Origin of the sequence: Methylocystis sp., from assembly GCF_050251305.1 — a bacterium.
Classification (GTDB): domain Bacteria; phylum Pseudomonadota; class Alphaproteobacteria; order Rhizobiales; family Beijerinckiaceae; genus Methylocystis.
The window spans coordinates 1-56,461 of sequence record NZ_JBFWNB010000010.1 but is presented as its reverse complement, the minus strand read 5'-3'; the positions used below and the strand labels follow the sequence as shown (position 1 = coordinate 56,461).

The 56,461-nt window shown below is 65.4% G+C and carries 49 protein-coding genes, 2 other RNA genes and 1 pseudogene (1 of these 52 cut by a window edge); 34 read left to right on the top strand and 18 right to left on the bottom strand.

Annotated elements, in window-relative coordinates; all coding sequences use genetic code 11:
• Positions 1–558: the 3' portion of a hypothetical protein gene (locus tag AB7F41_RS05490; RefSeq protein WP_428381213.1), read on the top strand. It extends 84 nt beyond the left edge of the window; the window shows 558 of its 642 coding nt (coding positions 85–642); its start codon lies beyond the left edge, outside the window; its stop codon occupies positions 556–558.
• A 19-nt stretch (positions 559–577) separates the two neighbouring features.
• On the opposite strand, the gene ada is transcribed toward AB7F41_RS05490, so the two are convergent.
• The gene (gene ada / locus AB7F41_RS05485) at positions 578–1,654 is read right to left on the bottom strand and encodes a bifunctional DNA-binding transcriptional regulator/O6-methylguanine-DNA methyltransferase Ada (protein ID WP_428381215.1); all 1,077 of its coding nucleotides are present in this window, start codon (positions 1,652–1,654) and stop codon (positions 578–580) included.
• Positions 1,655–1,770: 116 nt separating this feature from the next.
• Here ada and AB7F41_RS05480 point away from each other — a divergent pair, with 116 nt between their 5' ends.
• Positions 1,771–2,802: a histone deacetylase family protein gene (locus tag AB7F41_RS05480; protein ID WP_428381217.1), complete on the top strand. Its 1,032-nt coding sequence runs from the start codon at positions 1,771–1,773 to the stop codon at positions 2,800–2,802.
• A gap of 147 nt (positions 2,803–2,949) precedes the next feature.
• On the opposite strand, the gene hisG is transcribed toward AB7F41_RS05480, so the two are convergent.
• Entirely contained in the window at positions 2,950–3,921 is a 972-nt protein-coding gene (gene hisG, locus AB7F41_RS05475) for an ATP phosphoribosyltransferase (protein WP_428381219.1), read from the bottom strand.
• Positions 3,921–5,072, bottom strand: coding sequence for an ATP phosphoribosyltransferase regulatory subunit (locus tag AB7F41_RS05470; RefSeq protein ID WP_428381340.1), 1,152 nt, complete (start codon positions 5,070–5,072; stop codon positions 3,921–3,923). Before AB7F41_RS05470 ends, hisG begins: the two co-directional genes overlap by 1 nt.
• Before the next feature lie 157 nt (positions 5,073–5,229).
• On the opposite strand from AB7F41_RS05470, the gene ffs reads away from it, so the two are divergent.
• The 4 genes from ffs to recR all read left to right on the top strand — a co-directional run bounded on the left by ffs (position 5,230) and on the right by recR (position 8,330).
• An RNA gene (ffs, locus tag AB7F41_RS05465) (signal recognition particle sRNA small type) lies at positions 5,230–5,326 on the top strand.
• A gap of 74 nt (positions 5,327–5,400) precedes the next feature.
• A complete protein-coding gene (locus tag AB7F41_RS05460; protein WP_428381221.1) occupies positions 5,401–7,242 on the top strand; it encodes a DNA polymerase III subunit gamma/tau in 1,842 nt (613 codons plus the stop codon).
• Complete coding sequence (locus tag AB7F41_RS05455; protein ID WP_428381223.1) at positions 7,243–7,566, top strand: YbaB/EbfC family nucleoid-associated protein; 324 nt, start codon at positions 7,243–7,245, stop codon at positions 7,564–7,566.
• Positions 7,567–7,724: 158 nt separating this feature from the next.
• Positions 7,725–8,330: a recombination mediator RecR gene (gene recR / locus AB7F41_RS05450; RefSeq protein ID WP_428381225.1), complete on the top strand. Its 606-nt coding sequence runs from the start codon at positions 7,725–7,727 to the stop codon at positions 8,328–8,330.
• Between the two features lie 22 nt (positions 8,331–8,352).
• On the opposite strand, the gene AB7F41_RS05445 is transcribed toward recR, so the two are convergent.
• The 6 genes from AB7F41_RS05445 to rpsA all read right to left on the bottom strand — a co-directional run bounded on the left by AB7F41_RS05445 (position 8,353) and on the right by rpsA (position 13,689).
• On the bottom strand, positions 8,353–9,003 hold the full coding sequence (locus tag AB7F41_RS05445) for a DsbA family protein (RefSeq protein WP_428381227.1): 651 nt from the start codon (positions 9,001–9,003) through the stop codon (positions 8,353–8,355).
• An 86-nt stretch (positions 9,004–9,089) separates the two neighbouring features.
• Entirely contained in the window at positions 9,090–9,293 is a 204-nt protein-coding gene (locus AB7F41_RS05440) for a hypothetical protein (protein ID WP_428381229.1), read from the bottom strand.
• Between the two features lie 166 nt (positions 9,294–9,459).
• A complete protein-coding gene (gene rpsD / locus AB7F41_RS05435) occupies positions 9,460–10,077 on the bottom strand; it encodes a 30S ribosomal protein S4 (protein WP_428381231.1) in 618 nt (205 codons plus the stop codon).
• A 282-nt stretch (positions 10,078–10,359) separates the two neighbouring features.
• Positions 10,360–10,698, bottom strand: a complete 339-nt coding sequence (locus AB7F41_RS05430; RefSeq protein ID WP_428381232.1) for a hypothetical protein — start codon at positions 10,696–10,698, stop codon at positions 10,360–10,362.
• 123 nt (positions 10,699–10,821) lie between these two features.
• Positions 10,822–11,757 (bottom strand): hypothetical protein, encoded by a 936-nt coding sequence (locus tag AB7F41_RS05425; protein WP_428381234.1) that lies wholly within the window; start codon positions 11,755–11,757, stop codon positions 10,822–10,824.
• Positions 11,758–11,946: 189 nt separating this feature from the next.
• Positions 11,947–13,689: a 30S ribosomal protein S1 gene (gene rpsA, locus AB7F41_RS05420; protein ID WP_428381236.1), complete on the bottom strand. Its 1,743-nt coding sequence runs from the start codon at positions 13,687–13,689 to the stop codon at positions 11,947–11,949.
• 528 nt (positions 13,690–14,217) lie between these two features.
• Between rpsA and AB7F41_RS05415 the strand changes: the two genes are divergently transcribed.
• The 3 genes from AB7F41_RS05415 (at position 14,218) to AB7F41_RS05405 (ending at position 16,221) form a co-directional block, all read left to right on the top strand.
• Positions 14,218–14,448 (top strand): hypothetical protein, encoded by a 231-nt coding sequence (locus AB7F41_RS05415; RefSeq protein ID WP_428381237.1) that lies wholly within the window; start codon positions 14,218–14,220, stop codon positions 14,446–14,448.
• A 91-nt stretch (positions 14,449–14,539) separates the two neighbouring features.
• The gene (locus AB7F41_RS05410) at positions 14,540–15,385 is read left to right on the top strand and encodes a DUF692 domain-containing protein (protein WP_428381239.1); all 846 of its coding nucleotides are present in this window, start codon (positions 14,540–14,542) and stop codon (positions 15,383–15,385) included.
• The gene (locus tag AB7F41_RS05405) at positions 15,382–16,221 is read left to right on the top strand and encodes a putative DNA-binding domain-containing protein (protein WP_428381241.1); all 840 of its coding nucleotides are present in this window, start codon (positions 15,382–15,384) and stop codon (positions 16,219–16,221) included. The genes AB7F41_RS05410 and AB7F41_RS05405 overlap by 4 nt, the downstream gene beginning before the upstream one ends.
• Here AB7F41_RS05405 and fae read toward each other — a convergent pair.
• Positions 16,191–16,733 carry a formaldehyde-activating enzyme gene (gene fae, locus AB7F41_RS05400; RefSeq protein ID WP_428381242.1) on the bottom strand — a complete coding sequence of 181 codons (543 nt, stop codon included), beginning with the start codon at positions 16,731–16,733 and terminating at the stop codon, positions 16,191–16,193. The genes AB7F41_RS05405 and fae overlap by 31 nt on opposite strands.
• 159 nt (positions 16,734–16,892) lie before the next feature.
• Between fae and AB7F41_RS05395 the strand changes: the two genes are divergently transcribed.
• The gene (locus AB7F41_RS05395) at positions 16,893–17,276 is read left to right on the top strand and encodes a hypothetical protein (protein WP_428381244.1); all 384 of its coding nucleotides are present in this window, start codon (positions 16,893–16,895) and stop codon (positions 17,274–17,276) included.
• 14 nt (positions 17,277–17,290) lie between these two features.
• Here AB7F41_RS05395 and AB7F41_RS05390 read toward each other — a convergent pair whose 3' ends face one another.
• The 4 genes from AB7F41_RS05390 to AB7F41_RS05375 are packed head-to-tail and all read right to left on the bottom strand — an operon-like array spanning position 17,291 to position 22,471.
• A complete protein-coding gene (locus AB7F41_RS05390) occupies positions 17,291–18,355 on the bottom strand; it encodes a quinone-dependent dihydroorotate dehydrogenase (RefSeq protein ID WP_428381246.1) in 1,065 nt (354 codons plus the stop codon).
• The gene (locus tag AB7F41_RS05385) at positions 18,352–18,717 is read right to left on the bottom strand and encodes a DUF952 domain-containing protein (protein ID WP_428381248.1); all 366 of its coding nucleotides are present in this window, start codon (positions 18,715–18,717) and stop codon (positions 18,352–18,354) included. The genes AB7F41_RS05390 and AB7F41_RS05385 overlap by 4 nt, the downstream gene beginning before the upstream one ends.
• Positions 18,714–20,939, bottom strand: a complete 2,226-nt coding sequence (gene mdoH / locus AB7F41_RS05380; RefSeq protein ID WP_428381250.1) for a glucans biosynthesis glucosyltransferase MdoH — start codon at positions 20,937–20,939, stop codon at positions 18,714–18,716. Before mdoH ends, AB7F41_RS05385 begins: the two co-directional genes overlap by 4 nt.
• A complete protein-coding gene (locus tag AB7F41_RS05375; RefSeq protein WP_428381251.1) occupies positions 20,927–22,471 on the bottom strand; it encodes a glucan biosynthesis protein in 1,545 nt (514 codons plus the stop codon). Before AB7F41_RS05375 ends, mdoH begins: the two co-directional genes overlap by 13 nt.
• Before the next feature lie 252 nt (positions 22,472–22,723).
• On the opposite strand from AB7F41_RS05375, the gene glmU reads away from it, so the two are divergent.
• Together glmU and glmS are read left to right on the top strand one after the other, a co-directional pair.
• The gene (gene glmU / locus AB7F41_RS05370) at positions 22,724–24,082 is read left to right on the top strand and encodes a bifunctional UDP-N-acetylglucosamine diphosphorylase/glucosamine-1-phosphate N-acetyltransferase GlmU (RefSeq protein ID WP_428381253.1); all 1,359 of its coding nucleotides are present in this window, start codon (positions 22,724–22,726) and stop codon (positions 24,080–24,082) included.
• Between the two features lie 95 nt (positions 24,083–24,177).
• Positions 24,178–26,007: a glutamine--fructose-6-phosphate transaminase (isomerizing) gene (gene glmS / locus AB7F41_RS05365; protein ID WP_428381255.1), complete on the top strand. Its 1,830-nt coding sequence runs from the start codon at positions 24,178–24,180 to the stop codon at positions 26,005–26,007.
• A 6-nt stretch (positions 26,008–26,013) separates the two neighbouring features.
• On the opposite strand, the gene AB7F41_RS05360 is transcribed toward glmS, so the two are convergent.
• A complete protein-coding gene (locus AB7F41_RS05360; RefSeq protein WP_428381256.1) occupies positions 26,014–27,513 on the bottom strand; it encodes an NAD(P)-binding protein in 1,500 nt (499 codons plus the stop codon).
• Positions 27,514–27,717: 204 nt separating this feature from the next.
• Between AB7F41_RS05360 and AB7F41_RS05355 the strand changes: the two genes are divergently transcribed.
• A complete protein-coding gene (locus AB7F41_RS05355) occupies positions 27,718–28,542 on the top strand; it encodes an ABC transporter permease (protein ID WP_428381258.1) in 825 nt (274 codons plus the stop codon).
• Entirely contained in the window at positions 28,532–29,293 is a 762-nt protein-coding gene (locus AB7F41_RS05350; RefSeq protein ID WP_428381260.1) for an ABC transporter ATP-binding protein, read from the top strand. Before AB7F41_RS05355 ends, AB7F41_RS05350 begins: the two co-directional genes overlap by 11 nt.
• On the opposite strand, the gene AB7F41_RS05345 is transcribed toward AB7F41_RS05350, so the two are convergent.
• Both AB7F41_RS05345 and AB7F41_RS05340 read right to left on the bottom strand, forming a co-directional pair.
• On the bottom strand, positions 29,272–30,441 hold the full coding sequence (locus tag AB7F41_RS05345) for an LptF/LptG family permease (protein ID WP_428381262.1): 1,170 nt from the start codon (positions 30,439–30,441) through the stop codon (positions 29,272–29,274). The genes AB7F41_RS05350 and AB7F41_RS05345 overlap by 22 nt on opposite strands.
• A gap of 113 nt (positions 30,442–30,554) precedes the next feature.
• A complete protein-coding gene (locus AB7F41_RS05340) occupies positions 30,555–31,448 on the bottom strand; it encodes a hypothetical protein (protein WP_428381264.1) in 894 nt (297 codons plus the stop codon).
• 220 nt (positions 31,449–31,668) lie between these two features.
• Between AB7F41_RS05340 and AB7F41_RS05335 the strand changes: the two genes are divergently transcribed.
• The 4 genes from AB7F41_RS05335 to hrcA all read left to right on the top strand — a co-directional run bounded on the left by AB7F41_RS05335 (position 31,669) and on the right by hrcA (position 36,466).
• Positions 31,669–32,904, top strand: a complete 1,236-nt coding sequence (locus AB7F41_RS05335) for a glycosyltransferase (protein ID WP_428406454.1) — start codon at positions 31,669–31,671, stop codon at positions 32,902–32,904.
• A gap of 172 nt (positions 32,905–33,076) precedes the next feature.
• Entirely contained in the window at positions 33,077–34,345 is a 1,269-nt protein-coding gene (locus AB7F41_RS05330; RefSeq protein ID WP_428381268.1) for a glycosyltransferase family 4 protein, read from the top strand.
• Between the two features lie 166 nt (positions 34,346–34,511).
• On the top strand, positions 34,512–35,297 hold the full coding sequence (locus AB7F41_RS05325) for an outer membrane protein (RefSeq protein ID WP_428381270.1): 786 nt from the start codon (positions 34,512–34,514) through the stop codon (positions 35,295–35,297).
• Between the two features lie 83 nt (positions 35,298–35,380).
• Positions 35,381–36,466 (top strand): heat-inducible transcriptional repressor HrcA, encoded by a 1,086-nt coding sequence (hrcA, locus tag AB7F41_RS05320; protein WP_428381272.1) that lies wholly within the window; start codon positions 35,381–35,383, stop codon positions 36,464–36,466.
• Positions 36,467–36,545: 79 nt separating this feature from the next.
• Here hrcA and AB7F41_RS05315 read toward each other — a convergent pair whose 3' ends face one another.
• Positions 36,546–38,789 carry a primosomal protein N' gene (locus AB7F41_RS05315; protein ID WP_428381274.1) on the bottom strand — a complete coding sequence of 748 codons (2,244 nt, stop codon included), beginning with the start codon at positions 38,787–38,789 and terminating at the stop codon, positions 36,546–36,548.
• A 141-nt stretch (positions 38,790–38,930) separates the two neighbouring features.
• Between AB7F41_RS05315 and rnpB the strand changes: the two genes are divergently transcribed.
• The 16 genes and pseudogenes from rnpB to AB7F41_RS05235 form a co-directional block, all read left to right on the top strand.
• An RNA gene (gene rnpB, locus AB7F41_RS05310) (RNase P RNA component class A) lies at positions 38,931–39,310 on the top strand.
• A 331-nt stretch (positions 39,311–39,641) separates the two neighbouring features.
• A complete protein-coding gene (rsmH, locus tag AB7F41_RS05305) occupies positions 39,642–40,649 on the top strand; it encodes a 16S rRNA (cytosine(1402)-N(4))-methyltransferase RsmH (protein WP_428381276.1) in 1,008 nt (335 codons plus the stop codon).
• Positions 40,649–41,062 carry a cell division protein FtsL gene (gene ftsL / locus AB7F41_RS05300; RefSeq protein ID WP_428381278.1) on the top strand — a complete coding sequence of 138 codons (414 nt, stop codon included), beginning with the start codon at positions 40,649–40,651 and terminating at the stop codon, positions 41,060–41,062. Before rsmH ends, ftsL begins: the two co-directional genes overlap by 1 nt.
• Positions 41,059–42,834, top strand: coding sequence for a peptidoglycan D,D-transpeptidase FtsI family protein (locus AB7F41_RS05295; protein WP_428381280.1), 1,776 nt, complete (start codon positions 41,059–41,061; stop codon positions 42,832–42,834). The genes ftsL and AB7F41_RS05295 overlap by 4 nt, the downstream gene beginning before the upstream one ends.
• Complete coding sequence (locus tag AB7F41_RS05290; protein WP_428381282.1) at positions 42,834–44,285, top strand: UDP-N-acetylmuramoyl-L-alanyl-D-glutamate--2,6-diaminopimelate ligase; 1,452 nt, start codon at positions 42,834–42,836, stop codon at positions 44,283–44,285. Before AB7F41_RS05295 ends, AB7F41_RS05290 begins: the two co-directional genes overlap by 1 nt.
• Positions 44,282–45,700: a UDP-N-acetylmuramoylalanyl-D-glutamyl-2,6-diaminopimelate--D-alanyl-D-alanine ligase gene (locus tag AB7F41_RS05285; RefSeq protein ID WP_428381284.1), complete on the top strand. Its 1,419-nt coding sequence runs from the start codon at positions 44,282–44,284 to the stop codon at positions 45,698–45,700. Before AB7F41_RS05290 ends, AB7F41_RS05285 begins: the two co-directional genes overlap by 4 nt.
• A 9-nt stretch (positions 45,701–45,709) precedes the next feature.
• Positions 45,710–46,792 (top strand): phospho-N-acetylmuramoyl-pentapeptide-transferase, encoded by a 1,083-nt coding sequence (gene mraY / locus AB7F41_RS05280; protein WP_428381286.1) that lies wholly within the window; start codon positions 45,710–45,712, stop codon positions 46,790–46,792.
• Positions 46,793–46,794: 2 nt separating this feature from the next.
• Positions 46,795–48,216, top strand: coding sequence for a UDP-N-acetylmuramoyl-L-alanine--D-glutamate ligase (gene murD, locus AB7F41_RS05275; protein ID WP_428381288.1), 1,422 nt, complete (start codon positions 46,795–46,797; stop codon positions 48,214–48,216).
• A 1-nt stretch (position 48,217) separates the two neighbouring features.
• Positions 48,218–49,372 carry an FtsW/RodA/SpoVE family cell cycle protein gene (locus tag AB7F41_RS05270; protein ID WP_428381290.1) on the top strand — a complete coding sequence of 385 codons (1,155 nt, stop codon included), beginning with the start codon at positions 48,218–48,220 and terminating at the stop codon, positions 49,370–49,372.
• A gap of 13 nt (positions 49,373–49,385) precedes the next feature.
• Positions 49,386–50,501: an undecaprenyldiphospho-muramoylpentapeptide beta-N-acetylglucosaminyltransferase gene (gene murG / locus AB7F41_RS05265; protein ID WP_428381292.1), complete on the top strand. Its 1,116-nt coding sequence runs from the start codon at positions 49,386–49,388 to the stop codon at positions 50,499–50,501.
• Positions 50,498–51,907, top strand: coding sequence for a UDP-N-acetylmuramate--L-alanine ligase (murC, locus tag AB7F41_RS05260; protein ID WP_428381294.1), 1,410 nt, complete (start codon positions 50,498–50,500; stop codon positions 51,905–51,907). The genes murG and murC overlap by 4 nt, the downstream gene beginning before the upstream one ends.
• Positions 51,904–52,827: a UDP-N-acetylmuramate dehydrogenase gene (murB, locus tag AB7F41_RS05255; protein WP_428381296.1), complete on the top strand. Its 924-nt coding sequence runs from the start codon at positions 51,904–51,906 to the stop codon at positions 52,825–52,827. Before murC ends, murB begins: the two co-directional genes overlap by 4 nt.
• Before the next feature lie 79 nt (positions 52,828–52,906).
• Positions 52,907–53,830 (top strand): D-alanine--D-alanine ligase, encoded by a 924-nt coding sequence (locus AB7F41_RS05250; protein WP_428381298.1) that lies wholly within the window; start codon positions 52,907–52,909, stop codon positions 53,828–53,830.
• On the top strand, positions 53,797–54,825 hold the full coding sequence (locus AB7F41_RS05245) for a cell division protein FtsQ/DivIB (RefSeq protein ID WP_428381300.1): 1,029 nt from the start codon (positions 53,797–53,799) through the stop codon (positions 54,823–54,825). The genes AB7F41_RS05250 and AB7F41_RS05245 overlap by 34 nt, the downstream gene beginning before the upstream one ends.
• A gap of 4 nt (positions 54,826–54,829) precedes the next feature.
• On the top strand, positions 54,830–56,140 hold the full coding sequence (gene ftsA / locus AB7F41_RS05240) for a cell division protein FtsA (protein WP_428381302.1): 1,311 nt from the start codon (positions 54,830–54,832) through the stop codon (positions 56,138–56,140).
• Between the two features lie 153 nt (positions 56,141–56,293).
• Positions 56,294–56,461 (top strand): annotated as a pseudogene (locus tag AB7F41_RS05235) (cell division protein FtsZ); the annotation flags it as partial.

Sequence of the window (56,461 nt, the reverse complement as noted above, 5' to 3'; positions counted from 1 at the left end):
CCCGGCTTCTTGAAGAAGCGCGACATGCTCGCAGCGCTGACGCGGGACTTCGGCTATGACGTCGGCAAAGTGACGCTCGGCCCGCAGACGAAGACCTTCGACTATCTCGGTCAGAGCTTCACGTCCGAGGGTCAGTCGTTCCCCGACGGCCGCATCGAAATCTATTACGACCCACGCATGAGCGACGCGCGTCTCGGCTGCTGCCTCGCACATGAACTGCAGCATGTGCGCTATTTCGCGGTGCGCGGCGCTTACTGCGCCGAGCCGGCGGATGGCCCTTTGCGCCGACGATTCGCCAGATATGCACCCCAACTGCTCGCGGCGCAGCGCGGCGTCTCCAACTATTCGAACGACCATTGGGACGCCTGGAAGGGCGACGCGCCGCCGACGCTCTTTTCTTTCGAACTGGAGGAGGGAGAAAGCGAACCCATCAATGAGACGATCGCGGAAGTCGCCAAGGCGCTCTACAACTGGGGGCCGGACGTGCGCGTCAATCCTCTCTGGAGGGAGTTGCACGACGCGATCAACGAGGAATATGCCGCGCTTCAGCGCGCCTAGCGCGCCTAGCGCGCCTCGTTCATGGTTCGCGTTCGCGATCGAGCAGCTCTCGCTTGCGCGCGACGCCCCAGTAATAGCCCGAGAGGCCGCCATCGCTGCGCACCACGCGATGGCAGGGAACCGCGAGCGAAACCGGATTGGCCGCGCACGCGCGCGCCACCGCGCGCGTCGCCTTCGGCGCGCCGATGCGTCGCGCGATCTCGGCGTAGTTTGCCGTCTCTCCCGCTGGAATTTCGCGCAGCGCCGCCCAGACGCGCTGCTGGAAGGCCGTTCCGCGCATGTCGAGCGGCAGATCGAATTGCGCTTGCGGCCGCTCCACCATCCCCACCGCCGCGGCGACATAACGTTTGAACGTCTCATCGCCGCCGATGAGCGTCGCGCGCGGAAATCGATCTTGGAGGTCGCGCAGCAGCTCTTCGGCGTCGTCGCCGAGCGAAATGGCGCAAACGCCTTTTGCGGTCGCGGCGACGAGCACCGCGCCAAGCGACGATTGGCCGATGGCGAAGCGGATCGTCTCGCGCGCACCGCCCGCGCGAAAGGCGCTCGGCGCCATGCCTAATGTTTCCTTCGCCGTCGCGTAGAAGCGCGCGGCCGAATTATAGCCCGATCCATGGATCGCCTCGGTCGTTGTGCGGCTCGATGTGAGTTCATCGCGCAGGCGCGCGCGTCGATACGCCTGCGCATAGGCCTTGGGCGTGACGCCGGCGATGCGCGCAAACAATCGGTGGAAGTGATAGCGGCTCAGCCCGGCGGCGCGCGCCAGTTGCGCAAGCGTCGGCGGAACGTCGGCGGTTTCGATCATCCGGCAGGCGCGGGCGATTCGTTCCGCATCCTGTTCCTGTCGCGGCGGCGCATTCGGCCGACAGCGACGGCACGGTCGAAAGCCTTGAGCCTCGGCTTCGGCCGCCGTCGCGCAGAAGCGCACATTGGACCGCTTCGCCGGTCGTGACGGACAGGATGGACGGCAATAAACGCCGGTGGTTTCGACGCAATAATAGAAATCGCCGTCATGGCGCGCATCGCGCGCCGCAACCGCCGCCCAGCGCGCCGCGTCGAGATCGTGCAGACCCGCCTGCGTGATGTTTTTCGCCTGCATTGAGGCATCATCCAACGTCCCCGCCGGTCGCCGCAATCCGTTTCTTGCTGTCGAATCCAAATCCGACTGACAGACTCAGGGACTGATCCTATGCTGTCCGGGAGCAAAGGTCCGGTATGGGGAACGTCGGAGATCGTCACATCGCAGCCTTGACGCGCCGTGCGGCGATCGCCGGCGCGGGCGCAAGCCTGGGCTGTTTTGGCGCGCGGGCCGGGCCGGCGACGACGTTGCTTGTCACGCACCCCGCGGCGCTGGCGCACGACATGGGGCCGGCGCATGTCGAACGGCCGGAGCGTCTTCGCGCCATTCTGCGCGCGCTCGACGACGCCCGTTTCGCGGGCCTCTTGCGCACGGAGGCGCCTCTCGCGGAACCTGAGGCGCTGCTGCGCGCGCATAGCCCCGAGCATCTATCGCGTCTCGCGAAGTCAGCGCCGTCAGATGGATATGCGCAGTTGAGCGCCGACGTCGCCATGAACAACGCCACGCATGATGCGGCGTTGCGCGCGGCCGGCGGCGCCATCGCGGCCGTCGACGCGGTCATGCGCGGCGACGTCAAGAACGCCTTCGTCGCCATGCGGCCGCCGGGACATCATGCGACGCGTGCTGCGCCGATGGGATTTTGCTTCTTCAACAACGCCGCAGTAGCGGCGTTGCATGCGCGCGCGGCGCATGGCGCCTCGCGTGTCGCCATCGTCGATTTCGACGTGCATCACGGCAATGGCGTGCAGGAGATCTTCTGGAGCGACGCAAGCGCGCTGTACGCGTCGACGCATCAGATGCCGCTCTATCCCGGCACTGGCGCCGTCAGCGAAACCGGCGCGCACGACAATATCGTCAATGCGCCGCTCGCCAAGGGCGACGGCGGCGCGCAATTTCGCGAGGCGCTCGCCTCGCGGATTCTGCCGCGCGTCGACGCTTTCTCGCCGGATCTCATCGTTCTTTGCGCCGGCTTCGACGCTCATCTGCATGATCCGCTCGGCGGATTGCGTTTCGTCGTCGACGACTTCCGGGACGTCACGCTGCGCGTGATGGAAATCGCCGCGCGACGTTGCCGGGGCCGCATCGTCTCGCTGCTCGAAGGCGGCTATCGGCCGGAAGATCTTGCGCGCAGCGTCGCCGCGCATGTCGGCGCATTGATGAACGCGTGAATCGATTTGCCGTTTTGTCATTCCCGACACGCGCGACGCGCGTGATCGGGAATCCAGAAAAATCGATTCGGTTAGCTGCTCTGGATTCCCGGTCAGGTCTTCGACCTGCCGGGAATGACGCGCCACGTGAACTGATCGCTTGTGGCGCTAACCAAGCCGCGCGGCCAGCTTGCTCCACAAGGCGTTCTCGGCCTGGAAGACATAGTCGAGCCGGGCGCTGGTGACGCTCTTGGCGCCTTGGGCGATCAGCCAGTCCGCAAGCGCCGCCACCTTTTTCGCGGGGCAGGAGAATGTCAACGAGTCTTCCGCCTTGTCGCGCAATCCGGCGCCGAAACTGGTCTCCGCCTCCCGCAGGATCGCCTCGTTCAGCGCAGGCAGACGGGCGCGCACGTCGCGCGTCATGCGCGCTTCCTCTTCTGCGGCGATGCGCGAAAGAATCACGCGCGCCGCTTCACGTGCGTTTTCGGTCCAAGGCGCGGTGAGCGAGGCGACGAGATTCGCCTGCGATCGTAGGATGACGCCGTCCTCGATAATCTTCAGCGCATTGGCCGCCAGCGTCGCGCCGGTCGTCGTAATGTCGACGATGAGATCGGCGGAGCCTGCGGCGGGCGCGCCTTCCGTGGCGCCGGAGCTTTCGACAATACGATAGTCGGATAGGCCATGAGCGGCGAAGAAGCGCCGCGTCGTGTTGACGTATTTCGTCGCGACGCGCAGTCCGCGCCCGTGCCGCGCACGAAATCCGTCGGCGATGTCGGCGAGATCGCTCATATTGCGCACGTCGATCCAGGCCTGCGGCACGGCGACGACGACATTGGCGGCGCCAAAGCCGAGCGGCGCGAGAAGCTCGACGGTCTTCTCCGCGTCGGCGATCTCCTCGCGCACCAGATCTTCGCCGGTCACGCCGAGATGCGCCTCGCCCAAAGCGAGCCGACGCGTGATCTCCGAAGCGGACAGATAGGCGACTTCGGCGCCGTCCACGCCGGCGACGGCCCCGCGATAGTCACGCGCGCCGCGTCCCTGCGTCAGCTCCAGGCCGGCGCGCGCGAAAAACGCGGCGGCGTTTTCCTGCAGCCGGCCCTTCGAGGGCGACGCGACGATCAGTTTCTGCACGGGCGACATCATGCCTCTCTGGCGCTGGGCGAAAGTCGATCGATCCAAATGGCGGCGCCGACGGCCGGGATGTCCGACGCCGCGCCGAGCGCTTTCAGCAGTCGGTCGTAGCGTCCGCCCCCGATCACCGGTTCGTCCTGGCCGCCGTGGCGGGCTTCGAACACGAAGCCGGTGTAATAATCGAGATGCCGCGCGAAGCTTGCGGAAAAGCGCATCTCGTTCAGAGCAAGGCCGCGCGCGGCGATGGCGCGACTCCGCGCGTCGAAGGCGTCCAGCGCGCCGGCGAGATCAAGCTGCGCGTCGCCGGCGAGCCGGCGCATGGCGGCCGACGCGGATTCGGGCGCGCCGTCGATGGCGAAAAAAGCCTCCGCCAGCGCGCGCGTCTCTTTCGAAACGCCGGCGCCGTCGGAGAGCGTCGCCTGATCGAGAAAGCGCTCAGCGATTTCCGCCGCGCTGCGGCCGCCGACCGCGGTGATGCCGGCGATGGACAGCAAATCCTCGACCAGCCGGCGCGCGTCCGCCGGTTCGACTTTTGTCAGCGCCGCAAGAACGCCTGACTGTTCCGAACCGCCGTTGCGCCCAGGCGCCGCAAAAATCTCGGCGATCTTTTGGCCGCGCGCGTGGCCGGCCGCGAGACGCCGGCGCCAGACCGACGGAAGCTCGAGCTTTTCCAGGAAAGCGGCGACAAGCCCCGCGTCGCCGATGTGAACGTTGAGCGCCGCCGCGCCGGCCGCCGCCGCAGCGTCGAGCGCCGCGGCGAGAATTTCTGCGTCCGCGGCTTCGCGATCCTGCCGGCCAAAGCTCTCGAGTCCGGCCTGAAGAAACTCTCCCTCGCCCGTCGCGCCATGTTCGGGGGCGCGGAAGATCGAGCCGCCATAGGCGTATGCGGCCGGATCGCCAGCCTGCGCGGAGGCGAGATAGTCGAGGCAGACGGGAATCGTATATTCCGGCCGCAGGCAGAATTCGGCGCCGGAGCCGTCGCTCGTCAGGTAGAGCCGGCCGCGGAAATCCTCTCCGGAGCGATCGAGAAAGACATGCGCCGGCTGCAGGAGGCGCGGTTCGCAGCGGGCGAATCCCTCGCGCTCGAAATGCGCAAGAACGGCGGCGAGGCTGGCGGCCTCGCGTTCTGCTGACGTGGCGGTGACGGCGTTCAAGCGCAGATCCTCTCGAAAATCGCGCTCTCTTTAGCAAGTGCGCCGCTTCGGCGCATCCCCGCCGCCTCGGAAGGGTGAACGCCGGGACGATCGGCGCGAACCGTCGGGGCGGCGCGCCAAGGTGAGCCTTGCATCCCTCGCCCCCGTCTGCCACATAGAGGCCGGGAGGTTGGCGGTGGACGCTTCACTCGCCAACCGGGTCAGGTCCGGAAGGAAGCAGCCCTAACGAGCTTGGGCGGGTCTTCGTTCAGCCTCCCACCTTTTTCGGCGAGCAGCGAATGGCGGGCGCAGCAATTGCGCTGTTCGTCGCTCGTCTGTCGTCGGACGGATGCAGATGGACCACGAGCACGATCCGCCGAGGCCATCGCCGGCGCCTGACGCCGGACCGTCGCTTTTCGGCGCCGAACAGGCGTCTCCGTCGGCCTATCGCGTTCTGGCGCGCAAATATCGGCCGACGACCTTTGCGGACCTTATCGGCCAGGAGCCGATGGTGCGCACGCTCGAAAACGCCTTCGACCTCAACCGAATTCATCAGGCCTATCTGCTGACCGGCGTGCGCGGCGTGGGCAAGACGACGACGGCGCGCATTCTCGCGCGCGCGTTCAATTACGAACTTCCGGCGCGAGACGGCCGGCCGGCGATCGATCAGCCGACGATCCATATGGAGGCGCTCGGCGTTCACTGCCAGGCGATCATCGACTCGCGCCACGTCGACGTGCTCGAGATGGACGCGGCCTCGCATACGGGCATCGACGACATCCGCGAGATCATCGACAACGCCCGCTATCGGCCGGTGATGGCGCGCACCAAGGTCTATATCATCGACGAAGTGCATATGCTCTCGAAGGCCGCCTTCAACGGTCTCTTGAAGACTCTCGAAGAGCCGCCCGAGCATGTGAAGTTCATCTTCGCGACGACCGAAATTGACAAGGTGCCGGTGACGGTGCGCTCGCGCTGCCAGCGTTTCGATCTGCGCCGCATCGACGCCGGTCTGCTCGCCGACCATCTGCTGAACGTCTGCAAAGCGGAGGGAGTCGCCATCGCGCCGGAAGCGCTGGCCATGATCGCCCGCGCGGCGGAAGGCTCGGCGCGCGACGCGCTGTCCTTGCTCGATCAGGCGATCGCCTATGGCGCGGCGCATTCGGCGGGCGGCGCAATCGCCGCCGAGGATCTGCGGCTGATGCTCGGCGTCGCCGACAAGGCGCGCGTCATCGACCTGTTTGAAGCGGCGATGTCGGGCGACGTCGCCAAGGCCATCGGCATTCTCGAAGATCAATATAATGGCGGCGCCGATCCGGCGCAGGTTCTGCTCGAACTCGCAGAATTCACCCATCTCGCGACGCGATTGAAGCTTGCGCCGGAAACGAGCCAGTCGGCGGCGCTGACGCCCGAGGAGAAACGCCGCGGCGAAGACGCCGCCGCGCGCCTGTCCGTCCCGGCGCTCACCCGCGCCTGGCAAATCCTCATGAAAGGCGTTGAGGAATTGCGCGGCTCGCAGCGGCCGCTCGCGGCGGCGGATATGGTGCTGGTGCGGCTCGCTTACGCCGCCGACATGCCGACGCCGGCGGAGGCGCTGCGGCGCTTGGGGTTCGGCGAGAGCGCCTCGGGGACGGACTCTCAGCCGCCGTCGGGGCGAAGCGCCGGGCCGGCCACAACTGGCGCAGCGCCGGCGCGCGGCGCCCCGCAACTCGTTGCGGCGCAGCGTTCCCCGATTCCTCAGCCGGCGCCGGCGCCGGCTCCCGGAACGGTCATCGAAAGCTTCGACGCGCTTGTGGCGCTTGCTGCGCAGAAGCGGGACATGCGGCTCAAGATCGCGCTGGAATCCGAAGTGCGGCTGGTGCGGTTCGAACCCGGGCGGATCGAATTCGAACTTGCGCCCGGCGGCGCGCGCGACGTCGCTTCGTCGCTGATGCAGAAACTGCAGGTTTGGACCGGCGAACGTTGGATGGTGTCCATCGTCGCCTCGGGCGGCGCGCCGACGCTCAGGGAGCGGCGCGAAGCATTGGAGCGCGAACGCCGTTCCTCGCTGGAAGCCGATCCACTCGTCGCGAGCGTGCTCGCGCGATTCCCTGGCGCACAGATTGTGGCGGTGCGCGGCAGGGACGACGGCGGACCGTCCGCCGAAACGCTTTATGATGACGCCTCGCCAATCGAAGAAGACGATGGAGAAGCTTAAATGATGGACTTCATGGGCCTGATGAAGCAGGCGCAGCAGATGCAGGCCAAGATGGCCGAAGCGCAATTGGAGCTCGAACAGACGGTCGTCGAGGGCGAGGCGGGCGGCGGCATGGTGAAAGTCGTGCTGACCGCAAAGGGGTCGATGAAAAGCATCTCGATTGATCCGAGCCTGCTGAAGCCCGAGGAGAAGGAAATTCTCCAAGACCTGATCCTCACCGCGCATATGCAGGCGCGGGCCAAAGCCGAAGACGCCATGAGCGAGAAAATGAAGGCGCTGACCGGCGGACTGCCGCTGCCGCCAGGCCTCAAGCTGCCGTTTTGATCTGCGCATCGACGCGCGTCCCGCATCCTGGCCGGCCTTGAGGCGGCCATCGAAAGGATGACGGCGCCGAACGCGTCCATCGATAAGTAGCGTTCCGACGTGGACGCCCGCGACAGGCGCGGGCATGACGCCAACCTCATGAGGCGATTGATCCGGCTATGGCTGAAAAGGTCGCCGGCCCCGAAATCGAAAAGCTCGTGCAGCTCCTGGCCAAATTGCCGGGGCTCGGTCCGCGATCGGCGCGGCGCGCGGTGCTGCATCTCATCCGCAAGCGCGAAGAACTGCTGGCGCCGCTCGCCGAAGCGATGCGCGTGGCGCAGGAGCGCATCGTCGTGTGTTCGGCCTGCGGCAACATCGATACAAGCGATCCATGCACGATCTGTCGCGACGCGCGCCGTGACGCATCGATCATTGTCGTCGTCGAAACGGTCGCCGACCTGTGGGCGCTGGAGCGCGCCGGGCTGCTCAATGCGCGCTATCACGTGCTTGGCGGCGTGCTGTCGCCGCTCGACGGCGTCGGCCCCGACGATCTCGCCATCGCAAGCCTCGTGGCGCGCGTGCGCGCAGGAGCGACGCGCGAAGTCGTGCTTGCGGTCAACGCCACCGTCGACGGACAAACGACGGCGCATTACATCGCCGACGTGCTGTCGCCGGCAGGCGTGAAGGTGACGCGGCTCGCCCATGGCGTGCCGGTCGGCGGCGAACTCGATTATCTCGATGAGGGAACGCTTGCGGCGGCGCTGGAGCGGCGGACGGCGTTCTAGACCCCGCGACCGCGTGCGGACGTCACTTCTCCGCAGATTTGGATGTGATGATCTTGTCGAAATCTTCGAGCTTGATTTCGCCTGTATATTTGTCGCCATTGATGAAGAAGGTCGGCGTCGAGTTGACGCCGAATTTTTCGGCTGCGCGATCGCGCACCTTATTGACGTTCTCGTAAAGAGTCTGGTCCTTCAGGATCGCTTCGAACTTCTCCTGGCCGAGTCCAGCTTGCTTCAAAACATTCGCGAGGCCGTCGAGCGGCTTATCCGAAAAGGCCCAGTTCTTCTGCTGCGAAAACAGCAGATCGACGACGGCGTCGCGCTTGTCGCCGAGTTCGCGCGCGAGCATGAAGGCGGCCGTCGCCAGGGGATCGAGCGGAAATTCGCGTAGAATGAATTTCGCTTTCCCCGTATCGATGTAGTTCTTCTTCAATTCCGGATAGACGTCGTGATGGAACGCCGCGCAATGACTGCATGTCATGGAGGCGTATTCGACGATCGTCACGGGCGCGTTCGCCGATCCTTCCACCACGTCGGGCAGGGCGTTCGGCGCCATCAGTTCGTCGGTCGAGACTTTTCCCGAAGGCGATTTGTCGGCGTAAGCGGGCGCTGCGGCGACGAACGCGCAGGCGGCGGCGACAAGGAAACGGCGGCGGGACAGAAAGGCGAAGGGCATGTGCGGTTCGTACCTGTTGCGACGCAAAAGACCATAACGTCTTCGGCGAACGTGGCAAATCAAATTGGCGAGAATAGGAGCCGCCGTTACAGTCCGTGTTTCGGCTGAATGAACCAGTAGAGCACGCCGATCGCGGCGAGGACCGCGCCGAACCAGAAGACCACGTCGCCGAGCATCATGTCCTTCATGCTGTAGCTCGTGACGCTGATCAGCAAGCCGGCGATCGCGATCCAGAGCGGACGTTGGCTGCGTTCGGTCTCCTCCGGCCGTTTCTTCGATAGCCCGGACAAGCGCCTCTCCCTTGAGTTCCCTTGCCGTTCCGATCGTCTTTAGGTGGCTGCGAGCGGTGACGGCGCTTTCCGCTAGAGTTTCCGATCGCGCACGTACAGTCAAGAATTCGAGGCATAAAAACAGCCGCGCGGAGCGGCTGTTTTTTCCAGATTCTGGCCGTCGACGTCAGCGTGAGTAGAACTCGATGACGAGGTTCGGCTCCATCTGCACGGGGTAGGGGACCTCCGTCGCATGCGGCACGCGGATGAGCTTTGCCGTCATCTTGGAGTGGTCGACGTCGTAATATTCCGGCGCGTCGCGCTCGGCCAGCTGAACGGCCTCTAGAACGGTCACCGCCTGTTTCGAGGCTTCCTTAACCTCGATCACGTCCCCGACTTTCACCTGATAGGACGGGATGTTGACGCGCCTGCCGTTCACGCGGATGTGGCCGTGGTTCACGAACTGGCGCGCAGCGAACACTGTCGGAACGAATTTCGCCCGATAGACGATCGCGTCGAGGCGTCGCTCCAGCAGGCCGATCAGATTGTCGCCCGAGTCGCCCTTCATGCGGATCGCTTCCGCGTAATATTTGCGGAACTGCTTTTCCGAAATGTTTCCGTAGTAGCCCTTGAGCTTCTGCTTGGCCTTGAGCTGCGTGCCGTAATCGGAAAGCTTGCCCTTACGACGCTGCCCGTGCTGTCCCGGCCCGTATTCGCGGCGGTTGACGGGGCTCTTCGGGCGGCCCCAGATATTCTGGCCAAGGCGCCGATCGAGCTTGTATTTCGCTTCTGCGCGTTTCGTCACTTTACTTTCGTCCTCTTGTCATCGCGTCTGGCGCGAGAGAGGCGAAAGAACGAAAATCGCCCGGAGCCTTGCACCCGGGCGTCGTCTCGATCCGCGTCTCTCGCCGCGCCCGGTTGCGCCGGTGCGTCAGGAACGCGCCCTCCTCTGCCGGGCGTCCGGCCGACAGGCGTTTGAGAGCAAACGCCACGGGTGCTCGCCTGGGCGAACTAGCCGCGTCAGGCAGGTGCGGAGCTAATCGAAAGCGCCCCGCAAGTCAAGGTTCTCAGCTGAAAAGGGGCCGACTTACGGCCACCAGAACGGGAAACCGTCATCGTAGGGGACGATCATGCCAGCGTTGTAGGGCGGACGCTGCGGCAACGTCTCCTGCATGTACCAGCTGCGCTGGTTGCGCTCGATGGGATCGTGGTTGAGGTATGTCTGCTGAACCATGTAGCGGTTGGTGCTGCCGACCGGCACCTGCGTGCCGGGATCGAGCCAGCTGCGGCGCTGAATGTCGATCGGGCCGCGGCCGCAACAAGCGTCGCCGGAAGAAACGCGGTAGCGCGACTTGGCGAGCGCGTCGCCTGCAGCAAACACCACGAGACAGGCGAGTCCCGCCGACAGCATCTTGTTCTTGCGCATCACGATTCCCTTTCGGACTGAACGCCAGGGACCATAATAGCGGATCGTTTCGCAAAAGCGAATGCGCGCCGCCATGTTCCGCCGGCAATCCGCCGTCAGGGTGAATGCACGCCGGCGAACGGCCTAGCGCGCCATCTGCGCGCCCTGGCGCGTTGTCTTTGCATGCGCGCGTCGCGGGCCCTGCGCCGAACGCGCTCCGTTCTTTTGCGTCGGGATCGTCGCGGTCAGATCATCGCGCGAGATATTGCCGCAGCCGATCGAGCGCGCCGAGGCCGCCTGCGCAAAGAACTCCTTCACCCCAGGGTTCTCTGGGTTCGGCGCGCTGATGCGGTCGAGCAGACAGCCCAGCGCGACACGGTCGATCGGTCTCGTGGCGGCGCCGCACGCCAGACCTGCGATTTCGAGCGCGCGCGCGCCGTCGATGAGGCGCGTCGCGAGGCAGCTCCGCTCGCTTGCGGCGACGTCCTGCGACGCGGGTTGGGAAAGCCGTATTTCGGCGGTCTCGAATGATCCGAGCCTGGTGTTGAGCGCGCTGGGCTGACCGATTTTTGCGACGTTGAGACCCGCCTGTGCGGCGTGCCGCGTCATGTCGAGGAAGAAATCCGATGTCTTTTCCTTCTCGGCGATATCCTGATGGACGTCGACGCGCATGAAGGGCGCGCCCATGGCGAACCGCCCCAGGGTGATGGCGTCGATGCGGCCGGAGCCGTTCTCGCCGTCGCGGGCCGCCATCGTCTTTCGCTCCGCGGCGAATTCGGGCGCGGCGAGATCGACGGCGCTGAAGGGTTTCGCCATCAGCGCCGAAGCCTCAAGGGCCTCGACGGAGATCTTGCTGGAGAGTTTGCTGGGGCGGGCGGCGGCCGTCGTGCGCGGCGGCGCGACCTGCGTTACGGCCTTCGGCTCGGTGGTCTTCGGTTCGCGCGGCAGGAGAACCAGCGCCGCGAGCAGGATGAACGTCGCGGCGACGCCCATGCCGATCGCCGCGCGCGCGCCGGTCGGGCGTGCGCGCAACGGCCGCGCGGAGTATCTCTCGTTCGGATTGAATTCGGCAGCGGTCATGGTCACGCGACTCCGGCGACCCGCGGGCGCAGCGGGCGAAAAACGCGCCGAGTGTGCGCCGCCGTTTCAGAACTTAGGGTTAACGAATCCGCGCGAGTTGCGTTTTGGTGAATGAAAAGTTGACTCTGCGCGCAAGAAAAAGGCCCGCGCCTTGCGGCGCGGGCCTGGATCGGAGCGGTCGGAGAGGTCTTACTCCTCCGACTTCTTGCCTTTCTTGGGCGTCTCTTCGCGGGCCTTGAGCGCCGCGCCGAGGATGTCGCCGAGCGACGCGCCGGAGTCGGCCGAGCCATATTGCGCGATGGCTTCCTTCTCCTCAGCGACTTCGAGCGCCTTGATCGACACGGACACCTTGCGCGCCTTGCGGTCGAACAGCGTCACGCGGGCGTCGACCTTCTCGCCGACCGCAAAGCGTTCGGGGCGCTGGTCGGCGCGGTCGCGCGCGAGTTCGCTGCGCTTGATGAACGTGGTGAGGTCGGTGCCGGTGATCTTCACGTCGATGCCGGAATCCTTCACCTCGATCACTTCGCAGGTGACGACCACGCCCTTCTTGAGCTCGCCGCCTTCTTCGACGCTGACCGACGCGAAAGGATCGCCCGCAAGCTGCTTGACGCCGAGCGAAATGCGCTCCTTCTCCACGTCGACGTCGAGGACCTGGGCGTTGATGACGTCGCCCTTCTTATATTCCTCGATCACCTGCTCGCCGGGGCGGTTCCAGTCGAGGTCCGACAGATGGACCATGCCGTCGACATCGCCGTCGAGACCGATGAACAGACCGAATTCGGTCTTGTTCTTCACCTCGCCGGAGACGGTCGAACCGACCGGATATTTCTCGGCGAAAGCCTCCCAGGGGTTCTGCAGGCACTGCTTGAGGCCGAGCGAAATCCGGCGCTTGACCGGATCGACTTCGAGCACCTGAACGTCGACTTCCTGGCTCGTCGAGACGATCTTGCCCGGATGGACGTTCTTTTTCGTCCAGCTCATTTCCGAAACGTGGACGAGACCCTCGATGCCGGGCTCCAGTTCGACGAAGGCGCCGTAGTCGGTGATGTTGGTCACGCGGCCGTGGAACTTCGCGCCGATCGGATATTTCGCCTCGATGCCCTGCCACGGGTCTTCGAGGAGCTGCTTCATGCCGAGCGAGATGCGGTGCGTCTCGTGATTGATCTTGATGATCTTCACCTTGACGGTCTGGCCGATGGTCAGCACCTCGGACGGATGATTGACGCGCCGCCAGGCGATGTCGGTGACATGCAGCAGGCCGTCGATGCCGCCAAGATCGACGAAGGCGCCGTAGTCCGTGATGTTCTTCACGACGCCGTCGATCACCTGACCCTCTTCGAGGTTGGCGACGATCTCGTGGCGCTGCTCGGCGCGGCTCTCCTCGAGGACGGTCCGGCGCGACACGACGATGTTGCCGCGGCGGCGGTCCATCTTCAGGATATGGAACGGCTGCGGCACATTCATCAGCGGGCCGACGTCGCGGATCGGTCGAATGTCGACCTGACTGCGCGGCAGGAAGGCCACGGCGCCGTCCAGATCGACGGTGAATCCGCCCTTGACCTGATTGAAGATGACCCCTTCGACCTTCTCATTGGTCTCGAAGGCCTTTTCGAGCTTCACCCAGCTCTCCTCGCGGCGCGCCTTGTCGCGCGAGATGACGGCTTCGCCGAGCGCGTTCTCGACGCGCTCCAGATAGACTTCCACCTCTTCGCCGACCTGGGGGGCGGGGTCTCGGCCGTAGCCGGTGAATTCCTTGATCGGGACGCGGCCCTCGGTCTTAAGGCCGATGTCGATGACGGCGACGTCCTTTTCGATGGCGACGACGCGACCCTTGATGACGGAGCCTTCGAAGGCTTCGTTCTGGCCGTAGCTCTCATCGAGCAGGGCGGCGAAATCTTCGCGCGTGGGCGCGCGATCGGTAGTAGCGGACATATGTTCTCCTGAGAGCCCCGAAAGGGCGGCGCCGGCAAAGGGTTAGCGTTACAGAGCGGTCCTCGACGATCGGACGTCCCCCGCGGCAAAAACGCGAGGATGGACGAAAAGTTCGCTGAAGCGAACCGGCCGGCGCGGCCCGAGGTCGAAAACCAAAGTGAGTGCGCCGGCTTGGTCTCCGGCGCGGACGTTATCTATCAGCGGCAGGCCGCCGCCGCAAGCGCGTTCGGAAGAAAAGCGTCGTGCTGACAGTCGCAACTGTATGATATTGCGCTGCAATACGCGAGAAATATGCTGTTTCTATAGATTATGCATAACATAAATGCCTGCGCCGATTGGAGAAATTCTTGCTAGCGGAATCGCCGCCGCCTCGATAACTTATAACTGTCAAGCTTTGGCGCGCCGTTGCCGGTCGTTTGCAAGCGGCCAATGTGCAACGTGATGCTCGAGAGCAGATCGCCGCGCCGCGCCGCCGGCGAGAGCGTCGACTTCCCGTCGTTGCGGCGGGGATATAAAGAGGAGAAAGCAATGAAGTCTAATATTGTTTCAGGATCGGCTCTCGCCGCTGCGGCGGTCGCTCTTGCTTTGAGCGGCGCGTCGGTCGCGCCCGCCCATGCGCACCCTGCGAAGTCGACGCATGGCAAGACTCACTGCGGCGCCAAGGGAACCTGCCGCAATATGTCGAAGTGCCATCATAAGGCGCAGTGCCATCACCATAAGATGCACTGCAATATGAAGAGCCGCTGCCACACGAAGTAATCGCCTCGGGCGGAGACGGCTCTTTCGACCGTCTCCGCTGTTCTCCGATGCGGCTTCGGCATGAGCGGCGATGCTGAGAGGGAAAAGCAGTATGGAAAAGCCCGCTCCGCTCGGCTACGGCTTGGGACTGCGGCCGATCTATTATGATGAGATCCTGTCGTCTCGTCCGCCGATCGATTGGTTCGAAATCATCTCTGAAAACTACATGCTCGCCGGCGGTCGGCCTCTGGCGATGCTCGATCGCATCCGCGCCGATTATCCGGTCGTGATGCACGGCGTCTCCATGTCGCTCGCCTCAACCGATCCGCTCAATTTCGACTATCTGCGGCAGTTGAAGGCGCTCGCCGATCGGGTCCAGCCGGACTGGGTTTCGGATCATGTCGCCTGGACGGGGGTTCACGGCGTGTCCCTTCATGATTTGCTGCCGATCCCCTACACGCGCGAGTCGCTCGCGCATATTGTCGAGCGGATCCAGCGCGTGCAGGACTTCCTCAAACGCCGTCTCGTCGTCGAAAACGCCTCAACCTATGTGTCCTTCGTCGACTCGGAGATGAGCGAGCACGAATTCGTTCGCGAAATGGCCGAACGCGCCGACTGCCTGTTGCTGCTCGACGTCAACAATGTTTTCGTTTCGAGCTTCAACCATGGTTTCGATCCGGTCGCCTTCATCGACGGCGTTCCGGCCGAGCGCGTCGTTCAATTCCACATGGCGGGCCATACCGATAACGAGACCCATCGCGTGGACACGCATGACCAGCCGGTCTGCGACGAAGTCTGGGCGCTTTACGAACATGCGCGCCGGCATTGCGGCGACGTCTCCGCCATGATCGAGCGCGACGACAATTATCCGCCGCTTTCGGAACTGCTCGACGAACTTCAGCACATGCGCGACATCGACGCCCGCATCTCGAAAGAACGAGCGCTCAGCGCCGCATGAAACTCGCCGACTTTCAATCGCTGTTCCAGGCGCGCGTGCTCGCAGGCTCGGGAGAGGCGGACAAGCCGCTCTTGAAAAAGCTGAAGTCGTCGCCGCGCGGCGCCACGCCCGAGACGCTGCTTGGCGTTTATCAGACCGGCTATCGCATCAGATTGGCGGATTTCGTTGCGGAAGATCACCCGGGGCTGCGCGCAATACTCGGAGACGAAACGTTTGAAACGCTGGTCGAGGATTACATCGACCAGCGGCCGTCGCGCGATCCAAACGCCCGCTGGTTTACGACGGGACTGCCGGACTTCATGCGCGACAGTCCGCGCTGGCGCGACGATGCGGCGGCTGTTTCGATGTCGCTGCTCGAGCGCGCGATGGTCGACGCTTTCGACTCGCCGGACAAAACGGCCTTGTCGGTGCAGGCGCTGGCCGAATTTCCGCCGGAGGATTGGCCGCGGCTCGCCTTCGTGTTCGATTCCAGCCTGACGCTGCTCGAACTTTCCGCGGGGACGATCGCGGCCTATGACGCGGCGATCGCCGACGATGCGCCTGAAAGCGTCGAGAGGCCTGCGCCGACCGATCAGGTCGAATACACCGCCGTGTGGCGGGTCGAATATGAATCCGCCTACCGGCAATTGGAGCCCGACGAATATGTCGCGCTCAATGAAGCGCGCGCCGGGCAGGCCTTCGGAGACATCTGTCAAATGGCGGCGTTTCAGCAGGCCGGCGAAATTGCGCCAGAGCGGCTGGCGCAATTTCTATCGAGCTGGTTTCAGGACGGCATGATTATCGGCGTGCGCGTCCAGGACGAGGATCACTCGTCGAACACGCCTTCAAGCGCATAGTGCTGCACGCTCTTGCGGTTGGCGATGAGCTCGTCGGCCGACGGCTCGCCTTTCATGGCGCGCGAGATCGCGAGTTTCGTCGCTTCGTAATTGGTGCGGTAAAGATCCTTCTTGTCGAGCTTGGCGTGCGTGGCGCAACGCGGATCGAGCCAGACCATGATGATCATGCAGAGCTCGTTGAGCTGATCCTTCGGCAAAATCCCCTCGGCGACGCAGTCGACGATGGCGTCGCCGGTCGCCGCCTGCACGACGCCGCCGAGAAGCTCGACGTAATCTTCCGATTTGACCGTCATCTTGGTGGTCATCATCGTCGCCGGCCGCACCTGCTGGTTGAGGTCGCGGATGACGAACATGCGCGGGTGGCCGGCGGACTGACCCGCCATGCTGGCGAAGGCGTGGCCGACCGGTCCCTTGACGTTGCCAATCATGACTTCCGGCATGGCGTCGGTATATTGTCCGTCCACGGCCAGAATTGTCGCTTCGCCCGTCGCCAGCCAGATATGCTCGGTCATGTCTGATCCTCTCCCCTTGCGTTGGGCGCTCGATAGCATCGCGCGCCGTCACAGGGAAGATGGCGATCCTTGCGCGCGAGGGATTGCTGGCGCTAGCGCTGCGCGTCACAGTTGGCGCAAGCGATTTTCGCCATAAAAGGACTACAACGGGGAGCCGCTGTGACAAACCATCGAAATCGGTCGTCGTATCTTCTGCGCGTCGCCTGCGCCGCGGCCGCTTCCGTTGGCGCCGCAAGTCTCGCTGACGCCGGCTGCCCGAAAGCGCGTTCGCAAAACAGCGACGTCGCCACGACCATCACCTTCGTCAATCAGTCGGGCGAATATCGCGGCATTTACTGGAAGGATTTCTCAGGCGGGGACAAGAGCTATGGCGGCCTCAATCCTGGCGAGAGCAAAACGATCAATACTTTTCTGACTCATCCCTGGGAAATCACCAACGGTCCCGGAGATTGTCTCCAGGTCGTGTTTCCGCGCCGCGGCGGCTCGACGGTGCGCCTGACGGCGCCCCGCAAGCGCGAACGTCGGCCTCCGCACGGCGAATGACCCCCAAGAGAGGTTTAATCCGCTTCGGATAATGCGGTCGCGCGCCTGCCGATCCGCGCCGACAGCGCCTCTTTGTCGCGCGCGAGAACATCGATCAGTCCGCGCTTGATGCGCGTGACGAGGCCCGGTCCCGCATAGACCATCGCGGAATAGAGCTGCGTCAGCGTCGCGCCGGCTTCGATCTTGGCGAGCGCGGCCTCGACGCCGTCGACGCCGCCGACGCCGATGAGCGGAAACTGGCCTTCGACGCGCAAATAGGTTTGCGCAAGGACGCGCGTCGACAGGTCAAACAGCGGCGCGCCGGAGAGGCCGCCGCTTTCCCTCGCCAATGGCGAGCGCAGCGTCGCGGGGCGCGAAATCGTCGTGTTCGACACGATCATGCCGTCGATGCGCCGATCGCGCGCGACGCGCACGATGTCATCGAGCTGATCGAGCGTGAGGTCCGGCGCGATTTTCAGGAGCAGGGGGCGCCGAATGCGCGCGGCGTCGCGGGCGTCGATGACGCGCGCGAGCAAATCGGAAAGCGCGTCCGGCTCCTGCAGGTCGCGCAGGCCCGGCGTATTCGGCGAACTGACGTTGATCGTGAAATAGCTCGCGACTTCTGCGAAGGCGCGCACGCCCGCGACATAGTCCGCCACGCGGTCCGCAGCGTCCTTGTTGGCGCCGATATTGACGCCGACGACGCCGCGACGCGCGCGCTGCGACAGTCGCGCAAGCGCGGATGCATGGCCGACATTGTTGAAGCCGTAGCGATTGATGACGGCGCTATCCTCGACGAGGCGGAAGGCGCGCGGACGCGCATTGCCGGGCTGCGCGCGCGGCGTCAGCGTGCCGACTTCGACGAAGCCGAATCCAAAACCGAGCATCGCGTCGGCGACTTCAGCATTCTTGTCGAAGCCGGCCGCGAGGCCGATCGGATTGGGAAAGTCGAGGCCGAAGGCTGAAACCGCGAGACGCGCGTCGTCTGGACCTGGCGCGCCGGCAGGCAGAAGTTTCAGTGCCGCGATGGACGCCCGATGTGCCGTCTCGGCGTCGAGCAGGCGCAGGAGCGGCGTCGCCACGCCGAAAGCGTCCATCATTCGCGGATGCTTGAAAAATCGTGCCGGCCGTCGACGCCGATGGGCAGCGCCTCGACGCGCGCCACCGCTTCGAGCGGAAGCGGCGCGTAAAGGTGCGGAAAGAGCGCGCCGCCGCGCGACTTCTCCCATTTGAGAGCGTCGCCAAGCGGGGCGGGCGCTACGGCGACGAGCAGCAGATCCGGCTGGCCGGCGAAATATTTCGCCACCGTTTCCTCGACCTGCTCGGCGGTCGAGAAATGAATGAAGCCGTCGGCGAGATCGACCGCTGCGCCGGTAAAAACGCCCGCCGCCTCGGCCGCGCGCCAGTCGGATTGCGAAACGATCTTGTAGATGTGAGTCACCGGCCCGTCAGCCCTGGTCATTCCGCGGCGCGCGCGTGTTTCTGCGCCGCCGCGAGTTCGGCCTGGCGCGGCAAACGCGCGATCATGCCGATGAGCGCGCGGTCGGAGAGCGCCACCAGCCGTTCGCCGCGATTGAGCCAGGCGATTGCATCTTCGATCGTTTCGGCGTCGGCGATCTTGGCTTCGGCCAGAGCGCGGTCGGCGGTGATTTGGCCGCGCTGCCTGGAGCGGCGCGTCGGCAGCCAGGTTTCGTGCAGCTCCCGCAACTCGGAATCGGCGTGGATCGCCAGGAGACCGTTGACGTCGTCTTCGCCGGCCCGCGCCAACGCTTTGGAGAGCGCCTTGCCGCGCTTGGCGATTGGCGGCGTCGTCGTTTCTTCGGGCGTCGTCAGCACGCCGGCGCGACGAAACACCAGCCCGAGCCAGCGTTGAGCCGTCGCCCAGGAAATGAAGATCGCCAGGACGAGGCCGGCGATCGTCGGCGACATCCAGGCGACGAGCGAGGGCGAGATCAACATGCCTGCGATCAGGCTCAGCAGGCCCAGCGCCACATGCCAGATGTGCCGGCGGACGATGTCGCCGAACGGCACGGAGCCGTCGTCGCGCCGCTGCGGGTCCCAGCCTGTGTCGAAACCAAAAACGATATGGAGCACATGGCCGGTCTGAATCAGCATCATGATCGGCGCCAGCAGAGCGGAGAGCACGATTTCGAACAGGGTCGAGATCAGCAGCAGGATCACGCCGCCGGAGCCCTTGCGCGTTTCCGGCTCGCGGATGGCCACGATCAGGCCCAGGAGCTTGGGGGCGAGCAGGATGCTCATCGTCAGTCCGAAAAGTTCGAGCGACCGCTCGGCGTCGAACCGCGGAAAGGTGGGGAAGAGCGCGAAGTCGCTGGTAAAATATTCCGGTCGGAAATAGCTCGCCTGAAAGACGATCACGATGCCGATGAGCAGTTGCAGCAGCCAGAGCGGCGACGTCAGATAGCCGAATATGCCCGTGAGGAAATGCTGCCGCGACGCCCAGTGGATTCCCTTGCCGAGCAATACTCGCGCATGCTGCAAATTGCCCTGGCACCAGCGCCGGTCGCGAATGGACAGGTCGATCAGCGAAGGCGGGCTTTCTTCGTAGGAGCCGCCGAGCGTCGGCATCATGTAAACGGCATAGCCGGCGCGGCGAATGAGCGCAGCCTCGACGAAATCATGGCTTAGGATATGGCCGCCCCATGGCGGGCGGCCGCGCAGGTCGGGCAGGCCGCAATGGCGGGCGAAGGCTTCCGTGCGGATAATCGCGTTATGTCCCCAGTAATTGCCGTCCCTGCCCATCCAGGCGGAGAGGCCCACGGCGATCACCGGGCCATAGATGCGCGCGGCGAATTGCTGGACGCGCGCGAAAAGCGTGTTGCGATTGATGATGAGCGGTAGAGTTTGGATGATGCCGCTGTCTGGATCCGCCTCCATTGCCGCGGCGAGCTGAACGATCGTCGGGCCGCTCATCAGGCTGTCGGCGTCGAGCACCACCATGTGCTTATAGGCGCCGCCCCAGCGCGAGACGAAATCCTCAATGTTGCCGGCCTTGCGGCCCGTATTCTTTTCGCGCCTGCGGTAGAAGATGCGCGCCAGCGGCCCTAGCCGGCGGCGAATGCCGATGAAGGCGCGCTCTTCGGCGATCCAGATGTCCGGGTTCGTCGTATCCGAAAGGAAGAACCAGTCGAAATGCGCGCCAAGCCCGGTCGCCTGCACGTCTTCATAGATGGTTTGCAGCGCGGCGAAGACGCGGCTCGGCGCCTCGTTGTAGATCGGCATGACGACGGCGGTTTTCTCTGCGAGCGCCGAGGGTAGAGGCGGCCGCCGCCGGCGCCGCATCAGCAGCGCGAAGCCGACGATCGAGCTCGCGAAGGAAAGCGCGATCCAGGAGAAGTTGAGCACGAACAGCGCCAGCAGCGCCCATTTCAACGTCGTGACCCCGCCGACGTCGACGACCTTGTACATTTCTCGGGCGCCATAGGCGGTCAGCGCGAAACCGCCGCCAAAGGTCAGAATTCTGGCGAGCCAGGGCGTTCGCCAGAGCCATGGCGCTTCCGCCTTGCGGCGCTGCCGTCTGTCGAATTTGAAAAGATTTTGCGCCGGCATCGAGAGCCGGTTCTCGATGGGCGTCGGCGGCGCGGCGGCGGGATCGGAGTTCGCGTTGCCGCGCTCCGCCGCATGTGGCGTGTCGACTATGCCGGCGAAGTTCACGACGTCCATCGGTAAAGCCAGGTTTCGCTAATCGGGCGTTCGTCCGACTGCAGAACGAGCCGAAGCTCGCAATAGTTCTCGCCGGCTGGGTCGACGTCAAAGACGACGCGGCAGGACTTTGCCGACGGGTTCAAATAGGTCCGAATATTCGTCGCCAATCCTGGCGAGGTCGTCAACGCCGCTTTCAGCTGCGCGGTGCGCTGCGGGTCAGCGAGAACGTCGCCGGAAAAGACCACGACGAAACGGCGCAGCTTGCCGCTCGGCGCGCGCCCCGAGCGCGCCCGTGCAGCAATCGCCAGCGGCGGGCGCGACGGCGGCTCCCAGCACCAGAACTGCCGATAGGCGAAGAATGTCTCCTTGCCGGCGACGAGAGCGGTCTTCGGCCGCCAATAGGCGACGATGTTCGCGTTGATCTCTGATTCGGAAGGGATTTCCACGAGCTGCAGGGCGCCTTCGCTCCATTCGCCGAGCGGTTCGATCCAAAGCGACGGGCGTCGCTCCCAATGCTGCTGGTCGTCCTCATAATCGCCGATGTCGCGCTGTCGGATCAGCGATCCGAAGCCCTGCGGATTGCCGTCGACGAACGAGGAAAACTGCAGAGTCTCCCGGTTCGATACGGGTCGCCAGAGCCATTCGCCATGGCCGGTCAGCATCTGGATGCCGTTGATGTCGGCGACCATCGGCCGCCAATCGTCGAGCTTCGGAGTGTCGAGCGGCGTGAAAAACGAAACGGCGGCGAAGCCGGCGAGGCCGAAATGATCGACCGCCGTGCGCGGGTAGAGGGTCAATTCCGTATCGATCAGCGTCGCTTCGCCGGGCCGCAGCGTGAAGCGATAGACCCCGGCGACGCTGGGCGAGTCGAGCAGCGCGTGGACGACGAGAGCATTGTCGCCGAGCGCCGGCTTCTCGATCCAGAAGCTTCGAAAGGCCGGAAATTCCTCGCCGCGCGGATCGGCTGTTCGAATGGACAGGCCGCGCGCCGTGACGCCGAGATTCTGCCCGCGCGCCACGGCGCGATAGAAGCTCGCGCCCTGAAATATGGCGAGTTCCGCCTCCCCGCCGCCATTTTGCGTATGCAGCACGCGAAATCCCGAAAAGCTGAGATCGGGAAGCGCGTCCGGGAGGTTCAGTCCGCCATAGTCGAAGCGGCTCGTCTCGTACGGCAACCGCGCGGCGGCGCCGTTCTCCACCAGATAGATGTCCACCGCCGCCGCGAAAATATGGCCGCGATGCAGCGGTTCGATGCTGAACCCGATAGCGTCGTGACGCCAGATTGCGGCGTCCGGCTTCGTCTTGATCCCCACGAATTGTTCGTAGGTGAGATTGGCGAAGGGTTCGGGAAGGTCGGTGCGCGGCGGCGCAAAAGGCTTTGCGGCAAGCGCGCGGGCGAGTTCGACGACCATGTCGCGCGAGAAGGGCGCAGGCTTGGCGCCGCTCGCGGGCGCCGCCTGACCCGCATCCTCGGCGCGCGCCGGCGCCGCCACGATTCCAGCCGCGATTGCGCCTATGCCCGCTTTCAAAACATCTCGTCGTTCGAACATGAGTTACCGAAAGCAAGAGCGGTCTTGAGCCGATCCGCGGTCCAGAATGGCTGCGCTTTTTGCGGCGCCGGGCTGGCGACAGCCCCTCTATACAAGAAAGCTATGGAGACAAAATGGTTTTCTTGGCGGTTTTTGAGGGCTGCGCGGGAAAGCCGCGGCGCTTGCGCTCGGTCGCGCGAATCTGCCAGAACCGCGGCCAGAGCGGCGCCGGCTCTCCGGCTCCTTATGTAACATCTAGTTCTTGGGCGCCCGATGCCGACAGAAAGAAGCGCGCTCGCGATCGTCCTCGCCGCCGGCGAAGGCACGCGGATGAAATCCGACCGGCCCAAGGCGCTGCATGAGGTCGCCGGCCGCTCCATGCTCGCCAACGTGCTGGCGAGCGCCGAGGCTGCGGGCGTCGGCCGCGTCGCGGTGATCATCGGCCCGGACCGCGACGACGTCGGCGCGGAAGCGCGCCGGCGCTTCCCGGACGCGCAGATTTTTGTGCAGAGCGAAAGGCGGGGCACGGCGCACGCCGTCCTCGCCGCGCGCGCCGCAATCGCCGAAGGATACGACGATCTTCTGGTGCTTTTCGCCGATACGCCGCTCGTGACGCCGCCGACGATCGCTGCGCTGCGCGGCGCCCTTGCCGAAGGCGCAGCCGTCGCCGTGCTCGGCTTCGAAGCCGCCGACCCCTTCGGCTATGGACGGCTGCTGCGCGACTCCGCCGGGCGTCTCGTCGCCATCCGCGAAGAGAAGGACGCAAGCGCCGACGAACGCGCCGTCACGCTCTGCAATGGCGGTCTGACGGCGGTCGACGGCGCCTGCGCCCTGCGCCTGCTTGAAAAGATCGACGACAGGAACGCCAAGGGCGAGTTCTACCTCACCGACATTGTCGCGCTTGCGCGCGCGGAGGGGCGTGACGCGGCGGTCGTCATCGCCGACGAAACCGAAGTGCTCGGGGTGAACGACAGAATCCAGCTTGCGCAGGCGGAGGCCGTCGCGCAGACGCGTCTTCGTCGCGCGGCGATGGCGGGAGGCGCGACGATGATCGCGCCGGAAACGGTTTTTCTTTCCGCCGACACTATGATCGGCCGCGACGTCGTCATCGAGCCGCATGTCGTCATCGGCCCCGGCGTTGAAATCGCCGACGGCGCCGCGATCCACGCCTTCTCGCACCTTGAAGGCGTCCGCGTCGGGAAAGGCGCGGCCATCGGCCCCTTCGCCCGGCTGCGTCCGGGCGCGGTGTTGGCGGAAAAAGCCAAGGTGGGAAATTTCGTTGAGATCAAGAACGCCAATGTCGCGCGCGGCGCCAAGGTCAATCATTTGACCTACATTGGCGACGCCGACATCGGCGCCAACGCCAACATCGGCGCAGGAACCATCACCTGCAACTACGACGGCTTTCTCAAATATCGCACGACGATCGGCGAAAACGCCTTCATAGGCTCGAATTCTTCGCTGGTCGCGCCGGTGACGATCGGGCAGGGCGCCTATGTCGGCTCTGGCTCCGTCATCACCAAGGACGTTGCGCCGGACGCGCTCGCCGTGGCGCGCGGCAGGCAGATGGAGAAGGCGGGCTGGGCGACGACCTTCCGGGCGACGCAGGCTGAGAAGAAGGCAAATCGGTGACGTCGCGCCTGTCCGTTCGCCAACCCCGAGTTTGACGTCGATTCCGCCGCATCCGATTTGGCGGCGGCCTTGCTATGATGGCCTTGGAGGTCGGCATGTGCGGCATTGTGGGAATTCTTGGGACAGTTCCGGTCGCCGGCAAAATTATCGAATCGCTCAAGCGTCTCGAATATCGCGGCTATGATTCAGCCGGGATCGCCACTTTGGAGAACGGCCGGCTCACCCGCCTGCGGGCGAGCGGCAAGCTCAAGAATCTGGAAGAAAAACTTGCGGCTGCGCCGCTTTATGGCGCGGTCGGCATCGGCCATACGCGCTGGGCGACTCATGGCCGGCCCACCGAGAACAACGCCCATCCGCACGCCAATGACCACGTCGCGGTGGTTCATAATGGCATCATCGAAAATTTCCGCGAGCTGCGCGCCGAATTGACCGCGAAAGGCCATGTATTCTCGACCGAGACCGATTCCGAGGCCGTCGCCCATCTTGTCGCCGACGAATTGCGCAGCGGCGCGACGCCGGAAAAAGCGGTCGCGGCGGCGCTGAAGCGGCTCAAGGGCGCTTTCGCGCTCGCCTTTCTGTTCGAGGGGCGCGACGATCTACTGATCGGCGCGCGGCGCGGATCGCCGCTCGCCGTCGGCTGGAGCGACGAAGGCGCCTATCTCGGCTCCGACGCCTTGGCGCTCGCGCCCTTCGCGACCTCCATCGCCTATCTCGACGAGGGCGATTGGGTGACGCTGACGCGCGAAGGCGCGCGCTTCCATGACGCGAACGACAATCTTGTCGAGAGGCGGTTTCAGCCGATGGCGGCCGGGTCGTTCCTGGTCGACAAAGGCAACTACCGCCACTTCATGGCCAAGGAGATTCACGAGCAGCCGGAGGTCGTCGGCCGAACGCTCGCGCATTATCTCGACCTCGCCGAGGGCGTCGTGCGTCTGCCGTTCGAACTCAAATTCGATCCGCAATCGCTGTCGCGCGTCACCATTTCCGCCTGCGGCACGGCGTATTACGCCGGCCTCGTGGCGCGCTACTGGCTGGAGCGCTTCGCCCGACTTTCGGTCGACATCGACATCGCGTCCGAGTTTCGCTACCGCGAGGCGCCGCTGCCCGAGAACGGATTGACCATCCTCGTCTCGCAGTCGGGCGAAACCGCGGATACGCTTGCCGCGCTGCGTTACGCGCGCGAGCACGGCCAGCACATCCTTTCGATCGTCAATGTCGAAACCTCGACCATCGCCCGTGAAAGCGACACCGTCGCGCAGACGCTGGCGGGGCCTGAGATCGGCGTCGCGTCGACCAAGGCCTTCACCTGTCAGCTCGCGGTTTTCGCCTGTCTAGCGCTGGCGCTGGGCCGCGCCCGCGGGGTGCTGACCAAGGAGCGCGAACGCGAACTGGTCGCGGAGCTCGTCGCCGCGCCGGGACAGATGGCGAAAGCGCTGGCGCGGGAGGCGCAGATCGAACCGGTGGCGCGCGACGTGGCGCGCGCCACGAGCGTGCTCTATCTCGGCCGCGGAACCGCCTTTCCGCTGGCGCTGGAAGGCGCGCTGAAGCTCAAAGAACTCTCCTATATCCACGCCGAAGGCTATGCGGCGGGAGAGTTGAAGCATGGGCCGATCGCGCTCATCGACTACGCCATGCCGGTGATCGTCCTCGCGCCGCCCGACGCCAGCCTCGAGAAGACCGTCTCGAATCTCCAGGAAGTCGCCGCGCGCGGCGGCCATCTGATTCTGATCGGCTCCCCGGAGGCGCGCGACGCGGCTGCGGCGGATCTCGCCGGATTCATCGAAATGCCGGAGGACGTCGCCGGGCCGTTCGCGGTCATCGTTTACGCCATTCCCGTGCAGCTCCTCGCCTATCACGTCGCGACCTTCATGGGCAAAGACGTGGATCAGCCGCGCAATCTCGCAAAGAGCGTCACGGTCGAGTAGGGCCGCTCAGCCCTTCTTGATGATCTCGACGGCGCTCAGCGCCTCGACGATGGCGCTTTCGACCGCCGGCATGCCCTGACCGTCCGAATGGGCGAGCAGCACATTGCCGAAGCGTTTGGGCAAGGCGCGCATTGTCGCCACGATCCCCGGCGCGGCGATCAGGTGATGGTGGCCCCAGCGCGTCAGCCGGACCTCCGCGAGCCGCGCCCGGTCGAAAACCTCCGGCAGGAAACGCCGCAGCTCTTCCACGACCGGCGCGGCGAGCGCGGCGCGGTCGCCTGCGAGCAGGCGCGCGCGCCCCGCGCGCGGATCGCGAAACGGCGCGTAGACGGTCAGAACGCTGCGATCCTTTGGCCGCCTGGCGGCGGGCAGGGCGGCCGTGGCGCTGATCGCGTCGCTGAAGCTCCGCGCGCCGAGCGCCCAGCTGTCGTAGGGCATTTCCGGCGGCGTCCCCTCGAAACAGCAGTTGGCGACGAGATAGCTTCCCTGCCGGAGCCGGGCCATTCGCGCCGTGACCGCCGGATCGACCCCTCGCAGAATGCGGCCGGCGAAAAAATATGGCGCGGCGACGACCGCCCAGCGCGCCTCGAGACAGCGCGGCGCCTCCGGATGGCGCGCGTCGAACCAGCCGATGCGGGCGTAGCCGCCATCCACAGGCTCGATTGCGAAGACCGCCGCGCCGGGGAGGATCCGCCCCTCGCCGGCGCGCGCAATGCGCGCCGTCATGGCGCGCGCGATCGCGGCGTTGCCGCCGGGAAAGGCGTAGATGGGCGCGTTGATCTCCGAAAGAAAATTGACGCCGGCATAGGCTGAGATTTTGGCCGCGGGCGCGCCCAGCGCCGAGAGGCTGTAGGCGTCAAGAAAACCGAAGAGTTCGGGGTCGATATGCTCGCGGCGCAAAAATTCGCGAAGCGACAGTCCATCCAGGCGAAGCGCCGAGTTTGTCGCCTCAGCGATGGGGAGTTTCGGAAAGTCCGGGCTGTCGGCGAGGCGGCGCAGAAGCGCCTTCAGCCGCCGATAGGCGCCGCGCCATTCCCCGTCGCGGGGATCGCCTGCGCCGGCGACGCCCGTGAGCGCCCTGTCGACCGGCGCGCCGACGGGGCGCGGCGCGAGCCCCAGCGTTTCGTAGAAATCTGAAAAAGGCTCATCGATATCAACGATATATGCCGAGCCGATGGCATAGTCGACGTCGCGCCAGCGCCCGGATTTGGCGACGCCGCCCGTCTCCGACTCGCGCTCCAGGACGAGCAGGTCGCGATCCTGGAGCAGCGCCGCGACGGCGAGCCCGGCGATCCCGCCGCCGATGACGGCCACCTCGACGCGTCGCTCGGGCCTCGGCAACGCCGTCCGCCAAAGCCCGTCGCGGATCGCGTGCATCGGCGCGAAACTGTCGCCGGTCCATTCGCCCAGCGAATACGGCGGCTCCTGCGCTATTCCCGCGCCGGGCAGGAGCAGCTGAGACCCCAGAGCGCCAAAGCCGGCGATCGCCTCGCGACGAGTCACCATGGCTGCGCGCCGAGACGTTGCGCTCGATGATCCATTCCGTCCTTCAATGGGTTGAACCCGCCATTGACATGAGGCGGGCTGAACTGGTCTATGCGGGCGACGCCGCGCCTGACGCGAGAGCGCTGGATTGGCGCATGATCCTGCTCCAGGGAACACCCCGCGCTTTCGAATTCATGTTGTAAGCCTGAAAGGATGCGCCGACACTTGCTCGCCTCCATCCCTCCTGTCTATGTCGCGCCCTTCGAACGGGCCTGGCGCAATCGGGAGCTCATCCGCGCCGTGGTGCGGCGCGAGTTCATTTCCAGGTTTCGCGGCTCGGCGCTCGGGCCGCTCTGGGCGGTGCTCTCGCCGCTGATCATGCTGCTCACCTACACGGCGCTGTTTTCCGTCACCGTGCCGCAGCTCTCCGCCGGGATGAGCGTCACCGACTATGCGAGTTCGATCTTCATCGGATTGATCGTCTTCAATCTGTTCAGCGAACTCGCCTATCGCGCGCCGATGCTTCTGCACGAGCATGTCAACTTCGTGAAGAAATCGATTTTCCCCAGCGAAACCATCGCCTGGACGGCGACAATCCGGGCCTTCACCTATGGCGGCGTGGCGTTCGCCGTCTACATCGCCTTCCGATTGCTGACGGCCGGAACGATTCCCCTGACGATCGTGTTGACGCCGTTCCTGATCGCGCCTTTCTTCCTCTTCATCCTGGGAGTCGTGTGGTTTCTGATGGCGCTTGGCGCGTTTACGCGCGACGTCGCCCATATCATGGCGTCGATCGTGCCGGTGCTGATGTTCGCGACGCCGATCTTCTATCGTTTGGACCAGATCGCCGCGATGTCCGGATCGGTCGCGCTGGTGCTGCGCCTGAATATCGTCGGCGACTATATCGAGATGCTGCGCGGCCTCGCTCTTGATGGAACTGTTCCAAACGTGTTTGGCTATCTTGCGCTTGTCGCGGTCTCCTACGCCGTGTTTCTTTCCGGCTATCTGTTCTTCATGCGCTACAAATCGGTCATCGTCGATGTCATCTGAGCCCTCCATCCGCTGTGCGGGCGTCGGCAAGGCGTTTCAGCTCTATGCGCATCAGAACGATCAGCTGAAGCAGATCCTGTTTGGCCTTTGGAAGAAGTTCTACAAAGACAAATGGGTGCTCCACGACGTCAATTTCACGGTGCAGAAGGGCGAGCGCGTCGGCATCGTCGGGCGCAACGGCGCCGGCAAGACCACGCTGCTGCAGATTTTGTGCGGCATCACCCAGCCGACGAAGGGCGATTTCGCCGTCGCCGGCCGCATCGCGCCAATTCTGGCGCTCGGGTCAGGTTTCGACGGCCTGCTGACGGGACGCGAGAACGCCCGCATCGGCGCGGCGATTTTAGGGCTGTCGCGCCGGGAGGTCGACGCCTGCATCGACGGCATCGCCACCTTCGCCGACATCGGGCCTTTCTTTGAGCAGCCGATGCGCACCTATTCGATGGGCATGATCGCGCGCGTCGCTTTCGCGATCTGCGCGCACGCCAAGGCCGACGTGCTCATCGTCGACGAAGCGCTGTCCGTCGGCGACGAGATTTTTCAGCGCAAATGCGAAAAATACATCGCCGACTTCGCTAGAACCGGCACGATTCTGATGGTCTCGCACGATCTGAACTTTCTTGGCGCGCTCTGCGATCGCGTGCTCTGGCTCGAGGGCGGCGTCGTGCGCGAAATCGGCGATCCGGCGAAGGTCATCGCCGACTACCGTCAGGCGATGATGGCCGAGCAGGATCAGGCGAGCGGCGTCGCGTAGGCGTCGTTGGCGACCGAAGCCGCGCGGGCGTCGAACAGGCGCTTGGGCTTCGGGCTCCAGTTGAGCCGCGAGATGAGCCACACGGACACGCCGACTTCGGCGAGGGCGAAGACCGCGAGCAGCAGGACGAACAGTCCGTTGATCCGCAGCAGCGATTCGAGCGCCACCAGAAAGCCGATATGCACAGCCGGAATCGCGATGACGGCGAAACTTCCCGCCGCCCCGCGCCGGCCGGTGATGTTCCCAAAGGTCAGGACGAGCGCCATCGCCAGCAGCGTATGGGCGATGGCGAGCGACGGCACGCCGAAGCGCTTCGCGGCCTCGGCGGTCCACTCCCCGAGTTGGCGCCGATCGCCCTTCGCCGCAGCGTAATTGGCGAGGAAATCGCCGGCCGATAGCTCATAGACGCCTCGCCACCCTCGATCCGGCAGCGCAGCGCTGCCCTGCATCGGCAGCGCCATGGCGTATTCGTCGAAATTGGCGATGCGGACGTCGCCGGTGTTTAAGGAGCGCGTCTGAATGCTGCCGTTGGAGAGCGCGACGATGACGCCGGATTCGTTGCGCCGAAATTCGGCGCGCGCGGCCGTCACGGTCTCTTCCTGCATCTTTTCGATTGAAAGCTGGCGAACGAACAGATTGACCGCGAGGTCAGGTGTCTCCCAGCGCTCGATGTAGAGCGTCTTCACGCCATTGTCGAAAGTGTAGAAATGCGCGGCGTCGAGCATGCGATGGTTGAGCGAATTGCGCACCACGTTGAGCACGTCCTGCATCTCGCTCGAATAATGGGGCGCGGCGAAATTCGCCAGCAGATAGCCGAGCACGACGACGCCGGAGGCCAGCACCAGCGCCGGGCGGCAGATGGCCCAGGCCGAGAGGCGCAAGGCGTAGAGCACGGCGATCATGCCTTCGCTCGCCATCCGTCCGAACTCGAGCGCCGTGGCGACGCCGACCGCCATCGGCAGAGTCACGTAGGCCACCGTCGGCGTCACGCCGATCAAGGCCGGAAACACAAGGCCGCCGCGCACTGCGGCGGGGGGCAACTGGTAGAGCAGATAGGACAAGACGACGGGAATCGAGAGCGCGAACTGCACGATGAGCACGCCAAAGCCGATGCGTTTGAACAGATACAGGAACAGCAGTCGCGGCATGGCGGCGGAGCCTCCTTATCGCCTGGCGTCGTCAGCTGAGATGAGAATGCGCGTCCCGCGGCGCAAGCGGCGAACGCCGGGGCGCAGCGGCGCAGGGCGCCACGCGCCATGCGTCACTGTTTGAACCTCGCCCAGGCGGCTTTCGAATGTCGGGTCCACGCTTCGTCGAAGACGCCATTCTTCGGCAGCGCGGTCGCGCCCGCCCAATGCGCGAAATAGATCTCCTTGCCTTCGTAGTCGACAGGTTTGCCGTCTTTGAATTCGACGCCCGGCGCCTTGTAGAAGCTTTCGTGCGAAGCGCCAGGGATCACATTCGGCAACAGCTCGATTTTGAGTCCGCGCCGATGCGTGACGAAATTGACGAGCGGCTGAGCGAAGAGCTGCCCCCGTTTGCGAACGTCGTGGAAGATCGCGGCGTCGTCGCGGATCGTGTCGATGAAGTCGGACAGTTTCAGATAGTGATTGGAGGTGACCCAGAAGCCGTCATTGAACAGAAGCGCGTCCTTCAGGAATGGATACCGGTCGCGTCTGTCGTTGTAGACATATTCGAAGCTCGGGGAGGCGACGATGAATTCCGTCTTGCCCTTTTCCAGCCGGCCAAACAGCGGCGTGAAATCGCGAAACAGGATGACGTCGACGTCGACATAGGCGACTTCATCGAGCGGGAGCGCGAGCGCCTGCAGCTTTCGCAATCTCCGGCGGTTGCTGTTGAAGATGCCGGGGTAAAGCTCATGCGAGAGCTTATCAATTTCCGTCGGCTCTTCGCCAACGTAATGCGCGCCGTAAATCTCCGCGGCCCGGCGCGTCATGGCGACATTGTCGTCATAGGGGATGAGATAAAGCGGCAGCGAGGAATTGGTGTCTCGGTAGCTTTCCAGAAAGGGCAGCAGCCAGTCGATGATCTTGTCGTTGCCGACGATGGCGACGCCGTAGCGCTTTGTCTGCGTCGCGCTTGGCGCCGCGGCGCCCTCGGGCGATAAGACTGGATTTGGAGAACGAAGCCTCATATAGGGGATGTATTTGAAAATGGCGGGCAAAAGCAAGGGGCGGCCCTGCGTCGGGCGAATAAGGGTCGGGACGCCTCAATGTGAAACAGCAGCGAGTCGGCGCGCTTAAGAGGCCGAGCGCGCGATTTCCGTAATATTTGAGAACGATCCGCCATGTTGCAGCACGATGACTGATATGACGCGCGATATTTCGACATCCGCGACGCGCCGGGGGGAGACCATGGCGGCAGGCGGGCGGCCCTTCGCCGGCAAAACCGTCGCCGTCGTTCATGCGGCCTGGCACAGTTGCGGCAGCTATCAGGTCAACGTCAGTCAGATCGCCGCCTATAAGGCGCTCGGCGCGCGCGTCCTGTCCGTCGCGATGATGGACGATATCGGCCGTTCGCCGCCGCATGGCGCGCGCTGGCCGGCCTATATCGAAGCGTCCCGCGACATCGGCGCCGATCGTCGCTTCTTTTCGGGCGCTCCGTTCGCCGCTTTGGCGTCCCGGCTTCTGGTCGACGGCTGGTGGCGGTTGATCCACGGCGATCAGGCGTCATGGCTCATTGAACTCGCCAAGCGCGCGCCTTTGCCGGAAGGATTCGACGGCGAAACGATCGACTTCATTCACGCCAATCATTATTTCACGCTGCCTTTCGTCGAGCGGTTGCAGCGCGGCCGGAAAGTTCCGGTGGTTCTCGAGACGCAGGACATTCAGGCGCGCCAATATGTGTTGCGCAACAAGGGCGGCTTTTTCATTCCCCCCTATGCGACCTACGACGACATGCTCGAGGTCGAACTCTCATGGATGCGGCGCGCCGATCTCTGCGCGCATCTCAATGAGGAGGAGCATCGCGATTTCCAGGAGCTCCTGCCGCAGTCGCGTCACGCTCTGATCTATCCGGCGGTGCCGTCGGCGCCCTTGGCGCGCGGGCGCGACGTCATCATCGTCGCGAGCGACAATTACGGCAATTACATGAGTCTGCGCTGGTTTCTGCAGGAGGTCGTTCCGCTTGCGGGCGACGCCCGCGTCGCGATCTACGGCAATATCGACGGCGGCGTGAAGCGCCGCGACCCGGCGCTCTATGAATCGCACCGCAGCCTGTTCAGGGGCCGCGTCGAGGATATCGGCGCGGTCTACGCCAATGCGGGCTGCGTGCTGCTGCCGACGGTCGAAGGCCACGGCCTGTCGATCAAGGCGGTCGAGGCGCTCTCCTGCGGCGCGCCGCTCGTCGCGACGCCGCTGGCCTTTCGCGGCATGCAGGTCGATCCGGCGCAGCTGCGGAATGTCGCGCTCGCCGAAGACGCCAGGCAATTCGCCGCCTTATGGCGCGAGGCCGAGGCGCGGGCGGAAAGCGGAGACCATGCGGATCCGGCGCGAAGCGACACGCGCCGTCTGTACGAAGACGCATTCAGCCCGGAGGCCTATGCGCGCACATTGGCGACCGCCGCCGAAGCGCTCGCGGCCAGGGTCTGAAAACGTAACGGCGATGCGCGCCGCAGGCGGCATGAAGCGCCGCCCGCCGAGGCTCCGGTTTGTTCGAACTGTTCCAAACGCGCCCACGCGCAGGCGGTTTCACGCGGAAGCGAGATTGTCGGAACAGCCGAACTCTGCTTAGGCTGCCGCCTGCGCCAGCTGGAGGATCGGGTTGAGCGTTGCATCACGTGAGTGCCCGGCCTGCTCCTACCGTCCGCTTGTTGGCCGGCGCGTCGCGCTGATCCATCCCGCCTGGCATTCCTGCGGCACCTATCGCGTCGTGCTTGGCCAGATCGCCGCCTATCGCGCGCTGGGCGCTGAGGTTTTTCCAATCGCAGTCAGTTCCGATCCGGGCTTCGTTCCGACGCGGCGCTGGATTTGGAAGTCCTTCCGGCAAGCCACGCCCGAACTTGACGCCGGCCCGCGCTATTACGGCGGCGCGCCGTTTTGCGCCGTGTTCTCGCCGCGCTTTCTGCGCGAAGTGTTGTGGCCGTATATCCACGGCGATCAGGCGGTGGTGCGCCTCGACGCGGCGGAACGCACGCGGCTGTCGGACTCCCTCGATGACGCGACGTTCGATCTCGTCCACTGCAATCACTTTTTTCTGATGCCCGTGGCGCGTCGCCTCGCGCGCGGGTCCGCGCCGATCCTGCTCGACACGCATGATCTGCAGGCGCGCCAATTCGCGCTCATCAACGAGACCATGCCCTGGCTCAGCCCGCGCGCGACCTATGAGTCGATGCTGGCGCAAGAACTTGAGGCCATGCGCGGCGCCGATCTGCTGTTGCATCTCAACGCCGAGGAGGCCGAAGATTTTCGCGTCCTGCTCCCGGAAAAGGCGCATGCGCTGCTCTATCCGGCGACCCCCGAGGCGCCGACCGGTCCTGGCGGCCCGGACATCATTCTTGTCGCAAGCAACAACACCGCCAATGTCGAAAGCGTCATCTGGTTCCTGCGCGAGGTTGCGCCGAAGGCGCCCGGCGTCGAGGTGAAGATCGTCGGCAATGTCGACGCCGCCGTGCGTTCGAAAGCCCCCGAGCAATACGCCGCGTATAAGGACTGGTTTCTGGGGCGGGTCGAAGATCCCGGCGTCGTTTACGCGAACGCCCGCCTTGCGCTGCTGCCGACGATCAGCGGCACCGGACTGTCGATCAAATCGGTGGAAGCGCTCTCCAGCGGCGTGCCGCTGATCGCCACGACCAAGGCGATGCGCGGGATGGACGGGGACGCGCTGCGCCTGCCCGGCGTCGTCATCGCCGATTCCGCATGCGAATTCGCGGATGCGCTGCGCCGGTCGGCCGCCCCCGCGCCTCTGGACGAATCTGCGCGCCGCGCGAGCCCGGCGCGGCGCTATTACGAAGCGCGATTTTCGCTCGCGGCGTACAAGGCGAGCCTTGGCGTGCTGACGTCGGCGCTGATTGACGCCGGCGGAGCCCAATAGTCTCCGTCAAATCAGGGTGTTGGATTAGAGTGTGTCCCATCCGCAACGGCGACGGAAAAACGCCGCGGCGCCCCCCGGCGCTAATTACGTCTTAGGTTTGTCGGTGCTACTTTGCATCCGAAACTTCAGTTCGTCCCCGGAGGGCGAGCCCATTGGAGGCGCTCGGATGACTTTCAGAAACCTTATTCTTGGCGCCTTCGCGTCAGTGCTGGCGGCCAGCGCCGCTTCGGCCGCTGACCTTCCGAGCTACAAAGCGCCGCCTCCGCCTCCGCCGCCGCCGACCTTCAGCTGGGAAGGTTTCCACATCGGCATCAGCGGCGGCTACGCCGGCGGCGTCTCCAGCCATAACTCCGCTATCTATATGCTGCGGCCTGGACCCTTCCTCGTGTTTCCGACGACCACGTCGATCGGCACGAGCGGGTTCATGGTCGGCTATCAGAACGGCTACAACTGGGTGTTCGGCAACGGCCTCGTGCTCGGTTATGAAAGCGAATTCAACTACGCCGATGTTCGCGCGACGAATTCGGGCGCCTATCTCGCTGGCGTCGGAGCCAGCAGCCGCCTGCAATGGTTCGGCGCCGAGCGTCTGCGCTTTGGCTACGCCTTCGGCCGCGTCCTTCCGTACATCACCGGCGGTTTGGCCTACGGCAGGGTCAGCCCCTACGGCCAGCAATGGGTGAACGGCGTGCAGTTTCCGTCCAGCCGATCCTCGTGGCAGGCCGGCTTCGCCGTCGGCGGCGGCATCGAATATGCCGTCCTCGATAACTGGACCATTAAGGCGGAATATCTCTTCACCCGCATGAAGGGCGCTTCCGGCGCGAGCCTCGGCTTCCCCTTGGCCTACCGCACCATCAACGGCAACAATCTGGACACGCACATCGCCCGCATCGGCATCAACTACCAGGTCAAGAGCTTTGGCGCGCTGATCGGCATGGATGATCTCGGAATCTGATCGACCGTCCTCCCCGACGTCGATGAAGCCCGGCCTTGCGGCCGGGCTTTTTCGTTGGGACGACAATGCGATATTCTCAGCCCATGATCCGCACCCCCCCGGCTGCTCATCCCTCGGCTTTGAGCCTCTCTCAGCTTAGCGAACGCTCGCGCGAAATCTTCAGGCAGATCGTCGACAGCTATCTGACGTCCGGCGATCCGGTCGGCTCGCGCAACCTCGCGAGGCTCCTGCCGATGACGCTCTCGCCTGCGTCGGTGCGCAATGTGATGCAGGATCTGGAGGAGCTTGGCCTCATCTACGCGCCGCATACGAGCGCGGGACGGCTGCCGACCGAGCTTGGCCTGCGGTTCTTCGTCGATTCGATGCTGCAGATCGGCGACCTTGAGGAAAACGAGCGGGCGCGCATCGCCGCCGAGGTCGAAGCGGCCTCCAAGGACCATGATTTCCCGGGGGTGCTCGCGGAAGCGACGAGCCTGCTCTCCGGGCTGACGCGCATCGCCGGCGTGGTCGTCGCCTCCAAGGACAATGTCAGGCTGAAGCAGATCGACTTCGTGCGGCTCGAGCCGGAGCGGGCTCTGGTCATTCTCGTCGCGGATGACGGATCGGTTGAAAATCGGGTGATTCCCGTGGCGCGGGATCTGCCGGCCTCGGCGCTGACAGCGGCCGCCAATTATCTGAATGCGCGCGTGTCCGGCAGAACCATCGCCGAAGCGCGCGAGAACATCGAAGCCTCGCGCCGCGCCGCGCAGCGAGAGCTCGACGAACTCGCCGCGCGACTTGTGGAGACCGGGCTGGCGACATGGGCGGGCGCGATGGGCGAATCGCGGCAGCTGATCGTGCGCGGCCAGGCGCATCTTCTGGAAGATCTGACCGCCGCCGCCGATCTCGAACGGGTCCGGCTGCTGTTCGCCGATCTCGAAACGAAGACCGAGGTCATCGACCTGCTCGAGCGGGCCGAAGAGGGGGAAGGGGTGCGCATCTTCATCGGCTCGGAGAACAAGCTGTTTTCGCTTTCCGGCTCGTCGATGATCGCTGCGCCGCTCCGCGACAGCGAACGCCGGATCATCGGCGCGCTCGGAGTCATTGGACCGACGCGGATCAATTATGCGCGTATCGTGCCGATGGTGGATTACACTGCGAAGATCGTCGCGCGGGTCGTCGGCGGATAAATCGGCGAAGACGAGGCGCCGGCAGACAGAAGCCGCGCGTCGACAATGAGGACGCCGCCCGTAGGCCGGGGCGCGGCGCTCAAGAGAAGTTCTGCGGGTCGACATCGATTTGAACGCGCACGCCGCCTCTTTCCTTTGGGCCGGCGGCGAGCATGTCGCGCAAGAATCCCTGCATGTCGGCGTTCCGCGGCCCCTTGGCGAGCAATCGGAATCGATAGCGTCCGCGGATGAGCGCAATGGGCGCTTCGGCAGGACCCAGCAGCGCGATTTCGTTCTCTTCGGGCCAGCCGCCGGGCGCAGCGACGCGATAGCGCGGCGACGGCGGCAGCTCATGGGCTGCGCGCGCAAGCGCGCGCGCATGCGCTTCCGCCGCGGCGGCGTCCTTGGCCGAAACGATCAGCGCGGCGAGGCGCCCGAAGGGCGGTAGTCCGGCGCGCTCGCGCACCGCGATTTCCTGTTCGTAAAACTTTTCCGCGTCGCCCGACAGGATCGCCTCGATCACCGGATGCGACGGTTGAAATGTCTGGATCAGCGCGCGTCCCGGCTTGTCGCCGCGCCCCGCGCGGCCGGTCACCTGATTGAGCAGCTGGAAGGTGCGTTCGGCGGCGCGCGGATCGCCGCTGCCGAGGCCAAGATCCGCGTCGACCACGCCGACAAGCGTGAGATAGGGAAAATTATGGCCCTTGGCGACGAGTTGCGTGCCGATCACGACGTCGAAGGCGCCATGCGCAATCTCCTCCAACTCGCGCCGCAGCCTCTCCGCGCCGCCAGGAAAATCTGATGAGAGAACCAGCATGCGCGCGTCTGGAAAAAGCGTCGCGGCTTCTTCGGCGAGTCGCTCGACTCCCGGTCCGCAGGCGGCGAGCGAGTCCTCGCTCCCGCACTCGGGGCACGCCTCCGGACGACGCTCGACATGGCCGCAATGATGGCACATCAACGCGCGGCGAAAGCGGTGTTCGACCAGCCAGGCGTCGCAATTCTCGCAGCGGAAGCGATGGCCGCATGTGCGGCAGATCGTCAGCGGCGCATAGCCGCGCCGATTGAGAAAGAGCAGCGCCTGCTCGCCGCGCGCAATCGTCTCGCCGATCGCCAGAGCCAACCGCGGCGCGATCCATCTGCCGCGCGGCGGCCCTTCCTTGCGCATGTCGATCGCCTCGAGCGTCGGCATGAGGCGCGCCCGCGCGCGTGAATCCAGTCGCAGATAGCCGTAGCGTCCGCGCATCGCGTTGACGCGCGTTTCGATCGACGGAGTCGCGGAAGCGAGGACGATCGTCGCCTCTTCGATATGGGCGCGCACGACCGCCATGTCGCGCGCATGATAGCTCACGCCGTCGTCCTGCTTGTAGGCGGCTTCATGCTCCTCATCGACGACGATCAGCCGCAAATTTGAAAAGGGCAGGAACAGCGCCGAGCGCGCGCCGACGACGACGCGCACGTCGCCCGTCGCGCAGCCGCGCCAGATGCGCGCGCGCTTTCGCGGGCTGACGCCGGAGTGCCATTCGGCGGGACGCGCACCGAAACGCGCGGCGAAACGTTCGAGAAATTGCGTCGTCAGCGCGATTTCCGGCATCATGACGAGCGCCTGTCCGCCGCTCTCCTGCGTCTGGGCGATCGCCTCGAAATACACTTCGGTTTTGCCGGAGCCGGTGACGCCTTCGAGCAGGAACGGCTTGAACGCGCGCGCAGCGAGCGCCGCCTTCAAGGCGTCCGCGGCGGTCTGCTGCGCGGGCTCCAGCGCCGGCGTCGCGAAGAAAGGATCGAGCGGCGGCGCGATCGGCTCGGGCGGCGCGGAGATGGCCTCCAGCGCGCCTTCGTCGACCAGCGCGTCGATGACGCCGGTCGAGCAGGCGGCGGCTTCGGCAAGCGCTTTCTTGGCGAAAGCGACGCCGCCTTCCGCGGCTTTGAGGACGCGCGCGCGCGTCGGCGTCAACCGTTCGGGCGCGGCGCCGCTCGCGCGATAGAGCGTGCGCGGCGTCTCTGGCGCGGCTTCTTCCGCGGCGCGCGTGGCGAGCCGCAACGCCATGCCGCGGGGCGTCAGCGTGTAGCGCGCGAGCCAGTCGATGAAGTCGCGAAGCTGTCGCGGCAGCGGCGGCCGCTCGAGGCGCGTTGCGACGGTCTTGAGGTTTCCGCGCGGGCCGGCGCCGCCCTCGACGGACCAGACGACGCCGTAAGCCTCCCGGCGTCCGAGCGGCGCTTTGACGCTGTCGCCAGGCGCAAGCCGCATCGCCGCCGGCGCAAGATAGGAATAGGTCGAGTCGACCGCGACGGGCGCGAGAATCTCGACGATCCGCGCTCCCTGTTCCTCGTCCCGCGCCGCGCTCATGACCACGGCTTAATCCATTTCCGATCTTGAGCGGAAATTTTCTGGAACGACAGAGGCTGCGCGCAAAAGTCGTCAGCGCCGGCGGTCGCCGGCCGCGAGTCCGTCTTGCAATCCGGTGCAGGGGCGCCTATCCCTGCTATGCCAGTCGGCTGGACGGCCGCTGCCGAAACGCAGAGGAAAGTCCGGGCTCCACGGAGACACGGCGCCGGATAAGGTCCGGCGGGGGCGACCCCAGGGATAGCGCCACAGAAAGCAAACCGCCGCGCAAGCGGTAAGGGTGAAAGGGTGCGGTAAGAGCGCACCGCCCGAGCGGCGACGTTCGGGGCACGGCAAGCCCCGCCGGGAGCAAGACCGAATAGGGGCGACGGAAGGCCTTAAGCGCGAGCTTCAGCCTTCAACCCGTCTCCGGGACTGTCGCCCGGGTTGGTTGCTTGAGGCGGGCGGCAACGCCCGTCCCAGAGGAATGGTCGTCACGTTCTGCGAAGGACGTACAGAACCCGGCTTACAGGCCGGCTGGCGCCTCAAATCGGAGGAATTTCTTAAGGGAGGCCAGCGGCGTCCGCCAACCAGGACGGCGTCGGCCGGACCAGGACGTCGTGAGTCATTCCTCTAGCGCCGCCTCCATGTCGCCAAATTCGCGGCCACCGTAAACGCTCCCTTAACGGTAACAAAGCCTAATAAACACGGTTGCCGAATTCGGCGCGTGGCGACCACCTGCTTCCGGCGCCTCGCGGTTCCATGTCGATGAAGACCGCCCAGCCGCACTCGAGCCGTCTCGACGAGCCAGCGCTCGGCGGGCGCATGCGATCGCGCCGCGGGCCGTCTCGCGCCGCGCGCCGCCGGTTGAGGAGCATGACGATGACTTCGGCGCCGCATATCCCGGTGCTGCGGGATGAGGCGATCGCCGCCCTCGGCGTCCAGCGCGGGGGGCGCTACATCGACGCCACCTTCGGCGCCGGCGGCTATACGCGCGCGATGCTCGCGCATCCGGAGACCCGCGTGCTCGCCTTCGACCGCGATCAGACGGCGTTCAAAGCCGGTCAGGCGTTCGTCGACGAGATGCGCGGACGGCTCACGCTTGTCGAAGCGCGCTTTTCTCAGCTCGAAGAGGTCGCGCGCGCGCAGGGCTTCGCGCCGATTGACGGCGTGGTGTTCGATATCGGCGTCTCGTCGATGCAGTTCGACGAAGCGGCCCGTGGCTTTTCCTTCCGCGCCGACGGACCGCTCGACATGCGCATGGAAGGACGCGGGCGCAGCGCCGCCGACATCGTCAATGAAGCGGATGAAGAGACGCTCGCGGACATTCTGTATTTCTACGGCGAGGAGCGCGCGGCGCGGCGCATCGCGCGCGCGATCGCGCACGACCGCCAGATCGCGCCGTTCGAAACGACGAAGGCGCTTGCCGGGCTCGTTGAACGGGTGGCGCCCGGTCGTCCGGGCGACATCCATCCGGCGACCAGAAGCTTTCAGGCGCTGCGCATCGCCGTCAACGACGAGCTCCAGGAATTGCTGAGCGGGCTGCTTGGCGCCGAACGGCTTCTTGCCGAAAGCGGTCGTCTCGTCGTCGTGACGTTTCATTCGCTCGAGGATCGCATCGTCAAGCAATTTCTCGCCGAACGGTGCGGCCGCGGCGAAACCGGCTCGCGCCGTCTTCCCGGCGAAACGGCGCCGCCGGCGCCGAGCTTCCTCTGCAAAGGCCGCCAGCCGGTGACGCCAACGCCCGCCGAAACGGCGGCCAATCCGCGCGCGCGCTCGGCCAAACTGCGTTATGCGACGCGCACGGCGTCGCCGCCTCACATGCTTGATGCGCGGCTCGCGCGACTCGTTCGTCTGCCGGATCGCGACAAGGGAAAAGCCTGATGCTGCGGCTCCTCAATATCATCGCGGTTCTCGCGTTCGTCGGCTCGGCGGTTTACGCCTATTCGATCAAATATCAGACGAGCTATCGCGCCGAGCAGATCGCGAAAACCAAGATCGAGATCAGGCAGGAGCGCGACGCGATTGCGGTGCTGCGCGCCGAATGGGCCTTCATGACCCGGCCGGAGCGCATTCAGCAGCTCGCCGACGCCTATCTGCCCGGCATGAAGCAGCTCGATGCGACTCAGGTCGTTTCGGCGCAATCGCTACCCGAGCGATCGCCGCGCATCGATTCCATCGGCCAGAAGCTCGATACGCTTGGATTGAGCATGCCGGCGACGCCTCCCGTCGCCGGCAGCGCGCCGACGACCACGCCCAAAGCGCAGGGACAAAGCCAAGAGCGACGCAAGCCATGACGCAGACACCGCTTGATACGCAGCCTTCGCCGCGCGCCGCCGACAAGATGCGCACAATTTTGCGCGCGCTGTTTTCGACGAGCCTCGCTTTGAGCGCGTCGCGCATGCGGCTCGCGGCGCTCGGCTTCCTCGTGCTCTATGCGGTGATTGCGATCAAGCTCGTCTATCTCGGCTTCAAGCCCGAGGCGTCGACGACGCGGCGCGCCGCGGCGGAGGCGGTCGCGGCGTCCCGTCCGGATATCGTCGATCGCAACGGCGAAGTGCTTGCAAGCGACGTCAAGGTGATGTCGGTGTTCGCCGAGCCGCGCCGCATCATCGACAAGGATGAAGCGACCGAGCTGCTGACCGCCGTTCTGCCGGGACTTGACGCGCGCGATTTGCGCGAGCGGCTCGGCTCCAGAAAGGGCTTCGTCTGGGTGAAGCGCGAGGTGACGCCGCATCAGCGCGACGAAGTCTTCCATCTCGGCCTGCCCGGGGTCGGCTTGATCGCCGAAAATAAGCGAGTCTATCCGAACGGGCCGATCGGCGCGCATGTGCTCGGTTTCGCCAATATCGACAATCAGGGCATCGCCGGCGTCGAGAAATATATCGACGGGCAGGGCCTGGCGGATTTGCACGGCGCCGGCTTCGGCGTGACTCCCGAGGAGCTGAAGCCGGTGTCGCTCTCGCTCGACATCCGCGCGACGCATGCGCTGCGCGACGAACTCGAAAAGGGCGTGGCGCACTTCAAGGCGAAGGCGGGCGGCGCCGCCATTCTCGACGTCAACACGGGAGAAGTGATCGCGCTCGCGTCGCTCCCCGACTACGATCCGAACAAGCCGACGGAAGCGCTCGATCCCATTCATATCAACCGCATGAACGTCGGCGTTTACGAGATGGGCTCGACCTTCAAGGCGCTCACCATCGCGATGGCGCTGGACTCCGGGAAGGTCAATCTCAATTCGAGGCTCGACGCGCGCGGCGCGCTCTCGTTCGGGCGCTTCAAGATCCATGACTATCACGCGCAAAATCGCGCGCTCACCGTCCCGGAAGTCTTCACCTATTCGTCCAATGTCGGCACGGCGCGCATGGCGATGGGTCAGGGCGTGGAGCGGCATAAGGCGTTCCTGCGCAAGATGGGCCAGCTCACGCGCATGCGCACCGAACTGCCGGAAAGCGCCGAGCCGATCGTGCCCAAGAACTGGGGCGAGCTGAACACCATGACCATCGCCTTCGGGCATGGCCTCGCCGTGGCGCCGCTACAGGCGATGATGGCCGTCGGCGCGCTGATGAACGGCGGCTATCTAATCACCCCGACCTTCATCAAGCGCGACGAGGAGGAAGCGAAAGCGGACGCCGCGCGCGTGATCAAGCCCGAGACGAGCGAGGCGATGCGCTACCTCATGCGCCTCAACGCCGAAATCGGCACCGCGCGGAAGGTGAACATTCCCGGCTATTTCGTCGGCGGCAAAACCGGCACCGCGGAAAAGGTCGTCAACGGCCATTATTCGAAGAACCGGCTGTTTAACACCTTCATGGCCGTCTCGCCGTCGGACAAGCCGAAATATCTGTTCCTGACGATCATGGACGAACCCCAGGGGCTGCCGGAAACCGGCGGCTACGCCACGGCGGCCTATAACGCGGGCTACGTCACCGGCCAGATCATCGAGCGCGTCGGCCCGATCCTGGGGCTCGCGCCGCGCTTCGAGCCGCCGCACCAGCCTTTCCCCCTGCTCGCCAAATTGGGTTATGGCTATGCCAATGTTCCCGCCCACGGCAGGGGAGGGCATTGATGCTGCTATCGGAACTGCTCGCGACGCCTGACCTCGAGCCCGCCTTGCGCGGGCTCGAGGTCGTCGGCCTGACGGCCGACAGTCGAATGGCGCGCGACGGCTTCGTTTTTTTTGCGATACCCGGCCATGCGGGCGATGGAATGTCCTATGTCGCCGACGCAGCGGCGCGCGGCGCCTGCGTGGTCGTCGCGCAGCGCAGAGCGGACAGTCCGCTGCCGCTCGTCGTCGTCGAGGACGTCCGGCGCGCCCTGGCTCTTGCCGCGGCGCGCTTCTTTTCCCGTCAGCCGGCGACGATCGCCGCCGTCACGGGCACAAGCGGCAAGACGTCGGTCGTCGCCTTCCTGCGCCAGATCTGGGCGACGCTCGGACATCAGGCGGCGTCGCTCGGCACGGTGGGAATGGTGGATTCGCGCGGCGCGCAATATGGCGCGCTGACAACGCCCGGACCGGTCGAACTGCACAAGACGCTGGACGAACTCGCGGGACGCGGCGTGACGCATCTCGCGATGGAGGCGTCGTCGCTCGGGATCGATCAGCGCCGGCTCGACGGCGTGCGCGTCGCCGTCGCCGGCTTCACGAATTTCTCGCGCGACCATCTCGACCATCACGCCAGCATGGAAGACTATTTCGCGGCGAAGATGCGTCTCTTCGACACGCTGATGGACGAGGGCCAGACGGCGGTGATCGACGCCGACAGCGACGTCGCGTCGCGCGTCATCGGCCTTTGCAGCGCAAAAGGGCTCAAGGTTTTCGACGTCGGCTCGAAAGGCGCGGCGATCAGGCTCGTTTCGGCGGCGCCGTCCGCCCTCGCGACGTCGCTGCGGCTCCGCCATGACGGCGTCGAATATGAGGTGGAGCTTCCGCTCGCCGGCGCCTTTCAGACGTCGAATGCGCTTGTCGCCGCCGGTCTCGCCATCGCCAGCGGCGACGACCCGCAGCACGTCTTCAGCGCGCTCGAAAGCCTCAAGGGCGCGCCGGGACGGCTTGAACTTGTCGGCCAGCGCAAGGGCGCGCCCATTTTCGTCGACTATGCGCACAAGCCCGACGCCCTGGAGAAAGTGCTCGCCGCGTTGCGGCCGCTGACACAAAATCGCCTGATTGTCGTTTTCGGTTGCGGCGGCGATCGCGACCGTGGCAAACGCCCCTTGATGGGGGAAATCGTCGCCCGCGCGGCGGACGTCGCCATCGTCACGGACGACAATCCGCGCAGCGAGGACGCCGCCGCCATTCGCGCACAAATACTCGAAGGAGCCCGCGGCGGCGCGGCGCAGATCATTGAGATCGAGGACCGGGGCGCGGCGATCGCCAACGCCGTCGCGGAGCTTGAAACGGGCGATGCGCTCGTCGTGGCCGGCAAGGGCCATGAGACGGGGCAGATCGTCGGCGACCGCGTTCTGCCGTTTTCCGATCATGAGGCGATCGCGCGGGCGCTAAAGGAGCATCATCCATGACCGGGAGACCGTTATGGTCGGGATTGGCGCTGGTCGGCGCGCTGCGCGCGCGCGCAAGCGGCGGCCTTGCGCGCGAGGCCAATGGCGTTTCCATCGACACGCGCACGCTTCAGCCGGGCGATCTGTTCTTCGCGATCAAGGGAGAGACGCGCGACGGCCACGACTTCGTGCGAACGGCGTTTGAGAAAGGCGCGGCCGCGGCGGTGGTCGACGAAGCGCATGCGGCCGAACTCGCCGGCGCCGGGCCGCTCTTCGTCGTCAAGGACGTGCAGAAGTCGCTCGAATCGTTGGGGCAGCGGGCGCGCGAACGGACCGCGGCTTTCATCGCCGCCATCACAGGCTCGGTCGGCAAGACCTCGACTAAGGATATGACGCGGCTGATGCTGTCGCGCTTCGGCGCGACCCACGCCTCGGCGGCGTCATACAACAATCACTGGGGCGTGCCGTTGACGCTGGCGCGCATGCCCGCGGAGTCGCGGTTCGGCGTGTTCGAACTCGGGATGAATCACGCGGGCGAGATCGCCGCGCTGGTCGCTCAGGTGCGCCCCCACGTCGCCGTGGTCACGCGCATCGCGCCGGTGCATCTCGAATATTTCGGAACGATCGAAAAAATCGCCGACGCCAAGGCCGAAATCTTTTCCACGCTCGAAGGCGGCGTCGCGATCATCAATCGCGATGACGGATTTTACGAACGTCTCGCCGCGGCGGCGGCGCCGACGTCCGGCCATGTCCTCGGCTTCGGCGAGGCGGAGGGCGCGCATGCGCGGCTCCTCTCCTATGAGGTCGTCGGCGAGGGCGCATGGGTCGAGGCGGACATCCTCGGTCGGCGGCTGGGTTTTCGCATCGGCGCGCCGGGAAGGCATGTCGCGACGAATGCGCTCGCGGCGCTGCTTGTCGGCGCCGTTTTCGACGTGGATCTGGAGCAGGCGGCGGCGGCCTTCGCCGACTTCAAGCCGCCGTCCGGACGCGGCCAGCGCGAGCAGATAACGACGCCGGAAGGCGCGTTTACGCTCATCGACGAGAGCTACAACGCCAATCCGACCTCGATGCGCGCGGCGCTGCAGCTGCTTGGCGGCGCGACGACGGGGGCGCGCGGCCGGCGCATCGCGGTGCTGGGCGACATGTTGGAGCTCGGGCCTCAGGCGGCCGAACTGCACGCCGCGCTCGCCCAGGACCTTATCGACGCCAATGTCGATCTGCTATTTACCTCGGGACCATTGATGTCGCGCTTAAGCTACGCTGCGCCTGATTCGATGCGCGCCGCGCACCGAGCGACGCCGTTGGAGCTGGAGGAGGCGGTTCTCGCCGCGATCCGTCCCGGCGACGTCATCATGGTGAAGGGCTCCAATGGTTCGCGAATGGCGCGGATCGTCTCGGCCTTGAAAAGCGCATTCGCCGCTGAAATGGCGAACTGAGGTGAGACGATGCTGACGCTGCTTGCGGACCTCTCATATCTTTACAGTCCGCTAAACGTCTTCCGATACATAACTTTTCGCGCCGCGATGGGGGCGGCGACGGCGCTGTTCTTCGTCTTTTTCTTCGGTCCGGGCGTGATCGCCGCATTGCGCATCAAACAGGGCAAGGGCCAGCCGATCCGCGAAGACGGGCCGGCCTCGCATCTCGTGACCAAAAAAGGCACGCCGACGATGGGCGGCCTGATGATTCTGTCGGGCCTGGTCGCGGCGACGCTGCTCTGGGCGAATTTGCGCAACGCCTATGTGTGGATCGTGCTCTTCGTCACCGTCAGCTTCGGCCTCATCGGCTTTTATGACGACTATCTCAAAGTGACCAAGCAGTCGCACGCCGGCTTCTCCGGCAAGATGCGGCTGGCGCTCGAATTTTTGATCGCCGGCCTCGCCTGCTTCGCGCTGATGCGGATCGGCGGCGACGAGATGTCGAAGATCGCGATCCCGATGGTCAAGGGCTATGTGGCGACGCTTGGCCCGTTCTTCATTCTCTTCGGCGCATTCGTGATCGTCGCCGCGGGCAATTGCGTCAATCTCACCGACGGGCTCGACGGACTCGCCATCGTTCCGTCGATGATCGCCGCCGGCGCTTTTGCGATCTTCGCCTATCTCGTCGGCAATTCGATCTTTTCGAACTATCTCGGCGTCAATTACGTCGCCGGCGTCGGCGAACTGACGATCGTCTGTTCGGCCTTCATCGGCGCCGGGCTGGGCTTCCTGTGGTTCAACGCGCCCCCGGCGCAGATCTTCATGGGCGATACCGGCTCGCTGGCGCTGGGCGGGCTCGTCGGCTCGGTGGCGGTGGCCGTGAAGCAGGAGTTTGTGCTCGTCATCGTCGGCGGACTTTTCGTCCTCGAAGGCGCGTCGGTCATCATCCAGGTGGTCTATTACAAGCTGACCGGCAGGCGCGTCTTTCTGATGGCGCCGATCCATCACCACTTCGAGCAGAAGGGCTGGAAGGAGCCGCAGATCGTCATCCGCTTCTGGATCATCGCCTTCGTCCTGGCCCTCATGGGCCTCTCGACCTTGAAGCTGAGGTGACGATGACGCCGGTCGAGACGTTCCGGGGCAAGCGCGTCGCGCTTTTCGGATTGGGCGGTTCGGGCCTCTCCACGGCGCGCGCGCTGATCGCCGGCGGCGCGCAGGTCGCCGCCTGGGACGACGGCGAATCCGGACGGCTCAAGGCCGTCGCCCAAGGCGTCGCGCTTGATGATCTCGCCGTCGCGGATTGGAGCGACTTCGATGCGCTCGTCCTTTCTCCCGGCGTGCCGCTGACCCATCCCGAGCCGCATTGGGTCGTGCAGGCGGCGACGGCCGCTGGCGTTGAAATCATCGGCGACGTCGAACTGTTCTGCCGCGAACGCGAGGCGCGCGCCGGCGGATCGCCCTTCATCGCCATCACCGGCACGAACGGCAAATCGACGACGACGGCGCTGATCGCCCACATCTTGCGCGAGGCCGGCCGCGACGTGCAGCTCGGCGGCAATATCGGCGTGCCGATCCTGGATCTCGAGCCGCCGTCGGACGAGCGCATTCACGTCATCGAATGTTCGTCGTTTCAGATCGATCTGGCGCCGTCGCTGGCGCCGACCATCGGCGTGCTGATCAACATCACGCCGGACCATATCGACCGCCACGGAACGCTCGAAAATTACGCCGCCATCAAGGAGCGGCTCGTCGCCGCGGCCGAAGTGGCGCTGGTCGGCGTCGACGACGCCTATTGCCATGCGATCGGCGCACGCTTGATGGAGTCCGCTTCGCCCGAACAGCGCGTCACGCCGGTCTCGGGCAAGCGCGCGCTCGACTGGGGATTCTATGTCGAGGATCGAAGCGTCTATTTCCGCGAGCAGGGGCATCCGCCCGAGGAAGCGGAACTGATCGGCTCGCTCGAAGGCGCGCGCGCGCTGCGCGGCGCGCATAATGCGCAGAACGCCGCCTTCGCCGCCGCCGCCGCATGGGAATGCGGTTTGGACGACGACGAAATCCTGCGCGGCCTGTTGAGCTTTCCCGGCCTGCCGCATCGCATGGAGGAAGTTCGGCGGATCGAGCGCGCGCTGTTCGTCAACGACTCGAAAGCGACCAACGCCGACGCCGCCGAAAAGGCGCTCACGAGCTTCACGGATATCTACTGGATTCTCGGCGGAAGATCGAAAGAGGGCGGCGTCGAGCCGCTGCGTCCGCATTTCTCGCGTATCCGCAAGGCCTATCTGATCGGCGAGGCGGCGGACGATTTTGCGTGCACGCTGGATGGCGCGCTGCCGTTCGAGCGCTGTGGAACGCTGGAGGTCGCGACGGAGCGCGCGGCGCTCGACGCGCTCGCCGAAGGCGCGCCGCAGCCGGTGGTGCTGCTGTCGCCCGCTTGCGCGTCTTACGACCAGTTCGCCAATTTCGAGGCGCGCGGCGATGCGTTTCGCCGTCTCGTCGAGGGACTTCCCGCCGTCATCGCGGCGCGACAAGGAGGGTGACATGATCTCGCGCGCGGAACGAACGCCATTCTCCGATTGGGCGTGGACGGTGGATCGCTGGCTGCTCGCCAGCCTCGCTCTGCTGATCGTCGCCGGTCTGGTCTTCGCCATGGCCGGCAGTCCGCCCGTCGCCGAACGATTGCATCTGCCGACGTTCCATTTCGTCAACCGGCAGGTGCTCTATCTGCTGCCGGCGCTCGTCGTGATGATCGCGACGTCCTTCCTGTCGCCGCGTCACGTGCGGCGGCTGGCGCTGGTGATCTTCGTCGTTTCTCTCGCGCTGGTGTTCGCCACGATCTTCTTCGGCCAGGAGGTGAAAGGCGCGAAGCGATGGATCTTCGGCATTCAGCCTTCTGAATTTCTCAAGCCCGCATTCGTCGTGCTCGTCGCCTGGGCCTTCTCCGAAGGCGCGCGGCGCAAGGACGTTCCCGGCAATCTGATCGCCCTGCTGCTGCTGCCGACCGCGATCGTGCCGCTGATGATCCAGCCGGATTTCGGCCAGACCATGCTGATTTCGATCGTCTGGGCGGCGCTGTTCTTCATGGCCGGCCTGCACTGGATCTGGGTCGTCGGATTGGGCGGCCTTGGCGGCGTTTCGGCGCTGCTCGCCTATAAATTCGTGCCGCACGTCCATGCGCGCATCGAGACCTTTCTCGAGCCGCCGCCGCCGGTCGCGGGCGTTCCGGCCAACTTCCAGTCAGAAACGGCGCTGGAAAGTTTCATCTCCGGATCATGGTTCGGCAAGGGACCCGGAGAAGGCGTGGTCAAGCGCATCCTGCCCGACTCGCATACGGACTTCATCTTCGCGGTCATCGGCGAGGAATTCGGCGTCCTGGTCTGCATCGCGCTCGCCGCGGTCTTCGCCTTCGTCGTCGTGCGCGGACTTTTCGCGGCGGCGCGCAACAGCGATCCCTTCTGCCGCTTTGCGACCGCGGGACTCGTGATGCTGTTCGGTCTGCAGAGCTGCATCAACATGGCGGTGAACGTGCATCTCATGCCCGCTAAGGGCATGACTCTGCCCTTCGTTTCCTACGGCGGCTCCTCGCTCATTTCGCTGTCGCTCGGCATGGGCTTTCTGCTCGCCGTCACCCGCAAGCGGCCGCGCTCCCGCGTGCTGACCGAGCTCGCGGCGACGGGCGCGCCCGTGGCCGCGTGATAAAAGCCTCCGCATGAGCGATTCGCCGATTCTCCTCGCCGCCGGCGGCACCGGCGGCCATCTCTTTCCGGCCGAGGCGCTCGCACATGCGCTCGCCGCGCGGGGCGTCGCGGCGGAGCTTGTCACCGAAGAGCGCGCGCTGCGTTACGGCGGGGGTTTTCCGGCGCGGGCCATGCATGTGATCCCTGCCGGCACGCCGCGCGGCGGGTCGGTGATCGCCAAGGCGCGGGCGGTCGCGCGTCTCGCCATCGGCACGGCGCAGGCGGTCGCGCTGCTGCGCCATGTGAAGCCCGCCGCCGTGATCGGATTCGGCGGCTACCCAACAGTGCCGCCGTTGCTTGCGGCCTCCTATCTTGGCGTGCCGAGCGCTCTGCACGAAGCGAATGGCGTCGTGGGCAAGGCCAATCGCTTCCTGGCCGGGCGCGTCGACAGAATCGCCGCCGGCCTGCCCACGCTGGATGTGCCGCCCGCGTTGCGGGAAAAGGTCGTGGTCACCGGCAATCCCGTGCGCCCGAATGTGATCGACGCCGCCAGGACTCCGTATCCTGCATGTGACGACGGCGTTTTCCGGCTGCTCGTCGCCGGCGGCTCGCAGGGCGCGCGCGTTATGTCGGACATCGTGCCGCCGGCCGTCGCGGCGCTTCCCGATGCGCTGCGGGCGAACATCGCCGTGGTCCAGCAGGCGCGCCCGGAAGACATCGCGCGCGTCGAGGCGATCTACGCCGGCGCCGGCGTGCGCGCCGAGATTGCGCCCTTCTTCGCCGATTTCCCGGCGCGGGTCGCCGCGGCGCATTACGTCATCGCCCGCGCCGGCGCGTCGACGGTCTCCGAACTTGCCGTGATCGGCCGCCCGGCGATGCTGGTCCCGCTGCCGCACGCGCTCGACCAGGATCAGACGGCGAACGCCGCTTTTCTCGAACAGGCGGGCGGCGCCGAAACCGTGCCGCAGAGCGATTTCACGCCGGAATTTCTGACGCGGCGCCTTTCGGATCTCATCGGCGCGCCGGGGCGGCTCTCCGCACGCGCCGAAGCCGCGAAGCGCGTGGGCGTCGCCGACGCCGCCGAGCGTCTCGCCGATCTGATCATCGGCGTGGCGGGAGCGGACGCCGCGAAACGGAGACAGGGATGAAACTGCCGCGAGAACTGGGTCCGATTCATTTCGTCGGCATCGGCGGCATCGGCATGTCCGGCATCGCCGAGGTGCTGCTCAATCTCGGCTACAAGGTGCAGGGGTCCGACGCGGCGGAAAACGCCAATGTCAAACGACTCGCCGAAAAAGGCGCGTCCGTCAGCATCGGGCACGACGCGAAAAATCTCGGCGAGGCCGCGGTCGTCGTCGTCTCCACGGCGATCAAGCGCGACAATCCCGAACTGGTCGCGGCGCGCGAAAAGCGCCTCCCCGTGGTGCGTCGCGCCGAAATGCTCGCCGAACTCATGCGCCTGAAGCAATGCGTCGCGATCGCCGGCACGCATGGCAAGACGACGACGACGTCGATGGTCGCGACGCTGCTCGACGCCGGCGGTCTCGATCCGACGGTGATCAACGGCGGCATCATCAACGCCTATGGCACGAATGCGCGACTGGGCGGCGGCGACTGGATGGTGGTCGAAGCCGACGAGAGCGACGGCACGTTCCTCAAGCTGCCGGCCGACGTCGCGATCGTCACCAACATCGATCCCGAACATCTCGACCACTTTCACAGCTTCGACGCTGTGAAGGACGCCTTCCGCGATTTCATTGAGAATCTGCCGTTCTATGGCTTCGCGGTGATGTGTCTCGACCACCCGACGGTGCAGGAGCTTGTCGGCCGCATCGAGGACCGCCGCGTGATCACTTACGGAGAAAATCCGCAGGCCGACGTGCGCCTCCTTGACGTCAATCTCGAAGGTGGCGTCTGCAAGTTCAACGTGCTTCTGCGAGACCGCAAGACGGCGCAGGCGATCTACCTCGAAGACCTCGTCCTGCCGATGCCCGGCCATCACAATGCGCTGAACGCCACCGCCGCCATCGCCGTCGCCCATCAGCTCGGATTGTCGCCGGAACAGATCCGCAAGGCGCTCGCCGGCTTTGGCGGCGTGAAGCGCCGCTTCACCAGGACCGGCGAATGGAACGGCGTGCAGATTTTTGATGATTACGGCCATCATCCGGTCGAGATCGCCGCCGTGCTGCGCGCCGCGCGCGCGTCGACCAAGGGGAAAGTCGTCGCGCTGATGCAGCCGCATCGCTTCACGCGCCTGCAGTCGCTGTTCGACTCATTCGCGACCTGTTTTAACGACGCGGACGTCGTCATCATCGCCGACGTCTATCCCGCGGGCGAACAGCCGATCGCCGGCGTCGATCGCGACTCGCTCGTCTCGGCCATCAAGGCGCACGGGCATCGCCGCGCTTTGGGGCTGCCGTCGCCGGAAGTTCTGCCCGCGATGATTCGCGAGATCGTCGCGCCGGGCGATTACGTCGTGTGTCTGGGCGCCGGCAACATCACGCAGTGGGCCTATGCGCTGCCGGAGCAGCTCGCGGCAGGGCAGGGGCAGTGACCTTTCCCGATATCTCGGCTGACATCGCCGCCGCCATGCCGCAATTGCGCGGACGGGCGACGGCGAATGAGCCGCTCGCGCCCTACACGTGGTTTCGCGTCGGCGGCCCGGCGCAGATCCTGTTCATGCCGGCCGATGAAGCCGATCTCGCCTATTTCCTTGCGCGATTGCCGCGCGACATTCCCGTGACGGTGATCGGGCTCGGCTCCAATCTCATCGTGCGCGACGGCGGCGTCGAAGGCGTCGTCATCCGACTGTCCGCCAAGGGATTCGGCGAGATCGTCGTCGAAGAAGGCTGCAGGCTGCGCGTCGGCGCGGCGGTTCCCGATGTGAAGGCGGCGCGCGCCGCCGCCGAAGCGGGCGTCGACGGTCTCGCCTTCTATCGCGGCATTCCCGGCGCGATCGGCGGCGCGCTGCGCATGAACGCCGGCGCGCATGGCGGAGAAACCAAAGACGCATTGATTGAAGCGCGCGGCGTCGACCGCGCCGGAGAGGTACGCGTCTACGCCAACGCCGACATGGGCTACGCCTATCGCCATTGTTCCGCGCCCGAGGATGTGATTTTCACCCAGGCGCTGTACCAGGGACGCCCCGGCGATCCGGCGACGATCCTCGCCGAGATGGACCGCATCACGGCGGCGCGCGAAGCGTCGCAGCCGATCAAGGACAAGACTGGCGGCTCGACCTTCAAGAATCCCGAGGGCGGAAAGGCGTGGCAGCTCATTGACAAGGCCGGCTGCCGCGGTCTTGTCGTCGGCGACGCGCAGGTCAGCGAGATGCACTGCAATTTTCTCATCAATCGCGGGCATGCGACCGCCGCCGACATCGAGGCGCTCGGCGAGGAGGTGCGCCGTCGCGTGCGTGAGACGAGCGGCGTCGAGCTGCATTGGGAGATCAAGCGCATCGGCGTCTCCGGTTGAAGCCCGAACAGGCCGCCATTGTCTTCGATGCATTGAAGTCCTTCATGGGGGCGTTGACGCTCTTAAAAAAAGGCCGAGCATGACCAAACACGTCGCCGTTCTGATGGGCGGACTTTCCGCCGAGCGGGAAATTTCTCTGCGGTCGGGCGAAGCCTGCGCGAAGGCTCTCGAAGAGCAAGGGTTTCGCGTGAGCCGGGTCGACGCGGGGCATGACGTGGCGAACGCGCTTGCGGCGCTCAAACCCGACGTCGCCTTCAACGCGCTGCACGGCAGGTTCGGCGAGGACGGCTGCATTCAGGGCGCGCTGGAGCTGCTCCGCATCCCCTACACGCATTCCGGCGTGCTCGCGTCTTCGGTGGCGATGAAAAAAGACGTCGCCAAGACGGTGATGGCGGCCGCGGGGATTCCGGTTCCGAAAGGGCGCGTTCTCCACAGGCTGGACGCCGCCAAGGCGCATGCGCTCCCCCTGCCTTACGTGCTCAAGCCGGTCTCGGAAGGCTCATCCTTCGGGGTTTTCATCGTCAACGAGGGGCAGGAGCATCCGCCGCAGGAGTTGTGGCGCGAGGATTGGACGCATGGCGACCTGATGCTCGCGGAGCAGTTCATCGCCGGGCGCGAACTCACATGCGCCGTCATGAACGACAAGGCGCTGGACGTCATCGAAATTCTCGCCGCCGACGGCGGTTGGTACGACTATCACGCGAAATACGCCAAGGGCGGCTCGAAACACGTCCTTCCGGCGAATCTTAAACAGAATATTTACCAAGAGGTCCAACATTTGGCCCTTGAGGCTCATCGAGCTCTCGGCTGTCGCGGCGTAAGCCGCGCAGACTTCCGATACGACGACCGCCCCGGAGGTACGGGCGAGCTCGTCGTATTGGAAGTGAACACCCAGCCGGGAATGACGGAGACCTCGCTCGTGCCAGAAATGGCGGCATTTGCAGGGTTTTCGTTCGGCGAGCTGGTCAAATGGATGGTGGAAGAGGCGTCCTGCGATCGTTGAGAGAGTCGTTTTCGGCTCGGCATTCGCTCGTTCCCATCATTCCCGGGGAAGACGCCTACGCGCTGGCGGCGGCCGCCGCTGTGTCCGCTCCGCCCGCCGCCGCTGCTCCTCCTTCTCCTCCCGCCGCTGCGGCGGTTGCGCCGCGCGCCTCGTCCCGCAGAAGCCGCAGCGCGCGTCTGCTGCCGCGTCTCGCGCTGCTTGGCCGCTCCGGCGTCGGTTCGCTGGCGACTGTCGCGCTCTTCGGCGTCGTCGGCGCGGCGGGATTCGTCGAGAATGGCGGTTATGCCGCGCTCGTCGCAAGCGAAGGCGAACTCTATGACGTCGCGGCGCGCGCCGTCGGTTTTCCGATCTCAGCCGTCACAATCACCGGCCAGACGCGTTTGAACGAACGCGAATTGCTCGAGGCCGCAGGCGTCGGGCCGCGCAACTCCTTGCCGTTTCTCGACGCGACGGCGGTGCGCGAGCGGCTGATGCGGGTTCCCCTCGTCAAGACCGCGCGCGTGATGAAGCTCTATCCCGATCGGCTGGTCATCGCGATCGAAGAACGGCAGCCAAGCGCCCTGTGGCAGCGCGACGGACGCGTCGCCGTCATCTCCGAGGACGGCGTGCCGATCGATGAATTGCGCGATCAGCGCTATCTGGGCCTGCCTTTCGTCGTCGGCGAGGGCGCGCAGAAGCGTCTGCTCGAATTTCACATGCTGCTGTCGAAAGCCGGCGATCTCGCGCATCGGATCAAGGCTGGCGTGCTCGTCGCCGGGCGCCGTTGGAACTTCGAGATGACCAATGGCGTCACGGTGAAGCTGCCGGAGATCGGTCCGGCCGCCGCGCTGGAGACGCTTGCCCGCCTGCAGCGCGAGGCGCGGATCCTGGACAAGGACGTGATGTTCATCGATTTGCGCATCCCGGACCGGGTCAGCGTGCGGCTGACGGAAGAAGCCGCCGCGGCGCGCCAGGCGCAATTTGCGCCGCACAAGTCTTCGAAGAGTGGTGGTTAGCCGCATGATTTCGCCCATCGCCCCGCCACGCATGAAACCGCTCTCGCCGCGTCGCTCGGCGACATTCGCGGCGCTCGACGTCGGCACGTCGAAGATCGCCTGCCTGATCGCGCGGCTGACGCCGCTCGGCGCCGTCGCGCCGGGCGATTGGCGCACCCATCGGGTGCGCGTCGTCGGCATCGGCCACCAGCGTTCGCTCGGCGTGAAGAACGGCCTCGTGGTCGACATGGACGCCGCCGACGCCGCGATCCGGCAGACGGTCGACGCCGCCGAGCGCATGGCCGGCATGCAGGTGGAGCGCGTCATCGTCACCGCGGCCGGCGGCCGACTGTCCTCGCAGCATTTCCAGGCGAAACGCGTGATCGGCGGACGCGAAGTCGCTGAACACGATATTCATCGCGTTCTCGAGGCTTCGGCCGCGCATCATCTGCATCGCGGCCGCGTCGCCGTGCATTCGCTGCCCATGGGCTTTTCGCTCGACGGCGTGTCCGGAATCCGCGAACCCAAGGACATGATCGGCGAAGAGCTCGGCGTCGATCTCCACGTCGCGACATGCGACCAGGCGGCGATCCGCAATCTGCTCCTCGCCGTCGAGCGCAGCCATCTCAACGTCGAAGCCATGGCCGCCGCGCCTTACGTCGCCGGCCTCTCGACGCTCGAACCCGACGAAGCCGAGATGGGCGTCGTCGTCGTCGACATGGGCGCAGGATCGACGTCCGTTGCGGTCTTCGCGCGCGGCGAGATGATTCACCTCGACGCCGTCGCGCTCGGCGGCGGTCACGTCACAATGGATATCGCCCGCGGCCTCGATGCGCGCCTCTCCGACGCGGAGCGCCTCAAGACCTTTCACGGCTCGGCGATCGCGTCGACCTCCGACGAGCGTGAAACCATTTCCTTCGATCATGTCGGCGAGAACGATCACCGGGCGCATGCGCCGAAATCGCATCTTGTGCGCATCATCCGTCCACGTGTCGAGGAAACGCTCGAGTTCCTGCGCGACCGTTTGGCCAAGGCCGGCCATCCGAGCGGTCCTGGCCGGCGCATCGTGCTGACCGGCGGCGCGAGCCAGCTCACGGGCGTCGCCGAAGCGGCGCGCCGCATTCTCGGCGGCCAGGTGCGGGTTGGACGCCCGGTCGGCGTCGAGGGCCTGCCCGAGTCGGCCAAGAGCCCCGCCTTCGCGGCCGCAGCGGGTTTGCTCGTCTATCCGCAAGTCGCCGCACACGAATATTTCGAGCCGCGCCGGGTCGAGCGCGCGGCGACGGGAACCGACGGATACATCTCGCGCGTAGGGAGATGGTTAAGAGAAAGCTTCTAGTATCGCGTGGGAGTGATTCTTTCGACCTGGCGAGCCGTTCGACGGCGGCGCGCCGAACAAGATTGCCGAGGACGACGCATTCGGCGACCGGGCGTCCACTGGCGAAGGACAACGGACGCCGACTTGTGAACGCAATGGTGAGAGGCCTGGCAGATGACGATCAACCTTAAAGCTCCCGAACTGAGGGAATTGAAGCCCCGCATCACGGTTTGCGGCGTCGGCGGCGGCGGCTGCAACGCCGTCAACAACATGATCTCTTCGGGTCTGTCGGGCGTCGACTTCCTTGTCGCCAATACGGACGCGCAGGAGCTCGCGTCGTCA

What these genes read in the sequence shown, in the direction of transcription:
- ada (WP_428381215.1), bottom strand. Translation starts at nt 1,654, where the DNA reads ATGCAGGCGAAAAACATCACGCAGGCGGGTCTGCACGATCTCGACGCG.
- AB7F41_RS05480 (WP_428381217.1), top strand. Translation starts at nt 1,771, where the DNA reads ATGGGGAACGTCGGAGATCGTCACATCGCAGCCTTGACGCGCCGTGCG.
- hisG (WP_428381219.1), bottom strand. Translation starts at nt 3,921, where the DNA reads ATGTCGCCCGTGCAGAAACTGATCGTCGCGTCGCCCTCGAAGGGCCGG.
- AB7F41_RS05460 (WP_428381221.1), top strand. Translation starts at nt 5,401, where the DNA reads ATGGACCACGAGCACGATCCGCCGAGGCCATCGCCGGCGCCTGACGCC.
- AB7F41_RS05455 (WP_428381223.1), top strand. Translation starts at nt 7,243, where the DNA reads ATGATGGACTTCATGGGCCTGATGAAGCAGGCGCAGCAGATGCAGGCC.
- recR (WP_428381225.1), top strand. Translation starts at nt 7,725, where the DNA reads ATGGCTGAAAAGGTCGCCGGCCCCGAAATCGAAAAGCTCGTGCAGCTC.
- AB7F41_RS05445 (WP_428381227.1), bottom strand. Translation starts at nt 9,003, where the DNA reads ATGCCCTTCGCCTTTCTGTCCCGCCGCCGTTTCCTTGTCGCCGCCGCC.
- AB7F41_RS05430 (WP_428381232.1), bottom strand. Translation starts at nt 10,698, where the DNA reads ATGCGCAAGAACAAGATGCTGTCGGCGGGACTCGCCTGTCTCGTGGTG.
- AB7F41_RS05425 (WP_428381234.1), bottom strand. Translation starts at nt 11,757, where the DNA reads ATGACCGCTGCCGAATTCAATCCGAACGAGAGATACTCCGCGCGGCCG.
- rpsA (WP_428381236.1), bottom strand. Translation starts at nt 13,689, where the DNA reads ATGTCCGCTACTACCGATCGCGCGCCCACGCGCGAAGATTTCGCCGCC.
- AB7F41_RS05415 (WP_428381237.1), top strand. Translation starts at nt 14,218, where the DNA reads ATGAAGTCTAATATTGTTTCAGGATCGGCTCTCGCCGCTGCGGCGGTC.
- AB7F41_RS05410 (WP_428381239.1), top strand. Translation starts at nt 14,540, where the DNA reads ATGGAAAAGCCCGCTCCGCTCGGCTACGGCTTGGGACTGCGGCCGATC.
- AB7F41_RS05405 (WP_428381241.1), top strand. Translation starts at nt 15,382, where the DNA reads ATGAAACTCGCCGACTTTCAATCGCTGTTCCAGGCGCGCGTGCTCGCA.
- fae (WP_428381242.1), bottom strand. Translation starts at nt 16,733, where the DNA reads ATGACCGAGCATATCTGGCTGGCGACGGGCGAAGCGACAATTCTGGCC.
- AB7F41_RS05390 (WP_428381246.1), bottom strand. Translation starts at nt 18,355, where the DNA reads ATGATGGACGCTTTCGGCGTGGCGACGCCGCTCCTGCGCCTGCTCGAC.
- AB7F41_RS05385 (WP_428381248.1), bottom strand. Translation starts at nt 18,717, where the DNA reads ATGACCAGGGCTGACGGGCCGGTGACTCACATCTACAAGATCGTTTCG.
- mdoH (WP_428381250.1), bottom strand. Translation starts at nt 20,939, where the DNA reads ATGGACGTCGTGAACTTCGCCGGCATAGTCGACACGCCACATGCGGCG.
- AB7F41_RS05375 (WP_428381251.1), bottom strand. Translation starts at nt 22,471, where the DNA reads ATGTTCGAACGACGAGATGTTTTGAAAGCGGGCATAGGCGCAATCGCG.
- glmU (WP_428381253.1), top strand. Translation starts at nt 22,724, where the DNA reads ATGCCGACAGAAAGAAGCGCGCTCGCGATCGTCCTCGCCGCCGGCGAA.
- glmS (WP_428381255.1), top strand. Translation starts at nt 24,178, where the DNA reads ATGTGCGGCATTGTGGGAATTCTTGGGACAGTTCCGGTCGCCGGCAAA.
- AB7F41_RS05360 (WP_428381256.1), bottom strand. Translation starts at nt 27,513, where the DNA reads ATGGTGACTCGTCGCGAGGCGATCGCCGGCTTTGGCGCTCTGGGGTCT.
- AB7F41_RS05350 (WP_428381260.1), top strand. Translation starts at nt 28,532, where the DNA reads ATGTCATCTGAGCCCTCCATCCGCTGTGCGGGCGTCGGCAAGGCGTTT.
- AB7F41_RS05345 (WP_428381262.1), bottom strand. Translation starts at nt 30,441, where the DNA reads ATGCCGCGACTGCTGTTCCTGTATCTGTTCAAACGCATCGGCTTTGGC.
- AB7F41_RS05340 (WP_428381264.1), bottom strand. Translation starts at nt 31,448, where the DNA reads ATGAGGCTTCGTTCTCCAAATCCAGTCTTATCGCCCGAGGGCGCCGCG.
- AB7F41_RS05335 (WP_428406454.1), top strand. Translation starts at nt 31,669, where the DNA reads ATGGCGGCAGGCGGGCGGCCCTTCGCCGGCAAAACCGTCGCCGTCGTT.
- AB7F41_RS05325 (WP_428381270.1), top strand. Translation starts at nt 34,512, where the DNA reads ATGACTTTCAGAAACCTTATTCTTGGCGCCTTCGCGTCAGTGCTGGCG.
- hrcA (WP_428381272.1), top strand. Translation starts at nt 35,381, where the DNA reads ATGATCCGCACCCCCCCGGCTGCTCATCCCTCGGCTTTGAGCCTCTCT.
- AB7F41_RS05315 (WP_428381274.1), bottom strand. Translation starts at nt 38,789, where the DNA reads ATGAGCGCGGCGCGGGACGAGGAACAGGGAGCGCGGATCGTCGAGATT.
- rsmH (WP_428381276.1), top strand. Translation starts at nt 39,642, where the DNA reads ATGACGATGACTTCGGCGCCGCATATCCCGGTGCTGCGGGATGAGGCG.
- ftsL (WP_428381278.1), top strand. Translation starts at nt 40,649, where the DNA reads ATGCTGCGGCTCCTCAATATCATCGCGGTTCTCGCGTTCGTCGGCTCG.
- AB7F41_RS05295 (WP_428381280.1), top strand. Translation starts at nt 41,059, where the DNA reads ATGACGCAGACACCGCTTGATACGCAGCCTTCGCCGCGCGCCGCCGAC.
- AB7F41_RS05290 (WP_428381282.1), top strand. Translation starts at nt 42,834, where the DNA reads ATGCTGCTATCGGAACTGCTCGCGACGCCTGACCTCGAGCCCGCCTTG.
- AB7F41_RS05285 (WP_428381284.1), top strand. Translation starts at nt 44,282, where the DNA reads ATGACCGGGAGACCGTTATGGTCGGGATTGGCGCTGGTCGGCGCGCTG.
- mraY (WP_428381286.1), top strand. Translation starts at nt 45,710, where the DNA reads ATGCTGACGCTGCTTGCGGACCTCTCATATCTTTACAGTCCGCTAAAC.
- murD (WP_428381288.1), top strand. Translation starts at nt 46,795, where the DNA reads ATGACGCCGGTCGAGACGTTCCGGGGCAAGCGCGTCGCGCTTTTCGGA.
- AB7F41_RS05270 (WP_428381290.1), top strand. Translation starts at nt 48,218, where the DNA reads ATGATCTCGCGCGCGGAACGAACGCCATTCTCCGATTGGGCGTGGACG.
- murG (WP_428381292.1), top strand. Translation starts at nt 49,386, where the DNA reads ATGAGCGATTCGCCGATTCTCCTCGCCGCCGGCGGCACCGGCGGCCAT.
- murC (WP_428381294.1), top strand. Translation starts at nt 50,498, where the DNA reads ATGAAACTGCCGCGAGAACTGGGTCCGATTCATTTCGTCGGCATCGGC.
- AB7F41_RS05250 (WP_428381298.1), top strand. Translation starts at nt 52,907, where the DNA reads ATGACCAAACACGTCGCCGTTCTGATGGGCGGACTTTCCGCCGAGCGG.
- AB7F41_RS05245 (WP_428381300.1), top strand. Translation starts at nt 53,797, where the DNA reads ATGGATGGTGGAAGAGGCGTCCTGCGATCGTTGAGAGAGTCGTTTTCG.
- ftsA (WP_428381302.1), top strand. Translation starts at nt 54,830, where the DNA reads ATGATTTCGCCCATCGCCCCGCCACGCATGAAACCGCTCTCGCCGCGT.